The following is a 57671-nucleotide window of genomic DNA, read 5'->3' as shown; positions in this document are numbered from 1 at the left end:
TACCGTCCATCGTTTTCGGAATGCTGGGCTTAGCTATTTTTGCAGAGTACTTCGATATTGGTCTGACAATTCTCGGGGCTTCTGTCAGCTTGGCATTCTTGAATCTTCCTACCTTGGCCCGGGTAACGGAGGAAGCGGTAAGAGCCGTTCCTTCCGATCTTCGCAACGCTTCTTATGCGCTTGGAACAACCAAGTTCCAGACGATCCGCACGGTGGTACTGCCTGTGTCCCTGCATGCGATCATCACCGGTATTTGCTTGGTAGCAGGCCGCGCATTCGGGGAGTCTGCCGTTATTATTTTGACAGCGGGGCTGAGCACCTCCGGGGAAATGTGGGATTTCAACCTGTTCTCGCCGGGTGAGACGCTTGCCGTTCATCTGTGGTACGTGCAATCTGAAGCGATCGTGGAGGATGCTAGACAAATCGCGGATAAATCCGCCGCTGTGCTGGTCTTCGTGGTGTTATTTATTAACTTGTTGTTCCGTGTGCCGCTCTGGTTTAATAACCGGAAGATGAAGCGGTAGGCAGTACTTGGAAATTTAATGGAAAAGCTAAAAACCAACCTTATGAGCCAAGAGGCTTAAGAGGTTGGTTTTTTGCGCTTGTTACCAGATAACCAGCCAGTCCGATTCTAACTATATAAAACGAACCTTAGAAATTAACCTTTCTGAGCTTCGATCCCGAGTGATTCTGAAGAAGCGTAGCGTCCGCCTTTGTCTCCGAAATGCCCCTACTTGGATATCTAGTTCAAGCATTTCGGGGACAACAGCGGTCGTAAGAACACTCGGCATCGCAGCGCCCCATAAGGAAACGTTCATAAATTCATTTTATATAGCCAGGACTTTCTTGATATCAGCTTCAATGGCCTCCGGTTCGGTGCGTGCGCTGAACTGTTTAACCACTTCTCCATCACGGTTCACCAGGAATTTAACGAAGTTCCACTCAATATCTCCGGTATGGTAAGGGGCCGGGGTGTTCTCAACCAAATGTACGAACAGTGGATGGGCATGCTCACCCTTCACATCTATTTTGGCGAAAAGAGGGAAGGTGACCTGATAATTCAGCTCACAGAATTGCTTGATCTCTTCATTGGTCCCAGGCTCCTGGCCTGCGAACTGGTTGGATGGGAAGCCTAACACCACAAGGCCTTGATCCTTGTATGTTTCGTATAAATACTGCAGCCCCTTATAATGCGGGGTCAGCCCGCAGCCGCTGGCTGTGTTAACGATCAGCAACGTTTTGCCCTTATATTCGCTTAGGGTAGTTTCTGTGCCGTCTATGGTAGTAACTTTGAAATCATAAATTGACATGGTTCTCCTCCTCCAATTGTTGGATACCTGCTAAATAACATTGTACAGCCGTCAAACGCTTAACTCAACTCGAATACGAACAGGTATGTTTTCAGCTTCAGAGGAATGTTTTCTTGGGGAGTTACAGAAGATAAAGTAGTCCCCTGACGCAGTCCATTTTACCACATAAATCCAGAGGCGCTTAAAGAAATTTAATAGGAATCGTGGGTGAAATGCATGGATTAATCGTATCCATTCAATGGACCATCAAGAACACAACCAAGGACGCTTTTGTGGAAGTACAACAATTAGGATAGGGGTTATCTTATGACAAAGAGAAAATTAAGCCTGCTGATCATGGTGCTTTTCGTGTCCATGGTGGCCGCTGCCTGCGGCAATAACAACAAAAACAATTCGGCAGCTCCAGGGCAAGGGAATACATCAACAGGGACAAAAACGCAGACCACCTTAGAAGCTGTAAAAGCCAGCGGAAAGCTTAGAATCGGAACAGAAGGCACCTATGCGCCATTCACATTCCACGATCCAAGCGGCAAATTGACCGGATTTGACGTAGAGATTGCTGAGGAAGTAAGTAAACGGCTCGGGGTTCAGCCGCAATTTGTGGAGACCCAGTGGGACAGTCTGATCGCTGGTTTGGATGCCAAGCGTTTTGACACAGTGTTTAATGAAGTGTCCATTACGGACGAGCGTAAACAGAAGTACCTTTTTACAGACCCTTACATCGTGTCTAAAGCTGTACTGATTGTCGGAAAAGATAATACGGATATCAAGAAGTTTGCCGATCTAAAAGGCAAGAAATCAGGACAATCCCTTACAAGCAACCTCACCCAGATTGCCAAAGATAATGGAGCTGAGATTGTAGCTGTCGAAGGCTTCAACCAGGCAATCGATTTGCTGACCTCCAAACGGATTGACGCAACCGTGAACGACCAGTTGTCTTATCTTGATTTTAAGAAGCAGAAGCCGGATGTTCCGATCAAGGTTGTGGATACCTCAAGCAATGCTTCGCAAAGCGCGGGCTTGTTCAGCAAAGGTGCAGACGATCTCGTCGCTGCAGTTAACAAAGCGTTGGCGGATATGAAGAGTGACGGCACTTACCTGAAGATATCCCAAAAATATTTTGGAGAAGATGTTTCAAAATAAACAGTTGAACTAACAGATTGGATGTCTGCCTTATGGATGACCGCAAACTGCAAATATTTATAGATTCCCTGCTGCCGCTGCTGAAGTCAGCGGTGGCTTTTACCGTTCCCCTGACCCTGATCTCCTTTGCTATCGGTCTGCTGCTTGCCATATTGACCGCACTCGCGAGGTTGTCTCAGTGGAAGATCCTCAATCTGATCGCAAGATTCTATGTATGGATTATCCGGGGGACCCCGCTTTTGGTGCAGTTATTTATTATCTTTTTTGGGCTGCCGTCGATAGGTGTTACTCTGGACCCCTTTTATGCTGCAGTGATCGGGTTCTCGCTCAGTGTAGGGGCTTATGGGTCGGAAATTGTAAGAGCGGCCATTCTTTCCATTCATAAGGGGCAATGGGAAGCAGCCTATTCACTTGGCATGACGCGGCTTCAGGCTCTGAGAAGAATTGTGCTGCCCCAAGCGGCCAGGGTTTCCGTGCCTCCGCTGGCCAACTCGTTCATCAGCTTGGTCAAGGACACCTCCTTGGCTGCGAGCATTACGTATGTGGAGATGTTCAGAACCGCTCAGCAGATTGTGGCCACCACCTTTGAGCCTTTGCTGCTTTATTGTGAGGCGGGTCTTTTCTATTTGGCTTTAAGCACTATACTGTCCAGTCTGCAAAATTATTTGGAGAAGCGGCTTGACCGTTTCTCAGCAAGGTAAGGAGGTGGAACGATGATCGAGGTCCGCAATTTGCACAAATCGTTCGGCTCCTTGGAGGTGCTTAAAGGGATTGACCTGAAGCTGAAGAAGGGGAAGGTGCTGGTTATTATCGGCCCTTCAGGATCAGGCAAAACTACGCTTTTGCGCTGTTTTAATCTGCTGGAGCAGCCGGACGAAGGCTTCCTGCGCATCGGCGGAGTGACCTTGGAGTTCAAGGGAGGAAGCAAGCTGAAGCGGGATCAGATCCTCAAGCTGCGCGGGCAGAGCGGTATGGTGTTTCAGTCTTACAACCTGTTCCCTCATATGACTGCTCTCGAAAATGTAATGGAAGCTCAGGTCACGGTTAAGGGGAAAAGCAAATCTGAAGCCCGGGCATATGCGCTGGAGATGCTGGCTAAAGTGGGGCTTGGGGATAAGGCGGATTCCTATCCTCATCAGCTGTCAGGAGGGCAGCAGCAGCGGGTGGGCATAGCCAGGGCCATGGCTATGGACCCGGAGGTCCTGCTGTTTGATGAGCCGACCTCGGCGCTTGATCCAGAGCTGGTTGGCGAGGTGCTGCGGGTAATGAAGAGCCTTGCGGCCGGGGGAATGACCATGATCGTGGTAACGCATGAGATGAAGTTCGCTGCAGAGGTAGCTGACTGGGTGATCATGGTGGATAAAGGCCGAATCATTGAGGAGGGCCCGCCCAAGGATGTGCTGGAGAATCCGCGAAGCCCGCGCGCGGCCCAGTTTCTCAATTTGTTAACTGAGACGGTATAAGCTGATAAAGGGCTCTCCTTGTGGAGGGCTTTTGCTGACGTCCCAGGAGGGGTACTCTCGCTGCGCTCGAGACTTCGCGCAGCCCCTAGCCAATCGGCTTAAGGGTCTTAGCTTCGACGAACCCCCTTTCGGGGGTTCCAATCCCTCGCTAAGGGACGCAAAAAAGCTCTCCAATAGGAGAGCTTTTGCTAACGTCCCAGGAGGGATACTCTCGCTGCGCTCGAGACTCCGCGCAGCCCCTAGCCAATCGGCTTAAGGGTCTTAGCTCCGACGCCCCCCTTCCGGGGGTTCCAATCCCTCTACCAAGGGACGCAAAAAAGCTCTCCAATAGGAGAGCTTTTGCTAACGTCCCAGGAGGGATTCGAACCCCCGACCGACGGCTTAGAAGGCCGTTGCTCTATCCAGCTGAGCTACTGGGACACAATGTAAAAATTTCAAGCAAAAATGATTTTATCACATGCCGGGTTACTAAGCAAGTAAAAAATATTGCTTTTTTAGGCCACCATTTTTTCATCTTGCGCTTCACTGTGCTATAATCAACGGATAATTACGCACGGAGGTTAGGAGGGACATTTATTAACACGCATGGACCCGACGGAAGGGATAACGTGGTACTGTTTCCCAAGACACTCGACTTTTATCAAATGGAATTAACACGAATGCTCGAAACCGAGAGATATGGTGAGGCAGGTGAACTGCTGGAGTTCCTGCTTCAATGTCAAGGCCAAGAGCAGCGGCAGTATGACGAGTGGGGCGCACTGCTCGGTTGGCTGAGAGACGCCTTTCCCGCTTCAGTGGCAGGGAAGGCTCCCGAGCTTGAGCCAGAGGATGAGGAAACCTTAGCCCGGCAGCATATCGAAGCCAAGCTTGCCATGGATAAGGACTACGGGCATAAGCTGCTGAAGGCCGCTATGGAGAGCCCTGTATCCGAGCACTCGCTCCTCGCTCTTGAACAGCTTGCTTATATCGATATGCCGGAAATTGACGGCGCGCTGCACAGCTGGCTTGACCGCCGCGGCACCCACCCGCTGATTCAGTTTCATATTTTGCAGACGCTTCGCCGCAGAGGGGGCCAGGGCAGTGCTGTTTTCTTCCGTGGCCAGGAGCAGGTGGATATCGAGATTGACACGGTCCCACTCAAATCAGCCGATTTCCCGCAGCAGGTACACCGGATCTTAGAACGGCTTGGCGACCAGGCACAGGTTCATAATCCAACCTTGTTTTACTTTGCCGAGGAGTTCTGGTTCCAATTTGTAATGGGGGTATATGGAACCCGCGATTACAATTCGATTCTGGAGGAAGAGGACAGCACGGCTGATATTTGGGCTGCGGCCCTTCACCAAACGATTTCTGAAAGCCTGCCTGATGGAAACAGCGATCAGGATATTAGAGCCGCATACGGAATTACGGACTCGCTCCGCCTCCGTTTTGAGCAGGCATACCGATCCATGAAACAGTTTGTCGGCACCGCTCAGGGCAGATGAAGGGGGACGAGGCGGTTTTTCCTGTTACGACCAGCCTTGGAACACTTGTAAAAAGCTGTATTGTTGTTTATAATGTAATGGTTGTTCGAGTTAGGAAGTAAAGCAATGTATAAATCATATTGAAGCCGGATACATATCAGGATTCAATTTATGTGAACTTATTTTGGAGGGGAAAGCATAAAATGAAAGCAACTTGGGAAAAAATAGAGAAGAACCTCGGCGTTCTCGAGGTCGAAGTGGATGCGGATCGTGTATCTGCTGCACTGGATAAAGCTTTTAACAAAGTAGTAAAGAAAGCAAACGTACCTGGATTCCGCAAAGGTAAAGTGCCACGGCCGATTTTCGAAGCGCGTTACGGGGTTGAAAGCCTCTACCAAGACGCGATCGATATTTTGCTCCCTGAAGTATATACTGAAGCTGTTGAGCAAACGGATATTTTTCCGGTAGACCGTCCTGAAGTGGATGTTGAGCAATTCGGAAAGGGACAACCTTTCAAATTCAAAGCTAAAGTAACCGTGAAGCCTGAAGTTAAGCTTGGCGATTACAAAGGCATCGAAGTAGCCGCTGAAAGCGTGGAAGTGACTGAAGAAGAACTGAGCCAAGAGCTTGAGCGTCTGCAGCAGCGTCATGCTGAGCTTGTTGTTATCGACGAAGAAGCTGCACAGAACGGCGATACTGTCGTAATCGACTTTGACGGATCTGTGGATGGCGTTCCGTTTGAAGGCGGTAAGTCCGAGCGTTATTCTCTTGAGCTGGGCAGCAACACTTTCATTCCTGGCTTTGAAGACCAAGTGGTTGGTCTGGCAACAGGCGACTTCAAAGATGTTGTGGTAACTTTCCCTGAGACTTACCATGCAGAAGAGCTTGCGGGTAAAGAAGCTGTGTTTAAAGTGAAAGTTCACGAAATCAAGCGCAAGCAGCTTCCTGAGCTTGATGATGAGTTCGCGAAAGATGTCAGCGAATTCGATACACTTGACGAGTTCAAGGAAGATCTGAAGAAACAGCTTGCTGACCGCAAAGCTAAGGAGAACGAAGCTGCTCGTGAATCTTACCTGGTGGACAAGGTTGGAGAGAATGCGGAAGTTGAAATTCCAAGATCCATGGTTCAAGGCGAAGTACAGAACATGGTTCGCGATTTCGACAACCGTCTCCGCACTCAAGGTATGAACCTTGAAATGTTCCTGAGCTTCTCTGGACAATCTCTGACTGAGCTGCAAGAACAAATGGAAGGTGACGCGGAGAAACGTGTTCGCAACAATCTGGTTCTTGAGCAAATCGCCAAAGAAGAGAAGATTGAGGTTACTGAGGACGAGTTGAATGAAGAATTGAACACAATGGCTGAAACTTATAAACGTACCCCTGAAGAAATTCGCGACATTCTTGCGGCTAACGGTTCTTTGGGCAGCATGCGTGAAGAGGTTCTGCTTCGCAAAACGATTCAATTCCTTCTTGAGAACAGCAAGGAAGTTCCGGCTGATCAGCTGAAGCCAGCTGCTGACACCAAGAAAGAAACAAAAAAAGAATCGAAAAAAGCTAAAGAAGAAGTGAAAGAAGAAGCTTCCGAAGAGTAATTACTCTCCGACATATAAGCGGTTCTAGTATTTGAATAAACGGTACTAGCTAGAAGAATAAACTAAGGCACGTATTGTAAAATGCGTGCCTTATTTTTCACATGAGGGGGATACATATTCTTCCATATTGCAAAGCTCCTGCATGAAAAATGACAGGGACCCTTGAACATGGTAAAATAGAAAATGTAACTTACAGAATGGTAAAGTGTGTTTCTTTCCATCTGTATGGATAATGCGTAGGAGAAAAGAGGTTGGTCGTATGAGTATCGTACCTATGGTTATTGAGCAAACGAGTCGCGGAGAACGATCTTACGATATTTATTCGAGACTTCTTAAAGATCGTATTATCTTTCTCAGTAATGCAATTGATGATGAGGTTGCGAATCTTGTGATTGCCCAGCTTTTGTTTTTGGCTGCTGAAGATCCTGAGAAGGACATCCATTTATACATCAATTCTCCTGGTGGTTCTATTACAGCGGGTATGGGTATATATGATACAATGCAGTACATTAAGCCGGATGTGTCTACGATCTGTGTGGGCATGGCGGCGAGTATGGGCTCATTGCTCCTTACGGCAGGGGCTCCAGGCAAGCGCTTTGCGCTGCCGAACAGTGAAGTAATGATTCATCAACCACTTGGTGGAGTGCAGGGCCAAGCGTCAGATATTAAGATTCACGCGGAATGGATTATTAAGACCAAACAGAAGGTTAATCAAATATATCTGGAACGCACCGGTCAAACCCTTGATAAGATTGAACGGGATACAGACCGCGATTTCTTCATGAGCGCAGAGGAAGCCAAGGCATACGGGATTATTGACCAGGTCATTACCAAACCCATTAAATCTTAAAGGGGTGTATACCATATATGTTCAAATTTAACGAAGAAAAAGGACAACTCAAATGTTCTTTTTGTGGTAAGTCACAAGAACAAGTACGCAAACTTGTAGCCGGACCAGGCGTTTATATATGCGATGAATGTATCGAGCTTTGCACGGAGATTGTAGAGGAAGAACTCGGTCATGAAGAGGAGCTGGATCTTAAGGAAATTCCGAAACCTCGTGAAATTCGTGACATCCTCGACCAGTATGTTATCGGTCAGGATCAAGCTAAGAAATCCCTCTCCGTTGCCGTATATAACCACTACAAACGTGTAAATACCCAAAGTAAAATTGAAGATGTTGAGCTCCAGAAGAGTAACATTCTGCTTCTGGGTCCTACAGGTTCAGGTAAAACTTTGTTGGCTCAAACTATGGCCAAGATTCTGAACGTTCCTTTTGCAATCGCGGATGCGACTTCCTTGACTGAAGCAGGATATGTAGGGGAAGATGTCGAGAACATCCTACTGAAGCTGATTCAAGCTGCAGATTATGATGTGGAGAAGGCGGAGCGCGGAATTATTTATATCGACGAAATTGATAAAGTAGCCCGCAAATCCGAGAACCCATCCATTACACGTGATGTATCTGGTGAAGGGGTTCAGCAAGCCCTTCTTAAAATTCTTGAAGGCACGGTAGCTTCTGTTCCTCCACAAGGTGGACGTAAGCACCCGCATCAGGAATTCATCCAAATCGATACAACAAATATCCTGTTCATTTGTGGTGGTGCCTTTGATGGTCTGGAGCAAATGATCAAACGCCGCGTAGGTAAGAAAGTGATTGGTTTTAATGCTGCGGCAGACGGGCAAAAGGACCTGAAGCCAGGCGAATACCTCGGTATGGTTCTTCCAGAGGATCTGCTGAAGTTCGGCTTGATTCCAGAATTTGTAGGCCGTCTTCCTGTAATCTCTACCTTGGAGCCGCTGGACGAGAAGACGCTTGTGCGGATTCTTGCTGAGCCAAAGAATGCTTTGGTGAAGCAGTACCAGAAGCTGCTTGAGCTTGACAATGTGAAGCTTGAGTTCGAACCGAAGGCGCTTGAAGCGATTGCCCGCGAGGCGATTAAGCGTAATACAGGTGCCCGTGGTCTTCGTGCCATTATCGAAGGAATTATGCTGGATGTCATGTATGAAGTGCCTTCACGCGATGATATTACGACCTGCGTAATTACAGAGAAAGTGGTTGAAGAGAAGGTTATTCCTGAACTTCAAGTTCAAAAGAACAATAAACAAGAAGAGAGCGCCTAAAGCAAAGCTGTAAGTGCTCGACTAAATATATGCTGAGTCTCCACCCGTTTTGGCTTTATAGATGCCAACTGCGGGTGGAGTTTGGCGTTATGGGAGAGACCTGAAAATGACATTCTTGAGACAAGATACACGGCCGGTTAAGGTAGGCAATCTGACGATTGGCGGCAGCAACGAAGTGCTCATTCAAAGTATGTGCACAACGAAGACTGCAGATGTGAAGGCCACAGTAGCTGAAATTTTACGTCTTGAAGAAGCAGGCTGTCAGCTCGTCCGTGTAACAGTGAATAATGAAGAGGCTGCTGCTGCAATCAAAGAGATTAAGAAGCAAATTCATATTCCTCTCGTAGCGGATATTCATTTCAACTATAAGCTGGCGCTGCAGGCGATTGAGAACGGGATTGACAAAGTTCGTATCAATCCGGGGAATATTGGCCGCCGTGAGAAGGTAGAAGCTGTTGTGAAAGCTTGTAAGGAACGGGGCATTCCCATTCGTATCGGTGTAAATGCGGGCTCGCTGGAGAACCACCTGCTGGAGAAATACGGATATCCTACACCTGAAGCAATGGTTGAAAGCGCACTGTATCATATCGGGATTCTCGAGGAACTGGATTTCCACGATATCATCGTATCGCTTAAGGCTTCGGACGTTCCTATGGCTATTGCCGCATACTCTAAAGCAGCAGAGGTAATCCCGTATCCGCTGCATCTTGGAATCACCGAAGCGGGAACTTTGTTCTCGGGTACTGTCAAAAGTGCCGCAGGTATCGGTGCCCTGCTGTCGATGGGCATTGGCTCCACCCTTCGTATCTCGCTCAGCGCGGACCCGGTTGAGGAAGTTAAGGTTGCGCGTGAGCTGCTTAAGACGTTCGGCCTGATCTCCAATGCGGCGACTTTGGTCTCCTGTCCGACCTGCGGACGGCTTGATATTGATCTATTCTCCATCGCTAACGAGGTGGAGGAATATATATCAAAGATCAAAGTGCCAATCAAGGTATCCGTACTCGGCTGTGCCGTGAATGGTCCTGGTGAAGCCCGGGAAGCCGATATTGGAATCGCCGGTGCCCGAGGTGAGGGCATGCTGTTCCGGTATGGAGAGATGATCCGTAAAGTCCCGGAAGCAGAACTGCTGACTGAGCTTAAGAAGGAAATCGATCATATTGTCGAGGTGTTTGAAGCTACCGGTGAAATACCGGGCCGCAAAGAGCACAGCTTGAGATAGGAATATGCCGCAGCGGATATGTGCATCCGGCTGCGGCTTTTTCATGCATAGGGCAAAATACACACTTCCCGAAAAAACCTGGTCTGCGGCGTTTACCCTCGGGCAAAAAGGCTATACTACCATGTAATAGGTTCACAAAATGGGAGGTATGGTCAACATGGATTTGAGTGTCATTATTATGGCGGTACAGTTGTTTTTTGCTGTAGTTATCGGGATATATTTTTGGAACCTGCTCCGCAGCCAGAAGGGGAACCGCAGCGCAGTGGACCGCGAATCCCGTAAGGAAATGGATAAGCTGCGCAAGCTGCGGGCGGTATCCTTGACAAAGCCTCTTGCGGAACGTGCCCGGCCTGCGACCATGAGCGACATTGTCGGTCAGAAAGATGGCCTCAAAGCACTCAAAGCAGCTCTTTGCAGCGCCAATCCCCAGCATGTCATTATTTATGGGCCGCCTGGCGTTGGGAAGACTGCCGCAGCCCGGGTTGTTATGGAAGAAGCGAAGAAGAATCCACTATCCCCCTTCAGGTCCGATGCCAAATTCACGGAAATCGATGCAACCACAGCGCGATTTGATGAACGGGGCATAGCAGATCCATTGATCGGATCGGTGCATGACCCGATTTATCAAGGGGCTGGCGCGATGGGGGTTGCCGGTATTCCTCAACCCAAGCCCGGCGCGGTGACCAAGGCTCATGGCGGAATTCTTTTTATAGATGAAATAGGAGAGCTTCACCCGGTCCAAATTAACAAGCTGCTTAAGGTGCTCGAGGACAGGAAAGTATTCCTGGAAAGCGCATATTATAACTCCGAGGACAACGGAACGCCGGCTTACATCCATGATATATTTCAAAATGGTCTTCCGGCTGACTTCCGGCTTGTCGGGGCAACCACACGTTCACCGCAGGAGCTGCCACCTGCGCTCAGATCGCGCTGTATGGAAGTGTTCTTCCGTCCGCTGCTGCCGGAGGAAATTTCTCAGATTGCCGGGGATGCTGTGAAGAGAATTGGGCTCGAGCCTTGTCCGGAGGCTATTGAAGTGATTAAAAAGTTCGCTACGAATGGCCGTGAGGCTGTGAATATGGTTCAGCTGGCTGCAGGACTGGCTTTGACGGAGAAACGCAATCAGCTTTCGGCTTCGGATTTGGAATGGGTAGCGACGAGCAGCCAGCTTGTTCCGAGACCTGAACGCAAAATATATGCCCACCCGCAGGTGGGTGTCGTAAATGGGCTCGCGGTCTACGGACCTAACATGGGGACTCTGCTTGAGATCGAGGCTACTGCTGTTCCGGTTGAGAATGGCTTGGGAAGCTGCAACATTACAGGCGTTGTGGATGAAGAGGAGATTGGGGGAGGGAACCGGACTCTGCGCCGGAAGAGCATGGCTAAGGGCTCCGTCGAGAATGTGCTCACCGTACTCAAAAGCATTGGGCTTGACCCTTCCCATTATGATCTGCACATTAACTTTCCGGGCGGCACGCCAATCGACGGGCCATCGGCTGGGCTAGCTATTGCAACGGCTATCGCATCAGCGATCCGGCATGTTGCTGTGGACAACCGCATCGCGATGACTGGAGAGCTCGGCATTCACGGAAGAGTGAAGCCAATCGGTGGAGTGGTTGCTAAGGTAGAGGCCGCTTTTCAAGCTGGGGCATCCACGGTGCTTATCCCCAAAGAGAATTGGCAGTCCTTGTTTGAGGGTCTTGAAGGTGTCAAAGTTATCCCTGTAGAAACGCTGAAGGAAGCATTCCAGCATGTGTTTGGGCTTGAAGCGGAAAGGACCTTTGGCCTTACTGTCACGGGGGAAGTATTCTCCCCTCCGGCGGCTTCCTTCTTCCAGGCGGATTCCCCGCATAACTAGTCCCAGGCAATGAATAGAGCGGCTGCAGAGCAGCCGCTCTTCGTTGGTGTTTTAAAGTAACATTTGCTAAAATAGGAATAATATCTCCTGATAACTCTGAGTCTTTTGAGGGATAACATCAGGCAGAGGTTAGATTTTAAGCTGAGAACCATTGGAGGTGCGACAACGATGGGAACCCATAAATCGGGCAAAGGCCGTCGGTTTCCTTTGCTGCCGCTGCGAGGGCTGCTGGTCTATCCCAGCATGGTCCTGCATTTGGACGTCGGACGAGAGAAGTCCGTAAAGGCACTGGAAAAAGCGATGGTTGAAGATAATTTAATTCTCCTCTGTTCTCAATCTGAAGTGAACATTGAAGAGCCAACCCAGGAAGACATATTTAGAGTCGGTACCGTAGCGAAAGTCCGCCAAATGCTGAAGCTTCCAAACGGCACGATCCGTGTGTTGGTCGAGGGGATGGAGCGGGCTGAAATCATTCAGTACCTGGATACCGAAGAGTACTATGAGGTCATGGCGAAAGAGCTGCCGGAAGAGGAGACTTCCGATCCGGAAGTTGACGCATTAATGCGCACAGTTCTGACCCAATTCGAACATTATATTAACCTGTCCAAGAAGGTTACTCCGGAGACGCTTGCAGCTGTCTCGGATATCGATGAGCCCGGGCGGCTCGCGGATGTCATCACCAGCCACTTGTCCCTTAAGATCAAGGATAAACAGGATATTCTGGAGACGGTGGATGTTCAGAAGCGTCTGGAGAAACTGCTGGATATTTTGAATAATGAACGGGAAGTTCTTGAGCTGGAACGGAAGATCAGCCAGCGTGTGAAGAAACAGATGGAGAAGACGCAGAAAGAGTATTATTTGCGTGAGCAGATGAAGGCGATCCAGAAGGAGCTTGGCGAGAAGGAAGGCCGGGCCGGCGAAGTAGAGGAGCTTCGGGCCCAGTTGGAGGAGAAGCTGCTGCCTGAGAAGGTCCGGGAGAAGGTCGAGAAGGAAATTGACCGCCTTGAGAAAATGCCGGCAAGCTCCGCTGAAGGCGGCGTGATCCGCAACTATGTGGATTGGCTGCTGAGCCTGCCTTGGACCAAAGAAACCGAGGATGACCTTGATCTGCAAAAGGCCGAGCAGGTGCTCGATGAGGATCACTATGGTCTGGAGAAGCCGAAGGAGCGGGTTCTTGAATACCTGGCTGTGCAGAAGCTTGTTAAGAAGCTGAAAGGGCCTATTCTGTGCCTGGTAGGACCTCCGGGTGTGGGGAAAACATCCCTGGCACGCTCGATCTCCCGGTCGCTCGGCCGTGAATTCGTGCGCATCTCCCTCGGAGGGGTGCGGGATGAGGCTGAGATTCGCGGCCATCGCAGAACGTATGTAGGGGCAATGCCGGGCCGTATCATCCAAGGGATGAAGACAGCAGGGACACTCAATCCGGTCTTCCTGCTTGACGAAATTGACAAGATGGCTTCTGATTTCCGTGGAGACCCGTCTGCAGCATTGCTGGAGGTTCTTGATCCTGAACAGAACAACACGTTCAGCGACCATTTCATTGAGGTTCCCTTTGATCTGTCCAACGTTATGTTTGTGACAACAGCTAACGCTGTCCATAACATTCCGCGTCCACTGCTGGATCGTATGGAAATGCTCTACATCCCGGGTTACACCGAGCTTGAGAAGCTTCAGATTGCAACCCGGTACCTTCTTCCGAAGCAGCGCAAAGAGCATGGCCTCAAGCCTGAGCAGCTGACGGTTGGTGAAGATGCCCTCCTGCGGACAATCCGGGAGTATACAAGGGAGTCGGGTGTCCGGAATCTGGAGCAGCAGGTAGCCGCTTTGGCCCGTAAGGCAGCCAAACGGATCGTCTCTGAGGAGATTGAGTCCATCGTGATTGAGCCTGATGACATCAAGGACTACCTCGGAGCTCCGAAATTCCGGTATGGCATGGCTGAGCTTGAAGATCAGATTGGTACGGTCACCGGCTTGGCATGGACCGAAGTTGGCGGCGAGACCCTGGTCATCGAAGTGACTGTTGTCCCAGGAACCGGCAAGCTGACCTTAACGGGTAAACTTGGGGATGTCATGAAGGAATCCGCGCAGGCAGCCTTTAGTTATACCAGATCAAAGGCCAAGGAACTTAGAATACCGTCCGACTTTCATGAGAAGAACGATATTCACATCCATATTCCGGAAGGAGCCATTCCAAAGGACGGTCCTTCCGCCGGAATTACGATTGCCACGGCTCTGATCTCGGCCCTTACGAACCGCCATGTATCCAAGGATGTTGCGATGACCGGCGAGATCACCCTTCGCGGCAGAGTGCTGCCTATTGGCGGACTCAAAGAGAAATCGCTCGCGGCACACCGTGCCGGTTACAAGAAAATTTTGCTGCCCAAAGACAATGAGCGCGATCTGACCGATATTCCGGAGAGTGTGCGGAGCGATGTAGAGTTCGTACCGGTCTCCCATATGGATCAAGTCTTGGAGCATGCACTCATTGAACAAAGTGATGTGCATTAGAGAGGAATAACACGAATGAAAGTAACAAGTTCCGAATTTATCATCAGTGCCGTGAGGCCTGATCAATATCCTGAAGACGGCTTGCCAGAGATTGCTCTGGCAGGTCGTTCCAATGTGGGGAAGTCCTCGCTGATCAACCGGATGATCAACCGGAAGAATCTGGCACGGACAAGCTCCACCCCTGGCAAAACCCAACACCTGAATTACTACCGGATTAATGATGCCTTATATTTTGTGGATTTTCCAGGTTATGGGTATGCCAAGGTATCGAAGGTCCAGCGTCAGGTCTGGGGCAGAATGATTGAGGAATTCCTGACCAACCGTGAGCCGCTGAAGCTCGTCCTGCTTGTCATTGATCTCAGGCATCCGCCATCCAAAGATGACGAGCTAATGTACGATTGGCTGAAGCATTACGATATTCCTGTAGGGGTTGTGGCCACCAAGGCGGACAAAATTCCGAAGAGCCGTTGGCAGAAGCACATTAAAATTATTAAGGATGCGCTTGTGATGCGGGCGGGTGATGAGCTGATTATGTTTTCGTCTGAAGCGGGGATTGGCAAAGATGAGCTGTGGGGTCTGATTAGCCGCCACATCAGGACGGAAGAGGAGCACGATGAGACAGCCATCCTTGAGTAGGATGAACGTGGATTCGGTGAAAACGAGAGGGAACGGGAGAACTTTCAGCAGGAAAGTGAGTATGTTAAGGGATTGTCGCTTCTTAACTAGCCAAATTCCGTTTTTTTCTAAAATACGCTGAAAAATCATGATTGGAATACCGCGCAATTGTTTTAATGTGTAGTGTATAATTAACTACAAAGGATTAAAAGAATTGAGGAGATTTTTATGGCTCAGCGGTTAGCCACAGAGTATATTAAAGCCAGTTTGCGATTGTCGGAAGTTCAAATGGCCGAATTTGTTCACAGGATAGGCGATCCTCATGTCAGACAGCGGATTAAGGTGCTTGACGGGGGAGGACAAGAAGTGGTCCTGGAAGATGACCAGGGCGAGGAACTGCATCTGCCTTTTGATCGTAAGGATGGTTATTATATCTGTGAAGCGTCTTTCCGCTTGGTAAATCCCCCGATCACCAATGTTATGCGCCGGTTGTTCGCAGCCTATAAAGGGACAGGAATCGTCAACCGCATCTATAATGGATTTGTGGTTATGTATCACTATGAAGAAGGCCGGGTACGCAAGATCACCGAGTATAATGGAGATACACCGAAGATTGTATTTGAATACAAGAATACGGTGGAGGAGCTGCAGCGATTGTACCGCTCTAATGAAGTGGAGATGGAGATCCATCGTATCCAACGGGGCATCAATGAGCTGCTCGATCTGCGGATCTCGGTTAAGGACGAACCTTCTATTAACGAGATTGATACCCAGCTTCGTCTGTATACACAACGATTGTTTGCATTAGAGGCTTAAGGAAGGCTGCCCTGAAAAATGGGCGGTCTTTTTTTTGAATAAAGTTCTAAAAAGTATTGCAATTGTCCTGAATAGATGTTATTTTTAATCTCGTTGAAAAGAATATAGGAACCAGGATTCACTCAGGACATTATGTTACGAGAGATTTTTCCCTCGGGAAGTGAATGACGTAGGTCCTAGCGGATGAAATTTTTCAAACATTTTATTCCTAGGAAGGGGGAACCGGAAGGTGGAATATTCAACTTTCGGAAGACACGTTGCTGTTGATACTTGGGGAGTCGATTTTGAGGTACTGAACAACGCGGAGCTATTGCAGGCTCACTTGGTGGAAGCTGCCGAGGCGTGCGGTGCAACCGTATTGTCGGTGCAAGCCAAACAGTTCGAACCACAAGGAGCTACGGTCCTTGTAATGCTGTCAGAGAGCCATCTCTCGATTCATACTTATCCTGAGAGAGGTTTTGCAGCTGTTGATTGTTACACATGTGGAGAAACAGTTGATCCACAGCTCGCTATTGATTACCTGGTGTCCATTTTGAAACCGGAGAAGACTTATGCCAAGAAGCTGATTCGCGGACTCGGAGAGCTTAAAGTCGAGACTCCTGAGCTCCAGCAGCATGCTGAGCTGGTCTAACCGGAGCTGAACCTTTTACGCTAATATTTACATTGCATGTACTTCGCATTCTTTAGGTGATGCGGGACAATGAAGTAACCATGGATTCTTCCATGGTTATTTGTTTTAGTAATTGTCTATTCTGTTTACTATATGGGATCGCCGTACATGAGAACTTCATAAACAATTCATAAAAATCTCAAAGCAGCCGAAATGGACTGTGATATAATTAACAATGTAAGAAATACTAAACTTACTCATTCATATAAAGGCAGGAGGACTTGCAATGCACATCGTCGTAGTCGGGTTGAACTATCGAACGGCGCCTGTGGAGGTTAGGGAACGCTTTACATTCGCAGACAAAGATATGCCGGCAGCGCTGTCGGAGTTGAAACGTACCAAGAGTGTATTGGAAGGTGTTGTTATCGCCACCTGCAACCGCACGGAGATTTATGTGGTCGTGGATCGGCTGCATATGTGCGGGTACTTCATCCGCAGCTTTATTGAACAATGGTTTGGGGTCTCCCGTCAGGAGTTCACCCAGCATTTATATATGTACGAAGATGATCAGGCGATTCGGCACTTGTTCCGGGTAGCCTGCGGACTGGATTCCATGGTCCTGGGAGAGACACAGATCCTGGGCCAGGTTAAACAGGCTTTCCTGCAGGCTCAAAGTGAAAAAGCGACAGGCACCTGGTTTAACATGCTGTTCAAGCAGGTAATTACCCTGAGCAAGCGCGCTCATTCTGAGACTTCGATCGGGGAGAGCGCCGTCTCAGTAAGCTACGCGGCTGTAGAGTTGGGCAAGCGGATTTTCGGTGATTTTTATGGGAAGAAAGTGTTGATTCTCGGGGCCGGAAAGATGAGCGAGCTTACAGTTAAGCACCTGTATTCCAGTGGTGCCGAGCAGGTTCTTGTGGCTAACCGGACGTTTGCCCGCGCACAGGAACTGGCCGGCAAGTTCAACGGAACACCTTGCACGATGCAGGAAGCTATGGACCAGCTTAAGGACGTGGATATTATTATCAGCTCCACTGGGGCCGAAGGCTACGTGCTGACCTCGTCACAAGTGTCCCAGAGCATGAAGAAGCGCCCATCCCGTCCGCTCTTTATGATTGATATTGCGGTGCCGAGGGATATTGACCCTTCGATCTCCGAACTCCCTAACGTATTCCTGTATGATATTGACGATCTGGAAGGAATCGTGGAGAGCAATATGGAGATGAGACGTGCTGAGGCGCTTAAGATTGAAGCTATGATTGACCATGAGATGGATGTGTTTGCGAATTGGCTGCAGACACTTGGAGTGAAACCGATTATCCGGGCTCTTCAGGAGAAATCGTCTTCCATCTATGAAGATACGATGCAGAGCATGTTCAACAAGCTCCCTGAGCTGGATGAACATCAGCGCACAGTAATACGCCGCCTCACGAAGAGCATTGTGAATCAAATGATGCATGATCCCATTAACCGGATCAAGGAAATGGCTGGAGAGAAGCGCGGTGAACAGGCTTTAGAGATGTTCACTCAGATTTTTGCATTGGAAAAGCAGCTGGAAGAAGCTAAGGCCAAAGAAGCCAACCTGCGGGATGCTGACATTGTGGAACAGTCTAGTGCCTCCAAGGGAGCTATTCGGGACAAAGCGCTCACAATAGCGCAGGTGTCCATTTAAGGCGGTGATCAGCCTTGGCGCTGCTAAGCGGGATCTATGACGCGATAATTTATATATATGCCCTGAGCCTTCTGTTTTATTTCTCGGATTGCATTCGCCGCAACGGGAGTGCAAAGCGAATGGGCGCAGGGCTTCTTGCTTGTGTGTTTGTTCTTCAGCTGGCAAGCATCAGCATACGTCTGTGGCAGGATGGCGCCAATATCCTGCTTTCTAATTATAACTATGTGCTTTTGATCTGTTTAAGCCTTGTAACGGCCGCATTTGTGCTGACTTTTAAGCAAAGAACTGAGTTCACAGTGCTGCTTATTAGTCTGATTGGGTTCGTGCTGACTGTTCTAAACCGGTTAAGTTACAGGGCGGTGGACTATTCAATTCACCATTCACAGACTTTTAACGGACTCATAAGCCTTCATATTGCCCTGGCTGTTGTGAGCTATGCGGCACTTACATTGTCTGCTGTATTTGCGATCATGTATTTGTTCCTTCACCGCAAGTTGAAGCGCAAGAAGTGGAACGATACCGTAAGAAGGCTTCCGAGCCTGGAGGCGCTTGAGAAATATATCAACATTTCTATGCGTTGGGGAACCTCACTATTGGCCGTATCCCTGATTGTGGGTGTCTCTGCTATCGTTGCGGAGAAACGGTGGGAGCTGCTGGCAGATATGAAGGTTGCCTTCACTTTCGTGGCATTGGTCATCTATACGGTATATTTTGCCGGAAGAAGGATGCAGCGGTACAGTGGAAAGGTGATGGCGAATTGGGCGATCATCGGTTACGTCGTAACGATTGCCAATTTCCTGCTGAATTCCTGGTCGGCCTTTCATCAGTGGACAGGGAGGTAGAGTGACAGATGGATCATTATATTCCGATCATGCTCAAGGCCAAAGGGCTTCTCTGTGTTGTTGTGGGCGGTGGACCTGTGGCTCAGCGGAAAACCGAATATATGCTCAGCGTAGGAGCATCGATCAAACTCATAAGTCCGGCTGTTACCGAGCCGCTTCATCAAGCTGCCCAAAATGGCAGCTTGATTTGGCATAAGAGGGAGTATCTCACAGGAGACCTGTCCGGAGCTGATCTGGCGTATGCCGCTACAGACCTCCCTGCTATCAACGAAGTGGTGGTCGAGGAGGCGCGGCAGCTTCATATACCAGTAAATGTGTCTGGACCGGGACAGGGAGGTACCTTTATCTCACCTGCTGTAGTTCGGCGCGGCGGGCTCCTGATCGCTGTAAGCACATCAGGCGCTGGCCCGGCAGCAGCCCTTAGTATTTCAAAGGAGCTTGGAGACCGATACGGCGGAGAGTATGAGGTGTATATCGATTTCTTGAGCAGAATCAGAGACACTGTGAAGCGGGAGGTCGGCAGTGCCCGTAGACGGCATGAGCTGCTTAGGGCCGCAGCTGAATTGGACATACTGGATGATATCCGCGGCGGAAGCTTCCAGATGTGGAATGAGCAGCAAATCAAGGATTGGATCCGAAGTTATGGTACATAAATTTGTTACATAAGGAGCTTATGCCATGCGCACGATTGTAGTAGGAACAAGACAAAGCCAGCTCGCCCTGACTCAGACAGGCCAGGTTATTGAGGCTCTTAAGGAGCTGTGTGCCCAGCACACCCTCCCTTTTCAATTCGAAATCCGCAAGATTGTGACCAAGGGGGACCGGATCCTGGATGTGACCCTCTCCAAGGTCGGAGGTAAGGGACTGTTCGTAAAAGAAATTGAACAGGCGATGCTGGACAAGGAGATTGATCTGGCCGTTCACAGTATGAAGGACATGCCTTCTGAACTGCCGGAAGGGCTGATGAACGGCGCGGTGCCAAGGCGTGTAGATCCGAGGGACGCCTTGATCTCAAAGCACGGTCAGACCTTAGACGACCTGCCGCAAGGAGCCAAGGTAGGAACAAGCAGCCTGCGCCGGGCCAGTCAGCTTAAGGCATACCGCCCGGATCTTCAGATTGAGGCGATCAGAGGAAACATCGACTCCCGGCTGAAGAAGCTGGAAACCGAAGGTTTTGATGCGATTATATTAGCAGCGGCAGGACTGTACCGGATGGGATGGGAGGACAGAATCACTTCGTATCTGCCGGTGGATGTATGTCTGCCTGCAGTGGGACAAGGGGCATTGGGGATTGAATGCCGGGAAGACGATGAAGAAGTCAGACATCTCCTCTCCTTATACAATGATCCAGAGACTGCCCTAACCGTGGCTGCTGAACGAAGCTTCCTTGGAGCTTTGAACGGAGGATGCCAGATTCCCATAGGAGCATTTGCCTCATTGGAAGATGCGAAGCCTGAAGCTGGAGGAAACAGAATCCGGCTCACCGGACTGGTTGGTTCACCAGATGGTAGTGTAATTCTTAAAGAAAGCCTAGATGGCACAGATGCGGACCGGCTGGGAGAAGAAGTGGCCGACCTGCTAAAATCCAGAGGAGCGGAAGAGATATTGTCAGACGTTAGGGGATGAGAGAAGCATGGCGGGGAGAGTATATTTGGTTGGAGCCGGGCCTGGGGATGCCAGGCTGATCACGGTAAAAGGGCTTGCGTGCATTCAAAAAGCCGATGTTGTCGTCTACGACAGATTGGCTAATCCGAGTCTGCTGAAGTCTATGAAGCCGGGAGCCGAGAAGGTATACGTTGGCAAACGTACGGACCGGCATACGATGAAACAGGAAGACATCAATCAGCTTCTGGTGGATCTGGCTTTGGAAGGGAAGACCGTAACCCGGCTAAAGGGCGGAGACCCCACCATTTTTGGCCGGGTTGGGGAAGAGGCTGAACTGCTTAGAAAGAACGGAATCTTTTATGAGATTGTGCCTGGGATTACCGCGGCTATTTCAGTGCCCGCTTATGCGGGTATTCCGGTTACACACCGGGACTATGCTTCGTCACTTTCAATTATAACCGGACATGAAAGTCCCGATAAGCTGGATCATTCAATCCAATGGGATAAAGTAACGAACGCCACGGGAACGCTTATTTTTATGATGGGTGTGGCGAAGATCGGATATATCAGCCGCCAGCTGGTCAAGTACGGACGTTCGCCTGATACGCCTGTTGCTTTGATCCGATGGGGAACAAGGGCCGAGCAGGCTACTTTAATCGGAACGTTGGCGGATATTGAAGAGAAGGTGCTGGAGTCCGGCTTCAAGCCCCCTGCGGTCATTGTGGTTGGTGAGGTCGTTCTCCAGCGTGACCAATTGAAGTGGGCGGAAGCCTTGCCACTGTTCGGCACCAGAGTTCTTGTCACCAGATCCAGGGCTCAAGCGAGCCGTCTGGTTGAGCAGATCCAGGATCTTGGCGGTGAACCCTATGAGTTCCCCGTCATAGAGACCCGGATTCCGAAGGAGCCGGCCGCTCTTCAGGCGGTTTCAGAGGCTCTGAGCGAGCTTCACAAGTATGACTGGGTGTTCTTTACCAGTGTTAATGGGGTCGAATACTTCTTTGAGCATTTGGACCGGCTGGGTCTGGATATCCGGGCGCTTCATAAAGCAAGGATAGTTGCTGTGGGCCCGGCGACTAAAGAGGAGCTAGGGCGCAGAGGACTGCGTGCCGAGACTCTCCCTGAGCGTTTTCAGGCGGAAGGGCTGGCCGAGGCGTACAATGAGCTTCTAAAGTCCGGGCAGACCGTGCTTCTTCCGAGAGGCAATCTGGCCCGGGCATGGCTTCCTGAGTTTTTGAAGTCAAAGGGGCTTGAGGTGACGGAAGCTGTTCTGTATGAGACCGTCCCTACTGGTGAGGACGACGATGAGCTTCTTAAGCTGATTGAAAAAGGTAAAATCCACGCGGTTACCTTCACCAGCTCTTCCACAGTAAGAAATCTGCTCGATATTCTTAAACGGATGGGGATTGAGGACCCGGCGGAGGCTTTGAAAGACTCCGCAATTGCCTGCATCGGACCGGTCACGGCCAAGACGGCTGAGGAGGCTGGCCTGAAAGTGTCCGTTCTGGCTGAAGAGTCCACATTGGATAGTCTTGTTGAGGCCTTGTGCCAATGGAAATTAGAACAATTGAAGTCATGTTGTGAATGACTTATTAGCTACAGAGAACAAGGAGGCAGCTTTATTATGGCATTTCCAATTGTTAGGCATCGCCGTCTGCGGCAGAATGCGGCTATTCGTGGATTGGTCCGCGAAACAGTACTTACGGTGGATGACTTCATCCAACCGATCTTTGTGACTTATGGTACCGGAGTAAAAAATGAGATCAGCTCCATGCCTGGGGTATACCATTTTTCCCTTGATACCTTAAAGGATGAACTGAAGGAGATTGTGGACCTGGGGATTTCCGCCGTGCTGCTGTTTGGTATCCCTTCGGAAAAGGACCCTGTGGGCACCTCGGCTTTCGAAGAGAGCGGGATTGTACAGGAAGCTACAAGGGTGATCAAGTCTTTATATCCAGATATGTTGGTTGTTGCAGATACCTGTCTGTGTGAGTTCACAGACCATGGTCATTGCGGAATGGTTCATACGTTTGAGCGGGATGGTCATGTGCACGGGGATGTGCTCAATGACGAGTCGCTTGAGCTGCTGACACGTACGGCAGTATCCCAAGCCCGAGCGGGAGCTGACATTATTGCTCCTTCCAATATGATGGATGGCTTCGTACATGCCATTCGCCAAGGGCTGGATGAAGCCGGATTCCAGAACGTGCCGATTATGTCTTATTCGGTGAAGTATGCTTCCGCATTTTACGGACCGTTCCGTGAAGCGGCTGATTCTGCTCCGCAATTCGGGGACCGCAAGACTTACCAGATGGACCCGGCAAATGTCCGTGAAGCTATTCGCGAGGCCGAATCCGATGTTCAAGAGGGGGCGGACATGCTGATGGTCAAGCCGGCCTTGGCCTTTATGGATGTGATCCGCCTGCTGCGTGAGCAGTTTGACCTTCCGCTTGTAGCGTACAATGTGAGCGGTGAGTACTCCATGGTGAAAGCGGCAGCCCTTCAGGGCTGGATCAATGAGAAAGCGATTGTCACCGAGATGCTGCTGGGCATGAAGCGTGCGGGAGCCGATATCATTATCACGTATTTTGCCAAAGATATGGCGCGCTGGCTGCGCGAGGGTAACTGAACAAGCTGATCTCACAAATTATCAGGTAGGGAGTGTCTTATAATGAGTACAAATTCCTCTGTTCGTAATGATGAACGGTCAAGGCAGGCTTTTGATCAGGCTAAAAAATATATTCCGGGCGGTGTGAACAGTCCGGTTCGTGCCTTTAAATCTGTCGGATTGACCCCCATCTATATTGATCGCGGTGAAGGCCCACGCGTCTATGATATTGACGGCAACACCTTTATTGACTATGTCGGTTCATGGGGTCCATTGATTATGGGACATGCCCATCCTGAAGTCGTTAAGGCCGTTCAGGCGGCCGCTGCCAAAGGGACAAGTTTTGGGGCTCCAACGCTGCTGGAAACGGAAATGGCCAAGCTCGTGGCGGAGCGGGTTCCGTCCATCGATATCGTGCGTATGGTGAGTTCGGGAACCGAAGCGACCATGAGTGCAATCCGGCTTGCCCGCGGGTACACAGGCCGCAACAAAATCATGAAGTTCGAAGGCTCCTATCACGGCCATGCGGACAGTCTGCTGATTAAAGCTGGATCTGGAGTGGCGACCCTGGGGCTGCCGGACAGCCCGGGAGTTCCCGAAGGGGTTGCAGCTAATACCATCACTGTGCCTTATAACGACCTGGATTCCGTGAAGCTGGCGTTTGAGAAATTCGGGGAGGAAATTGCCGGTATAATCGTGGAGCCTGTAGCTGGGAACATGGGCGTGGTTCCGCCGCTTCCCGGATTCCTGGAAGGCCTGCGGGAAATCACCAGCCAGTACGGCAGCCTGCTGATCTTTGATGAGGTTATGACCGGGTTCCGTGTGCATATGAACTGTGCCCAAGGACGTTTCGGTATTACACCGGACTTAACCTGTCTAGGCAAGGTAATCGGCGGCGGCCTTCCTGTTGGCGCGTATGGCGGCAAAAGGGAGATCATGGAGCAGATTGCTCCGACCGGACCGATCTACCAGGCAGGCACGCTAAGCGGGAATCCGCTGGCCATGACCGCGGGATATACGACATTGTCCCTGCTGACACCTGAAGTGTATGAGCGCCTTGAAGCTCTGTCAGCAAGGCTTGAAGCAGGACTTCTGAAGAATGCCAAGGAGCGGGGAGTTGCGATCTCGGTTAACCGTGTGGGATCGATGGTGTGTCCTTTCTTTACCGAAGAGAAAGTAACTAATTACGACACAGCCAAGACAAGTGACCTGAATACATTCAACAAGTATTTCGCCGCTATGATCGATGAAGGTGTCAGCGTTCCTCCTTCCCAATTTGAAGGAATGTTTGTATCCGGCGTTCATACGGAGGAAGATATCGACGCGACCATTGAAGCCAACCGCCGTGCCCTGCAGAAGTTATGAGCTACAAAGGCAGTGCGGTAAGACGCGGCGAGTGGCTGGAGCTTATGCCCGGCAAAGTAGGGCAGACGAACCAAGATCCATATATCGCAGCAATTGGTTGGTTGGAGGGCACGCTTCAGGTGCCCTCCAAACTTCTGTTTCGGCTTAAGCAGAATGACGAAATTAAAGTCGCAGGCGACCGGATTCGGGTACGCTTGTTTCCGAAAAGGGACTACGGATTTGAGCCTCACTGGGATGAATTAAATGTGCTGTATGAAGATGATTACTGTCTTGTTGTGCATAAGCCGGCTGGCCTGAAGGTTCATCCAGCTGGGGACGGGCAGGGTCTCACGCTGGCCAACCTAGTGGCTGCCCATTACGCGGGGCAAGGGGAACAAGCTGCTGTACGTCATATCCACCGTCTGGATGAGTTTACTTCCGGACCGGTACTGTATGCGAAGAACGAGTATGCCCAGCTGATCCTGGACGAGTCCATGCGTGCGAAAGGAATTGACAGGACTTACGCTGCAATTGTGGAAGGAGTCTTGGACCCTTCTGTTCACCGGGTTGACGCGCCAATTGGCAGGGACCGGCACCATGCTAAGCGTCAGAGGGTGTCCCCCGGCGGGAAGCCTGCGGTTACCCGGGTGATACGGGCGGAGTCTTTGGGTTCTTTCAGTTTGGTCCGTCTTGAGCTGGAGACCGGCAGAACGCATCAAATCCGGGTTCATATGAGCTATATTGGCCATCCCTTGGTTGGCGATACCCTCTACGGAGGGAGCAATACATTTACGAGTTATCAGGCTCTGCATGGGGAGAGCCTTACTTTTCCCCACCCTTTGACCGGTGAGCAGCTGGTGATTCAGGACCCGTGGCCAAAACAATTTGTAGATTTATATCACAAGCTCTCTGGGAATTCCCGGCTGTAAAAACTGTACGGACCACAAAAAGAATGGCATGCTCTCCTTTTTGAAGCATATAGATTAAACGAGTAATGAAACCTTGTTTGGATATGCGTAAAAAGGAGGTTATACCGTTGACGGACCAATCCTATGGATTGAGGTTTGATATTTACGAACGAGTGCACTTGGCGGAAGAGACGGCCGGTATTCAAGAGTTGGTTGAACTGGAAATCCTTCCGAAAATTCAAGTCATTCCAGGTAATGAATATGCGGCGCTCCGTGGACATCTGCATGTAACCGGATTATATCGTGGGGAAGGTGAAACGCAGGAGCTCTCTCATTTGATTCCGGTAGAAATTACGATTCCTCTGAGCCGGGTGAACCGTCTGGAAGATATCACAGTAGAAATTGAGAATTTCGATGTGGATGTGCTCGGAACCCATAGCCTTAATATCACTGGTGTGTTATCTCTGAGAGGCATTGAGACGGTTGCTTTTGTCTCTGGTGCTGGGGCATGGAGCGACGAGGAGTATACCGCACATCACGAAGCAGGCCGGGAGGAGCAGGAGACGTTCGCCGAACAGGAACCTGGTCAGTCCGAACCTTCAGTTCCTGTGTTCTCTGAACCAGCAGCCGAGACTTATTGGTCGCTTCCGGAGATTCAGGAACAGACTCCGGTTGAGCCGGTATCTGTTCAAGAGAAGGAGGCTTTTACAGCCTCAGTGGACTCCGAATGGGCGGACAAGGAATCCGAGGGAAATGTAACGCAAGCGAAGGATATTGTTTGGAATGTGGAACAACCACAAGCGAAGGATATTGCTTGGAATGTGGAACAACCCCGTACCCAGGAAAGTCTGGCCGGGGAGCGAATTTCCTCCAAAGTGGAGTCAGCGGATGAACCGGTGGCAGCCAAACAAGACGCTGAAGAGCCAGCAGCTCAACCGGTAGCGGCCAAATCGGTATCAGCCAAACCAAACGACGAAGAGTCAGCTGCCGAACCTGCAGCCGTATGGCAGTTTGAGCAGCCTGCTTCTGCCCCGGCAGCGCCGGAGGAAGGGGACCGCATCTATACTGCCGAAGAATACCTCGATCAGGTACAGGAGCCTACATCAGGGGAAGCTGTTCCAGCTGATGCGGAGATCCAAGCACCAGTTGAAGAAAAGCCCGAGCTCAAAATTGCCCTTGGGAGCAAAAAAACTCCCCAAGTGGATGTGCAGGAGTCTGTGCCTTTAAGCTCTCTTTTGCAATCCAGCCGGCCTCCAAAAGAAGCCGAAGTTGTGGAAGAACCACAGCAGGATACGGGGACAGAATACAAAGAGGACAGGGAAGACGTCCGCTGGAAAAGTCTGTTTATCTCCAATGTTCAGGATCAGACTCCTTTCCGCCAGGTGAAGCTTGTGATCGTGCAAAGGGAGGAGACGATTGATGTGATTGCCGACCGTTATCAGATCAATCCCCGTGAGCTTTTGCTGTATAACCGGCTCTCTGAACAGAGCCTGGAGGAAGGGCAAATTCTATATATCCCTTAATTGTTTGGAGTTTCACTAACCCCCTGTGCCTCGCGCAGGGGGTTAGGCTGCGGTCTGAGGAAAAAGTATGTAAAACGCCTATTATTGACTAACTCTGTTATCCACGTTATTATTATAGGGATCAAAGCTAAAAGACATGGAACGGGAATAGTAGGCAGAGTGCCCTTCAGAGAGCGGAATTACTGTTGCTGTGAGGTTTCGCAGGTTGCAGCTGACCGAAGTCGCCCGGGAGTCGTCCATTTGAGCAGCTCTTGTGTTAGAATGGACCGGTCACAGCCGTTATCTGTATGAGTGTCGCAAATTCTATCGGAATCCCCCTGCTATTGGAAACCTGTTTTTGCGAAACAAAGGTGGTACCGCGAAAGTCAAAGCCTTTCGTCCTTTGAGACGAAGGGCTTTTTTTGTTTTTTTCACCTATTCCAGGCGTTAATTGGGAATAATTGTAGAAAAATCTTAATGATGACCAATTACCCCTAAATTATTGGAGGTATGTGTAATGTCAGAAATTAACCAAGAGTCGTCCCCGGTAAACATGCCAACGACGTATGATCCAAAATCCGCTGAGGAGAAGTGGTACCGTTATTGGAAGGAAGGGAACTATTTTAAGGCTGGAGAGCGCAAGGATGCGGAACCGTTCACTATTGTAATTCCGCCGCCTAACGTAACCGGTATGCTGCATATTGGACATGCGCTTGATTTTACACTCCAAGACATTATGATCCGGACCAAACGCATGCAGGGTTATGATGCACTCTGGCTTCCGGGTACTGACCATGCAGGGATTGCCACACAGACTAAGGTCGAACAAAAGCTTAGGGAGAATGGGGTTACCCGATATGATCTGGGCCGGGAGAAGTTCCTGGAGAAGGTATGGGAATGGAAGGACCAGTATGCGGAAACGATTCATGAGCAGTGGGCCAAAATGGGCTTCTCGTTGGACTATTCACGCGAGCGGTTTACCCTTGATGAAGGGTTGTCCAAGGCGGTTCGCGAGGTATTCGTTAAGCTGTATAATAAGGGCTTAATCTACCGCGGCAAACGCATTATTAACTGGGACCCGGCGGCCCGTACGGCGCTTTCGGATATTGAAGTGGATTATAAAGAGGTTAACGGTCATTTGTACCACCTTCAGTATCCGTTGAAAGACGGAAGCGGCCATATTACGGTTGCGACTACCCGTCCGGAAACGATGCTGGGAGATACGGCTGTGGCGGTTCATCCAGAGGATGAACGGTATGCCCATCTTATCGGCCAATACCTGGTACTGCCAATCGTGGGCCGGGAAATCCCGATCATTGGGGATGAGTATGTCGAGAGGGAATTCGGAAGCGGGGCTGTGAAGATCACACCGGCTCACGATCCGAATGACTTTGAGGTGGGCCTCCGTCATGATCTGCCCCAGATTACGGTTATGGATGAGAGCGGTAAGATGAATGAGGCGGCAGCCAAGTATCAAGGACTTGATCGCAGCGAGTGCCGCAAGCAGATTGTGAATGATCTGAAGGAGCTTGGGGTGCTTATCCGGATCGAGGATCATGTGCATCAAGTGGGACACAGCGAGCGGACAGGTGTAGTGGTTGAGCCGTATCTTTCCACTCAGTGGTTCGTGAAAATGGAGCCTTTGGCTGTGGAAGCGATCAAAGCTCAAAAATCAGGGGACGGTGTGCAGTTCGTGCCAGACCGTTTCGAGAAAATATATCTGCACTGGATTGAGAACATCCGTGACTGGTGTATTTCCAGACAGCTGTGGTGGGGACACCGGATTCCGGCTTGGTATCATGAGACTACCGGGGAATTGTACGTAGGTACTGAAGCTCCTGAGGGCGAAGAATGGCGCCAGGATGAGGACGTGCTGGATACCTGGTTCAGCTCGGGGCTGTGGCCGTTCTCCACGCTCGGCTGGCCGGATACGGAAAGTGAGGATTTCAAACGCTTCTTCCCAACGAGCGTACTCGTAACCGGGTATGACATTATTTATTTCTGGGTAGCCCGGATGATCTTCACCGCTCTTGAATTTACCGGACAGAAGCCGTTCAAGGACGTGCTGATTCATGGTCTGGTCCGCGACAGCGAGGGACGCAAGATGTCCAAGTCGCTGGGCAACGGCGTTGATCCGCTGGAGGTTATCGAGAAATACGGCGCTGATGCTATGCGCTACATGATCTCAACCGGCAGCACACCGGGGCAGGATTTGCGCTTCCGCTGGGAAAAGGTGGAGCAGGCGCGCAACTTCGCCAACAAGATCTGGAATGCTTCCCGCTTTGCGCTTATGAATCTTGAAGGCGTACAATATGAGGATATCGATATCAGCGGCGACCTGAGCACCGCGGACCGCTGGATACTGCACCGCTTCAATGAAACGGCCCGGGATATTACCCGGCTTATCGATTCCTATGAATTCGGGGAAACCGGCCGCCTGCTGTATAACTTTATCTGGGATGATCTGTGTGATTGGTACATTGAATTCGCGAAGCTGTCCCTGTATGGGGAAGATGCGGCAGCGAAAAGCAAGACCCAATCCGTTCTTGCTTATGTGCTTGACCGCACGCAGCGCCTGATTCACCCGTTCATGCCGTTTATTTCTGAAGAGATCTGGCAGCATCTACCGCATCAGGGCGAAACCATCACTCTGGCGGAGTGGCCTAAATACGACGCCGCGCTGGAAGCTCCGGATGCCGTAGAAGAGATGAACCTGCTGATTGACTTGATCCGTGCGGTACGTAACGTACGGGCCGAGGTGAATGTTCCTATGAGCAAGAAGGTTGAACTGATCGTGAAGCCAAGCTCTGAGAAAGCGAAAGGAATCATTCAGCGCAATGAGAATTACATCCGCAGATTCTGCAACACTTCGGAGTTTTCTATCTCCATGGATGCGACAGCACCGGATAAAGCGATGAGTGCTATTGTAACCGGGGCGGAGCTGTACTTCCCGCTGGCCGGATTAATTGATATCGGACAAGAAATTGCCCGCTTGCAAAAAGAATATGAGCACTTGACCAAAGAGGTCGAGCGTGTAGAGAAGAAGCTGGGTAACGAAGGCTTCGTCGCCAAGGCTCCGACCAAGGTGATCGAAGAGGAAAAAGCGAAGATGCAGGACTACTCCGAGAAGCGCGCCAAAGTGCAGGCCCGCATCGAAGAGTTGAAGGGATAACTCCCAGAGCTGATGCCCCAAGCGCCCTGCACCGAAGGAGCAGCGATTCCCGCAGGGAGAGCGCCCCAGCAGGCCGCAGCAGGAAGAAGCACAACGGGGACGCCCCAAGCGCCCTGCACCGAAGGAGCAGCGATTCCCGCGGGGAGACGCTCTAAGCAGGCCGCAGCAGGAAGAAGCCCAGCCGGGATGCCCTAAGCGCCCTGCACCAAAGGAGCAGCGATTCCCGCAGGGAGAGCGCCCCAGCAGGCCGCAGCAGGAAGAAGTACAAACAAGACGCGCCCAAGCGCCCTGCACCGAAGGAGCAGCGACTCCCGCAGGGAGAGCGCGCTCAGCAGGTCGTAGCAGGAAGAAGCACAACATAAGGCGTCCCATACAGCAGGAGCACCCAAAGTAAAGCGTACCCCCAACGGGGGTGACAAGCGGCTCACACGCCGTAGTAGATCAGGTGATCACCACCCCCGCCTCCCACCGAAAATTTCGGGTGTCCAGAGGGCGAAGCCCTTGGGGCCCTCCCTTCTAGGGAGGGTTTGGGAGGGTACCCCCCAATAAAAGGAGCAGGTTCTCTTATGCAAGACGACATAACTAACCCTCTGCGTTCTTACGCGGAAGCCGTAGACTGGATTAACGGCCTGATTCCGTTTGGAATCCGGCCAGGCTTGGAGCGGATTGAGGCTCTCATGGAGCGCCTTGACAATCCGCACCGGAAACTGAAATTCATACATGTGGCAGGAACGAATGGAAAGGGCTCCTCATGTGCCTTTTTGACGAAGACACTGCTTACATGCGGATATTCGGTAGGGACATATACCTCACCGTACATCACAAAGTTTACAGACCGTTTTCAATATAATGGCGGGAATATTCCGGACGAGACCTTGCTGGAGCTGGCTAACCGCCTTCATCCGCACGTTCAGGAACTGGCTGCAACCGAGCTGGGGTCCCCGACCATGTTTGAGATAAGTACGGCGCTGGCCATTTTGTATTTTGGTGAAGTCTGTTATCCTGATGTGGTGGTTTGGGAGACCGGGCTTGGAGGCAGAATGGATGTTACCAATATTGTGACCCCCATTGTCTCTTTGATTACGAATATTGGATTTGATCACACAGATATTCTGGGAGATACCCTTGAGCAGATTGCCCGCGAGAAAGCGGGTATTATTAAGCCGGGGGTGCCCGTGGTCAGCTGCGTGGAGCAACCGGAAGCTATTTCTGTGCTGAAAGAAACTGCAGCTGCCCGCAAAAGCACGCTGTACCTGCTGAATGAGCAGTTCAGTTATGAACGCAGGGAGGTTACTTCTAAGCAGCAGAACATCGTCTTTAGAGGGCCTTTCCGCAGCATGGAGCTAACTGTGTCTCTACAGGGAGAGCACCAAAGCAAAAACGCCGCCGGCGTTATGATGGTGCTTGAGGTATTACGGCAGTACATGGCTTTTGTCCTGGAGGACGATGAGGTTGCCGCAGGGTTTAAAGATACATTCTGGGCAGGAAGAATGGAGCAGATCTCGGAAGATCCGCTGCTGATACTGGATGGGGCTCATAATCCTGAGGGCGCCGAGTCTCTCGCGAAGAGCATCCAGGAGAATTACCGCTACAAAAAACTGAATTTGATGATGGGGATGCTTAGCAATAAGCATCATCGCGCCTACTTAGAGCATATATTACCAATAGTGGATACGCTTATCCTTACCGAGCCTGATTTCCGCAGGTCTATGGACGCGCAGAGTTTATATGATCTGGTGCAGCAGCTGCGGAATGAGGTGGCGAAGCCGAATTTGGAAGTTATAGTAGAACGTGACTGGAAAGCAGCGCTTGAGCTGCTCAAGTCGCGGACGGAACGGGAAGATCTTGGGGTGGTGTCAGGCACGCTTTATTTGATTTCCGACGTGCGCGCGGCCCTTTTGCATCAAACCGATTCTGAAAAAGGTTGGTGAACATTTTGTCCAATACAACATTAGAACACGTACACTTTATCGGCATCGGCGGCTATGGAATGAGCGCAATCGCCCGCGTTATGCTGGAGATGGGATACCGAGTCACCGGGTCGGATGTAGCTTCGCAGGAGCTGACAGAGAAGCTTGCCGCCAAGGGAGCCAAAATATATATCGGACATACCGCATCACAGGTTCAGGGAGCCGACCTGGTCGTATACTCCACAGCTCTCCCTAAGGACAATGTGGAGAGAGTCGAAGCCGAGCAGCGGGGAATTCCGGTCATTCACCGGGCCCAAATGCTCGCCAGACTGCTGAATGAACGCAAGGGGGTAGCCGTAGCAGGAGCTCATGGCAAGACGACAACATCTTCGATGATCGCTCTTGTAATGGAGCGATGCGGGACAGACCCAACCTATATCATCGGCGGAGAAATTATGAACATCGGCACCAATGCCAAGGCGGGTCAAGGTCCGTATGTCGTAGCTGAAGCGGATGAGAGCGATGGTTCCTTCCTTCAGTATTATCCGTCAGTAGGGGTAGTGACGAATATTGAGGCTGATCATCTGGAGAACTATGAAGGGAACTTTGACAGGCTCAAAGAAGCCTATGTACAGTTCCTGAATCAGATTAGACCAGACGGTAAGGCCGTCGTCTGCGGAGATGACAAGAACATCCGCGAGCTGCTTCCTAATCTGTCAGGCCAGGTCATTACCTACGGTATTGACCAGCCGTGTGATTATATGGCTTCGGACATTGAACTTGGAGATCGTAAAGTGAGCTTCACGCTTCACGCCTATGGGGAGAAGCTCGGTCAGGTCGAGCTGTCCGTCCCAGGACAGCATAATGTTTACAATGCAATGGCGACGATCATTGTTTGTCTGGAGGCAGGGATTCCTTTTGCGGATATCGTAAAAGCGATCACCTTGTTCACCGGGGCCAAGCGGCGTTTCCAGGTACTTGGGGAAGTCCGCGACATTCTTGTCATTGATGATTATGCCCATCATCCAACGGAGATCGAAGCGACGATCAATGCGGCCAAAGCTACAGGCAAAAGAATTATTGCCGTGTTCCAGCCGCAGCGCTACACACGGACCTTCTTCCTCCTGGATGCGTTCAGCCGTGCCTTTTCGGAGGCGGACGAAGTGATTATTACGGATATTTATTCACCTGCGGGGGAGAAGCAGATTGAAGGGGTTCATTCTTCCAAGCTCGTGGAGCTCATTAAGACAAACAGTAATGCCAGTGCCAGATATATCCCGACCAAGCAGGAAGTGATCTCTGATCTGCAGGATAGGCTCCAGCCGGGAGATTTGGTCCTCACGATGGGGGCCGGAGATATTTATAAGGTAGGTTATGCGTTAGCCAGCCAGCTAAAAGCTGAATAGGTCATATCACCGCCAGGTAAATCCTGGCGGTTTTTTTATTTTCCCCTAACAATTGAATGCTTAAATAGATGGAATGAATGAGTATGTAAACCGAATGTGAAGAGGCTGCATTCGTAAAGGGGGATATGAATGAAGCATAAGTGGATGGTGATTCTAACAGCCGCCGTGCTGCTGCTGAGTGCGTGCACCTCAGGGAGCCGGCAGGCTGTGGAGAATCCGGATAATTCGGGCGTGATGGCACCGCCGGGAGAAGGGGTCTTCCGCATTTTGTCGAGCTCCGAGAATAAGTCGTTGGAACCGCTGCTTAAGGATTATGCGGATCAGAAGGGATATAAGCTGGAGATGGTCTATGAGGGCTCGGTAGACAGCATGTATCAGCTGCAGCGTTCTCCACAGAACTATGACGGGGTATGGCTGGCCAGCTCGCTTTGGATCTCCATGGGGGATACGCAAAAGAAAGTCAGGAACCTGAAATCGGTAATGACCTCGCCAGTGGTATGGGGAATCCGCAAAAGCAAAGCCAAGGAGCTTGGACTCACAGGCAGGGAGGTGGGCATGAATGAAATTCTGTCCGCGGTGCAGCAGGGACGACTAAGATTCAGCATGACTTCAGCTTCCCAGTCCAATTCAGGCGCATCGGCGTATATCGGAATGATCAGCGCCTTCTCCGGCAGTCCGGAGACGATTACGGGGGATATGTTGAAGAATCCAAATCTTCGTACCAAGCTGGTTAAACTGCTGGCTGGTGTCGAACGCTCCTCTGGCAGCTCAGGCTTCCTGAAGGATATGTTTCTGGAGAAGGACTACCCGGCCATGGTGAATTATGAGTCTGTTATTATCGAGACGAACCAGGAGCTGATCAAGCGGGGACGGGAGCCTTTGTATGTAGTTTATCCCAAAGACGGGTTAACTTTAGCGGACTATTCATTCGGGTTTATCCAGAATGATACGAATAAAGAGAAGGAGAAGTTCTTTCAGGATTTGCAGGGGTATCTGCTTAGCGAACCTGTTCAGGCACGCATTCAGGAAACAGGCCGGAGAGTGGGATTAGGCGGTATGGTTGCAGAAGCGAATCCGGCTGTATTCAATCCGGATTGGGGGATTGACACCACGAGAATTCTGACTCCGATTAAATTTCCGGATGCGAACGTTATTTTAGAAGCGCTCAATCTGTATCAAAGTGAGTTCAGGAAGCCTTCCTATACCGTATATTGCCTGGACTTCTCCGGCAGCATGCAGGGGGACAGGGAGCATGAGCTCAAATCCGCTATGGAAATGCTGCTCGATCAGAACAGGGCGCGTGACAGTCTGCTGCAGGGTTCAGCCCAGGATGTGATTACGATACTTCCTTTCTCAAGTGAAGTCACTGAGCGGTATCATGCGGAAGGCGCCGATAATTTCAAAACGCTGCTGGATCAGGTGAACCAGCTGGCTCCAGATGGGGGAACGGATATCTACAGCTGCTCGCTTGAGGCCGTGAAGGAGCTAAGCCAGGTGGATAAAGACAAGTACATTGCTTCAGCTGTACTGATGACCGATGGGGAGTCTTCGGGCTCCGGCGACGGATTGGCCGCTTACTATCGTCAGTCCGGCAGGGATATCCCGGTCTTCTCCATTGCATTTGGTGAAGCCGCATCGAACGGGACAGACGGGAATACACAGCTGACGTTTATCAAAAAGCTGACGAACGCGGAACTCTTCGACAGCAGGAAGGGCCTGGCCGAAGCGTTCAAGAAGGTGAGGGGTTACAATTGAGGAGATGGCAAAGTATACCTGGGCTGCGGTACTACGGGGGGATTACCGCTTTTACCGCAGCGTTCACCCTGCTGTTTTTGCCGCTGGATTTCGGTCTGCTGTCCTCTATGGTCATATCTCTGTTCATTGGAATATGTGTGTTCCTCGGACTTCCTAGAGATGCTGCGGAGAGAGAGCAGCTGAGCCTAAGCAGGTTTCTCAAGCGGACCGCGCTGGATATCCGCAGTTTGAATGCGGCCGGTGCCTCACTAACAGCTTCCCTTCAGCGTCAAGCCGTGTTCGATATCGCCGGGATGGCTTCGGGCATTGTAAAGATGACTCAGGAGCAGAAGAAAGTGGACCCGGAGCTGGATCACTTTCTAGCATATTATTTATCCCGCTTTCTCCATCTTGTGGACAATTACTCCAAGCTGGAGAAGGATCGTTACGCCGATGAAGCGACGAAGGGAATGACGGCTCATATCGGAGAGGTGATCCAGGAGGTAAGGGATATTTTCTCCGCTCAGTATAACAAGATTCTGCGCCATGAATTTGGGGATCTGGCCTCGGTCTCCCTGGAGCTGGAATCCATGATGGAACTTCAGCGTTCCCAGCTAGGGCTGTCCGATCTCGATGATGAGTTCGCCAAGCTGGGCAATCACAGAACAGGAGGGAATGCGGGGTGAAGTCTCGGGTGTGGTTTCTGATTGCAGCATTAGTTATTGTGGCGGCGGCTGTGGTGTATAAGCTGCTTCCCTCCCCGGGTTCCTCAACCCAAGGAGGGGTGCCCACGGCACAAGGGAATGTCCAGACATTAACCGGATTAATCGGTTCTGAGAAAGAGGCCTTGTTTAATGATCCTGATTTTCAAGCGATCGCGCTTAAGGATTATAAGCTGCAGATCGAAGCTATGAAGGCAGGCTCACTTGAAATGACGAATCCGGCTTTAATTCAGGGCAAGGATTTCGTATTTCCGGCAAGTGAAGGGGTCGTAGACCGGATTAAGCTCAAACTTTCCCCTCTTCAGGTTGAGCCCATTTTTAGAACACCCGTTGTATTGTACAGCTGGGATATGATCACACAGCCGCTGATTTCTGAGGGCATTGTCAAGAAAGTGAACCAGTCTTACTACGTAGTAGATTTCAACAGACTTGTAAGCATGATTATTCATGACAAGAAGTGGGCGGAACTGGCTCCTGAGCTGAAGAGTTTATATGGAACCGTGGCAGTGATTACAAGTGATCCAGTGAAGTCCAATTCGGGAAATTCGTTTGCTGCCATGATTGCGGTGAGTCTGAATCAGGGAAGCATGCCGACCAAGGATAACATCACGTCTTTAGTGCCCCAAATCCGCAAAGTGTTCACCAAGCTTGGGTTCAAGAAAAGCTCCACTTCAGACGTGTTTAACGATTATTTGAGCAAAGGTATCGGAGCCAGCCCTATGATCGCGGGTTATGAAAGTGACATGATTGCTTTTGCGAGCACCAACACCGGGATTTACAAGAAGCTGATGAAGACGGCCAAGCCGGTTATTCTATATCCGGAGCCTACGGTATGGAGCACCCATGATTATGTGGCGTTGACCCCGGAAGCGAAGAAGATGACTGCTCTGCTCAAGGATCCGCGCATTCAGAAGCTTGCCTGGGAGAAATACGGGTTCCGTTCCGGAGTCCTGGGTGAAAATAATGATTTTACTCATCTGGCTGCTGAAGGAGTCCCTAAAGATATTACAAATGTAATGAGCATGCCTGATGTCGAGACGATGGATGAAATTGTGAACGGACTAAAATAACAGGCTGCATAACCTGGCCAACCTTGTCATATAGCTTAGGTATAAGAGGGGACAAGGAGAGTGTATCAGGTGAACAAGGCCAGAATGACATTTCGGTTTGATGAGCAGGAGACAAATCCGCTCTCGCCGGGCCGGCAGAGCGAACATAAAGTCCGTACAGCAGGCGTAAATGATGAACTGGATCGTAAGCCAGAGCGCAGCATTAACCGGGGCATAGAGCAGGATGCCGGTCGGGATACAGTTCAAGCTGTAGATCAAGTTACAGATCAAGCGCAGCGGACTCCCTCCCTTGTCATGGACCCGCTGGAGAGTTGGGGGGAGCCGTTCCAATCCCACAGTCAAATGGCTTTGCCGGTGATTTCTGGAGACAGGGATCGAGGCTTTCTCTATGAAAATGAAGATATCGACAGCATCATGAAAGATGCTCTGGTCCCGGGTGATAACGTGTATTATATATCCCCAAAGCGCCCTTCAAAATGGAAGCTGTTTGGATCAATTGCCGCGGCTACTGTAACGGGGGTGCTGTTCGGGTTTGTGGTTTTGTCGCTTTTTAACAAGGACGTCTCCCTCTCCATACCCGGGCTGACGAGCGCAAGCCATTCGGGAAACCCATCCGCAATCTCTGTTCTGGGTTCTCCGGATAATCTGGGAGACCCGGGCGGCGCTGCCCCGGTTGTAAAAGCGGTGCTGCCTGAGCAATCCTATTACTTCCTCCAATACGGGGTATTCAACTCTCCACAAGGGGTGAAGCAGGCTCAAGAGGAACTCCTGCAATCAGGCGTTGCCGCGGCGATGGACACTCAGGATAATAAGCGGGTATATGCCGGTGTATCTCCGGAAAGGGAGCAGGCCAAGCTGTTAAGCAGCCAGTTGAAATCCAGCGGGGTTAACCTGATTGTGCACGAGGTGATCTACCCGGCATCGGCAGAGATTAAGTACAGCGGAGATGCGGGGGTGTTGGATCAATACCTGGAGGACAGTGCCGATCTTGTGAAGCTGCTGAGCGTTACTTCGGCGGGTCTGCTGGAATCCAAGGAGGGCAAGAAGCAGAGTGCAGGGGAAATTGCCAATCTTAAACAGAAGCACCGGGGATGGACGGAGCATGCGGCTGCTGTTAAGAGCAGTCTGCCTGAGGATACCAGGCAGACTGCTGCAATGATGGAGAAGTCGATGAGCAGCGCGGTTAAGGCTTTGGATGAGTACAACAATAACGGCTCGAAGACGCATTTATGGGAAGTCCAGACGGCTATGATGGAGTATATTATGCTCCAGAAGAAGCTCCTTGGAATTAACTAACTTGAATAAGCTCATACTACCGGCAGGCGGAGATGGAAATACTTCCCCTGCCGGATTTTTGTTTGTATTGCTATGCATTTAACCTTATAATAAGGAAGTGTCAAAAAATGGCGAGGAATCCGAATCTACAGAGGGAGGATTCATTTTTTTTGGACAAGAATCGATCACGAACTATTATATTGGCCTCAACGTCCCCGAGAAGAAGGGACTTGATAGCAGGCTTACATATTCCGTATGAAGTTGTACCCAGCCACGCAGATGAGTCCACACCGGAAGGATGGACGCCAGAGCAAATCGTCAAGGAACTGTCGCTTCGCAAAGCCTCGGCTGTTTATGGGGAACTGGTACCTGCAAGAGAGGACGCAGTAATTGTCGGAAGCGACACGATTGTGGTTTTGGACGGGCAGGTGCTTGGAAAGCCACCGTCCCGGGAAGAGGCCGCTTCTATGCTGAGGTCGCTGCAGGGACGCACTCATCTTGTCTATACTGGAGTTGCTTGTATAGATGGCGGCACAGGCAGCACCCTTGTAGATTATAGGTCTACAAGGGTGACCATGCGGGCGTTGACTGAAGACGAAGTTAGGGCCTATGCAGACAGCGGGGAAGGACTCGATAAGGCAGGCGCTTATGCCATTCAGGGGCTTGGAGCCACATTGGTTACCGGAATAGAAGGGTGTTACTTCAATGTTGTTGGACTTCCGCTATCTCTTCTAAGTGAAATGCTGAAGTCTTTTAATTTGTTAGTGCTGAAGTTCCGTTCCAGTTAAGGAATTTGCCGTGATGAACAAAGGAGAGATAGATTACGATGGAGCCAGCTAACTATATGCTGCGCGACATTCCCCATGATGAACGCCCACGAGAACGCATGATGCAATATGGGGCAGGTGCGCTCAGCCATGCCGAATTGCTAGCCATACTACTTAGGACAGGAACGAAGCAGGAGTCTGCGCTCCACGTCGCCCAGCGGATACTAAATCGTGCGGGAGGCCTTCGGAATTTGATGGACCTCAGCGTGGAAGAGCTTATCCAGACGAAAGGGATCGGCACAGCCAAAGCGGTACAGCTGAAGGCTGGGCTAGAGCTGGGTGTGCGCATGGCTGCAACACGGATGCCGGATCGGATCGTGATCCGCTCTCCACGGGACGCGGCGAATTTTCTCATGGAACAGCTGCGTTATTTGCAAAAGGAACATTTTGTCTGTTTATTTCTTAATACAAAAAATCATATCATAGCTCAAGAGACACTCTCCATGGGCAGCCTTAATGCCTCGATTGTTCATCCGCGCGAAGTATTCCGGGCAGCCATCAAATGCAGCAGCGCTTCGGTCGTCTGCGCGCATAATCACCCCAGCGGCGATCCAACGCCGAGCCCGGAGGATATTCAAATTACACAGAGACTTTGTGAAGCGGGACAGATAGTGGGAATAGATGTTCTGGATCATATTGTAATTGGAGACGGGGACTTCGTTAGTTTGAAGGAGCAAGGTCTCATGTAATATAATAGCTTAGACACAAAAGGAAAGGGAGTTACATCATGCTAGGTGGTTTTACTAAAGACTTGGGAATTGACTTGGGAACAGCGAATACACTTGTTTATATCCGTGGAAAAGGAATTATTGTTCGTGAGCCTTCCGTGGTAGCTCTTAATACTGATACGAAAGCCATTGTGGCTGTTGGTGAATCCGCCAAGAAAATGATCGGCAGAACGCCGGGCAACATCCGGGCAATCCGTCCAATGAAAGACGGGGTTATTGCCGACTTTGATACAACAGCAACGATGATCAAATATTTCATCCGTCAGGCACAGAAGCAGCGCTCTTTGTTCCAGCGCCATCCGAATGTGATGGTCTGCGTTCCTTCCGGTATTACAGCGGTGGAGCAGCGTGCGGTTGAAGATGCGACCAAGCAGGCAGGTGCACGTGAAGCCTATACGATCGAAGAGCCATTTGCGGCAGCGATTGGCGCCGACCTTCCGGTATGGGAGCCTACGGGAAGCATGGTCGTGGATATCGGCGGTGGAACGACCGAGGTGGCCGTTATTTCTCTTGGAGGTATTGTAACCAGCCGTTCTGTCCGTGTGGCGGGCGATGAAGCTGACGAATCTATCATTCAATATATCAAGCGCCAATATAATCTCATGATCGGGGAGAGAACGGCTGAACAGTTGAAGATGGATATCGGTTCGGCTATGCCGCTGGAGCAGGTAGAGACGATGGAAATCAGGGGCCGCGATTTGGTGACAGGCCTGCCTAAGACGATTACCATTACTTCAGACGAAGTTTCGGAGGCTTTGGGCGATACGGTGAATGCCATTGTAGATGCGGTTAAAGTTACTTTGGAGAAATGCCCGCCGGAGCTTGCAGCAGACATCATGGACCGGGGAATTGTGCTGACAGGTGGCGGGGCTCTGCTTCGCAATCTGGATAAATTGCTGGCAAATGAGACAGGCATGCCTGTTATTGTGGCTGAGAATCCGCTGGATTGTGTAGCTGTTGGTACGGGCCGCGCACTTGATAACATTCATCTCTTTAAATCTAGAAGCAGTTCAGCGATCAAATCTAGAAGATAGTCTGTGAAGACAGCCCTTGCCATGGGAGAGAAAAAGTAAGATAAGAGGGTGTTGGAACTGTTTAAGCTGCTCGGTAACAAAAGATTGTTTATACTGCTGATAGGACTTATCCTGTTCGTAGCTGTAATGGGATTCACTCTTGGACCACGGGCAGGCTTGACCTGGCCCGAGAAATTCATCAAGGATACGGTTGGCTTCGTTCAATCAGTATTCTACAAGCCCGCTCGCGCTGTAGCGGGCTTCTTTGAAGATATTGGGAATCTCCGGTCTCTTCAGGAAGAGAACAAGGAACTTAAGATTATGATGGCGCATTATACGCGGGAGAAGCCGCTGCTTAACTCACTGCAGAAACAAAACGATGAGCTCAAAAAAAATCTTAACTTCACACAGTATCAGTTAGAAACGAATAAAACGGAGCTGGCCATTGTCGATGTCGTCAGTGTGAATAACGACCCGGCGAACCGGACCCTGGTCATTAACCGGGGCAGCAATGACAAGGTCAGAAAAGGGCTTACGGTCATCTCGGACAAAGGAATGGTTGGCGTCGTTAGTGAGGTCAGCAACTTCACATCAACAGTCAAACTGCTGACTTCACTGGATTCCAGGGACATCAACTCGGCCGGTATCGCAGTTACCGCGCAGGGGAAAGAAGACACTTCTTTTGGGATCATCGAAGATTACGATCAGCAGTCGGGAACTTTCATTATGACCAAGATTGATCATCAAAAGGATAAGCTGGCCAAGGGTGATACTGTTGTAACCTCCGGGGCCGGTGGCGCTTTTCCTAAGAATATGATTATCGGTACGGTCGTCAGCCGTGATCCAGGGACCGGACTGACGGATACGGCCCGAATCAAACCGGCAGCTGACTTTGAGAATTGGAAGAGCCTGTTTGTGGTTATGACCAAGGAGGTACCAGGGCAATGAAGCGTCGTTATATTCTGACGCTGCTGTTGTTCCTTCTGTTTATTGTAGAGGGGACCATCGTGCCATTGTTGATTCCTGGGGCGTGGCAGACCCGGATTATTCCACACTTGGTATACGTGGTGATCCTGTTCGCTGCAGTCTATGACCACCGTTATATTGGATTGATGCTTGGTCTAGCCTTTGGTATGCTTCATGATGTGGTATTCTACGGAGTTATGGTTGGCGTATATTCATTCTCGATGGGATTATCCGGATATTTGATGGGCCTGATATTCAGGTCCCGTCATGCTTCCATTGTAGTGATGATGATCGTGGTAGTGATCGGCAGCATTCTAATGGACTCTATGGTTTTTGGCATCTATTCGATATTTAAAATTTATACGCTGCCTTACACATACGCGCTGGTGGATCATATTGTTCCGACCATGATCGTACAGCTTGTCTTTGCGCTCGCGATTTATGTTCCTCTTCGCCGTCAGATCGAGAAGCTGGTGAAACGGCGCCCCAAAGAGGAGACCGCCTAACTTTCCAGGCCGCCAATTTGCCTGGTGAAGGAGGAAACAGGAGGCTCATTCACGAATTGTTGTAGGGGGAGGGACAGGCTTATGACTGTAAAATCAAATCATGTAACCATCAAAGGCACCAAAGACGGCCTGATTTTCCTGCTTGACGATCAGTGTGAGTTCTCGGAGCTTCTTGAAGATCTTAGATATAAACTGGAACACAGCCATCAAAACATCCTCACAGGACCAATCATTCACGTTGATGTGAAGCTGGGCATGAGAGAAGTAACAGAGGATCAAAAGACGGAGCTATTGGACACCCTCAAGCAGAAAGGGAATCTGCTGATCAGGTCTATAGATACACCTGCCCAAAGCATGCTGGAGGTGGATCAGAACCAACTAACGATTCATACTGGCATGATCCGTTCCGGGCAAGTACTTCATCATGAAGGCAATATTTTATTTCTCGGCGATGTCAATCCAGGGGGGACTTTGGAATGCACGGGAGATATTTTTATAATGGGAGCTTTAAGAGGGATGGCTCACGCGGGGGTCAACGGGAACATGGAAGCTGTCATTGCAGCCTCATACCTGGCCCCTACCCAGCTCCGAATTGCGGAAGTGATCAGCCGACCGCCGGATGAGTGGGAGAACAGGGAGACAAGCATGGAGTTTGCTTTCCTGAAAGATGGAGTTATGCAAATTGATAAGATTACGAATATTGTCCGAGTCCGGCCGGATTTAAGCTCATTTAAAGGGGTGTAGATTATGGGAGAGGCTATTGTCGTCACTTCAGGAAAGGGCGGCGTCGGAAAGACAACCACGTCTGCCAATATAGGAACAGCGCTTGCGCTGCTTGGCAAAAAGGTATGCCTGGTTGATACGGACATTGGGCTTCGGAACCTGGATGTGGTGATGGGGCTGGAGAATCGCATTATCTACGATCTGTGTGATGTGGCGGAAGGGAGATGCCGGCTTAATCAAGCGCTTGTGAAGGATAAGCGTTTTGAAGAACTATATATGCTTCCCGCCGCACAGACCAAGGATAAGAATGCCGTTTCGCCAGAGCAGGTTAGGGATATTATTCTCGAACTGAAGAAGGAATATGAGTATGTGATTATTGACTGTCCGGCTGGTATTGAGCAGGGCTTCAAGAATGCCATTGCAGGTGCCGACCAGGCGATTGTGGTGACTACGCCGGAGCATGCCGCTGTAAGAGATGCGGACCGCATAATCGGCCTGCTTGAGAACTCCCATATCAAGTCTCCCAAGCTTGTGGTTAACCGGATCCGTGTGAATATGGTGAAGTCCGGGGACATGCTGGATATCGACGGAATCCTGCAGGTGCTTAATATTGACCTGATCGGAATTGTTCCTGATGACGAGCTGGTTATTAAAGCGGCGAACACCGGAGAGCCGACGGTGATGAACCCGGATTCCAGGGCAGCTATAGCTTACCGCAATATAGCACGCCGTATTCTCGGGGATACCGTGCCTTTAATGCAGTTGGATCAGAAGAAGGGTGCCTTTACCCGCTTCAAGAAGTTTTTTGGGATGGGCTAACGCAGCCTAATAAACGAACTAAACGGAGTATGCAGACATGACACTAATAGGAGTGTTCTCTCTGCATGCTCCGTTTTTTTATGCTTCCGGGCTCGTTCATATTTGTCCTTGCTGCCTCATATAGTGAAACAAGCTATAAACCAAATGAAGCAGTAAAGGGGAAATTAGCGCTATGGACATGAAGTCTAACGTGAAAAAGCGCAGAGAAGAGCGAATCCGACAGCTGTTGGCCGCGCCAGCGGATCATGTTACCTCAAATAAACCTTTGTGGGACACGGCCGTGCCTGAGTTTCAGGACGATAAAATGAATCATCGTAGTGAGCATATATACCGGGAGGAACCAGGGCCGGCGGAGGCTGACCCGGAGCAGGCCTGGAAGATGAGGAGTTCACGGTGGCTGGCTGATTCCGGTGAGTATCCGGGAGGACCGTATGTGCCTGTGAGTCGGTCCAGAGCTTCTTTTTGGAAAATGTTCATGATGAGGGCGTTTGTAAGCACCTTATTGTTTGGAGCTCTTTGGGGAATTCATCGCTACCAGCCGGAGTGGTCGCTGCCTATACGAGTCTTTGTGACCAAAGCGATGACAGAGGAGCTTGACTTTAAAGCGGCTCAGGTTTGGTATGAACAGCACTTTGGGGGTGCCCCTTCGTTTATTCCTATATTCGGCCAAAGCGAGGACAAGGGGCAGAAAGTACAGGGGCAGCGCATTTTCTCAGCGCCGGTTCAAGGAACGGTTTCTTCTCCGTTTGCTCTTAGTTTTAAAGGAATTGAGATCATATCCACTGCGCCTTCGGGGGGAAGTCAGCTGCCAGTGAGAAGCGTGGAGACGGGGCGTGTAACTGAAGTTAATCAGGATGTGATTACCGGGCTGACGGTCCAGATTCAGCATGCGGACGGATATTACTCCATTTATGGACATCTAGGCGGGGCCAAAGTGCAGAAGGGCGATTGGATTGAAGGCGGGGAGCCGATCGGAACGTTAAAGAGCTCATCTGAAGCGGAGCAGGTCTCCTTGTATTTTGCCCTTAAAAAAGATGGCCAGTATATAGACCCGTCGGCCGTGGTGCCTTTTGATTAGGGTTCTCGGCATTCCGTTCTCCGTTCATCCCCTCTTTGTCCTGGTGATGCTGGCCTCCGTGTTTACCGGACGATTTCTGGAGCTGATCGCCCTGTTCGGGATCGTCTTTGTTCATGAGCTTGGACATGTTGCTGCCGCCAGGTGGCTTGGGGTACCTGTGCTATCGGTTATGATGCTTCCCTTCGGAGGGCATGCGGTACTAGAGGACCGAGGAGACTTCACTGCCGGAAAGGAGCTCGTTATCGCTCTGGCGGGCCCATTTCAGAATCTTGTTCTGATCTTTGTAACCGTCCTGCTCCAGCATTTCGGAGTTTGGGAAGGGGCATTTCCGGTTTATTTTATAGAGTGCAATCTGTTGATTGCGCTATTTAACCTGCTGCCTATTCTGCCGCTGGATGGGGGAAGGATCTGTCAGGCGCTGTGCAGCCTGTCCATGTCATTTCATTCAACTCTGGTGTGGTGTACGCGGCTGAGCATGGTTTTCAGCGCTCTCGTTATTGTATATGCGGTTGTTCCCTGGCTGGCAGGGGGAGCGCTTCAGCTAAATCTGCTGTTGATTGGAAGCTTCCTGCTGTATACCAATATGACCGATTACCGGAACGTTCATTTCCGGTTTCTTCGATTCCTGATGAACCGGGACAAATCCTTTTCCCACCATCTGATTCAAGGCAGTCTGGTCCAGCCGATTATTGCCGAGACCGCGAAACCTTTGGACCGGATTCTGCGTCTATTAAGGCGGGAAAAGTATCATTTCATCTATGTGATGAATCATGAAGGTCAGATTGTGGCAGTAGTGCCCGAACAAAAGGTGATTGCGTCTTATTTGACAGGGGGGTCAGGTCAATAAGCCATTGGTTCGTGTTATAATTAGGTTCGCTTTATAAATGTTTTGTCAGAGCGTTAGCAGAGGTGAGAATAGATGAAGCAGATGGTTGTTCACTGCGAGCCAGGGTCTACACAACTTGCACTGCTTGAACAGGGCAAGCTGGTGGAATATGCGGTAGAATGTTCCGAGGAGAGCGGTGCTGTCGGAAGTATTTTTAAAGGCCGCGTGGTTAATGTGATTCCGGGAATGCAGGCTGCTTTTGTGGATATCGGGCAAAAGAAGAACGCTTTCCTGTACATAGACGACGTATTGCATCCCCACCTGGAGAAGCAGCCCAAACAAAAGCCATCGATTACGGAGCTTCTCCGGGTCGGGCAGGAGCTGCTTGTTCAAGTCGTTAAGGATGCTTCAGGCACGAAGGGTGCGCGGGTGACGACCCATTATTCCCTTCCAGGCCGATGGATCGTATATATGCCAATATCCGGTTATGTAGCCGTATCCAAGAGGATAGATAGAGAATGGGAACGAACCCGGCTTAAGCAGCTTGGAGAGGAGCTCCGGGCTGAGGAGGAAGGCTTGATTATCCGAACGGTAGCCGAGAATGAGCATCCCGAAGCCATTGAGGAGGATCTCAGGTTACTCCGTGGTTTATGGAAGTCAATTGAAGAAAAAGGCGCCCGCGCACATGCCCCGGTCCTTCTTCACCAGGATCTGAGTATGGTACAGCGGCTTATGCGGGACGTCTACATTCCGCAGACCGGTGAACTGATTCTGGACAGTAAGGAGCAGGCGGAGGAAGCTGCCCTTTTCCTCGAAGGGATGCTTCAAGGTGATTTTCCGAAGGTTTACAATTATCAGGAAGAGAGACCGATATTTGAGGCTTACGGTATCCAGGAGCAGCTGGATAAGGATTTTCAGCGGAAGTTGTGGCTGCCTGGAGGCGGATATTTAATCTGGGACCGGACGGAGGCCCTGACGGTGATTGATGTGAATACCGGCAAGTTCACCGGGACGGACAATTTGGAGAATACCGTATTCCAGACCAACCTGGAAGCGGCCAGTGAGATTGCACGACTGCTTCGTCTCCGGGATACGGGCGGAATTGTCATTATTGATTTCATTGATATGGTGCTTGAGGAGCACCGGGACCGTGTGCTGGACAGGCTGGAGATGGCGATGAGGCCTGACCGTACCCAGCATCATATTCTGGGGTGGACGAAGCTTGGCTTACTGGAGCTTACTCGGAAGAAAATGAGAGAAGGCAGTGGAAGTTATCCAGGCACATGCAAAGCATGCCATGGAACTGGGAGAATTAAGGTTTAATGAAACAGGGAATTGATATTGATTTTTTAGGATGCTCATGCTAATATAATTTAGTATGTGTCTTAAGTGAACTCTTCTGCACATGCTGTAACCGCTCCGATCGGGTCTGCAAGTATGCCATCCGGCATCACCTGAATCAGGCGAGTCTGAGAAATGAGGAGGTGCAGACAAATGTACGCAATTATTGAAACAGGTGGCAAGCAATACCGTGTTCAAGAAGGTGATGTTCTTTACATCGAGAAATTGAATGCTGGTGACGGCGAGAGTGTTACTTTCGATCGTGTTTTGGCAGTTTCTAAAGGTGACGGCTTGGTAGCAGGAGCTCCACTGGTATCCGGCGCTAGTGTAACAGCGAAAGTTGAGAAACACGGCAAAGGTGAGAAAGTGGTTGTTTTCAAGTACAAAGCTAAGAAGAACTACCACAAGAAACAAGGTCATCGTCAACCATACACGAAAGTGACCATCGAGAAAATCCAAGCGTAAGAAGGTGCGGTAATTGATTACTGTCTCCATATTGCGCCGTAACGACAAGGCTATTCAGGGATTCAAGATTATAGGACATGCCAACTATGCCAAGGCTGGCGAAGATATTGTGTGTGCAGGGGTATCCGCTGTCACTGTAGGTACTGTCAATTCAGTTGAAGCACTTACCGGTATCGTTATGGATACGGAAATGAAGAACGGATTCTTGAATGCGTCGCTTCCCGACATGTCTCCATCTCCGGCACTTGAACAGGCACAACTGTTATTATCGTCTCTGGTCGTCATGTTGAAGAGTATCGAACAGTCATACGACAAGTATATTAAGATAAAGTACGTTAATATTTGAAGAAGGAGGTAGACAACAATGTTGAAATTGGATCTCCAGTTATTCGCATCGAAAAAAGGTGTGGGTTCCACAAAAAACGGACGTGACAGTGAAGCGAAACGCCTTGGCGTTAAGCGTGCTGACGGACAAACGGTTACTGGTGGAAGCATCCTCGTTCGCCAACGCGGTACGAAGATTCACCCAGGTACCAATGTGGGAATCGGCAAAGACGACACTCTCTTCGCTAAAGTTGATGGTGTAGTGAAATTCGAACGTTGGGGTCGCGATCGCAAAAAAGTGAGCGTCTACCCTGCTCAAGTCGCTCCGGTAGCGGCTGCAGTAGAAGCGTAAGAATTTGATTAAGCCTCCGGCAGTTATGCCGGGGGCTTTTTTTGTAGCCGTCCGTCAGGCGCGCCGGGAATTCATTTATGATATACTGGTTAATGATGTCACCTCGAAAAGGAATGGAATAATATGAAATATCGTAAAATGGCGCCGTATGCGGCTGTCTTGTTGGCTCTAGCCCCTATGATATCGGTATACTTTGCACATTCTTTGATTTTGCATCTATTGGCATGCATATGGGGGTTTCTCGTGGGTCTGCTCTATTATCAGTATATGAAGCGTCAGAACGAGAAAGAGAGGAAGCGGCTGCTGGATTCGTTTCAGAGGACGGCTACTGCTACACTTGGACATCATCGGCACGACTGGATGAATGATTTGCAAATTTTGTATGGTTATATTCAGCTTGGCAAGCATGATAAACTTGTGCATTGTGTGGAAAGAATAAAGGAACGGATGAATACGGAGAGCAGTATCTCCAAACTCGGCATCCCTGCATTGGTGTTCTATCTGCAGTCGTTCCGTGAGGTTAACGGGTCTGTTCATCTGGATGTTGAAATTGAGGAAGGGCTGCAGCTCGGAGATCTGCTGGACGATGGGCAGGCGGAGGAATTGACCGATGCCATTATGGATACGATTCGTGCGTATCAATTTACTGGGCGTTCTTCCTGGGGAGAGATTCTGGAACTTAAGATGTCCATGTATACAGAAGACCGGGAAGTTGTAGTTATGTTTGAGCAGGATGGGAATTGTGGGAATGCAGAGATGCTGAGACAGCGTATTGAGGAGACAGTTCAAGGCAAGCGGATCAAAGCCGGTCTTACGGGGTCTCCTCAATCCTCATTTGAGCTGCGCATACCATGTTGAATTATATAATGAGGTGAAACCATGTTTGTAGATAAAGCGAAGATCTATGTAAAAGGCGGTGACGGAGGCGATGGAATCGTCTCCTTCCGACGTGAAAAATATGTGCCGGAGGGAGGCCCTGCCGGCGGTGATGGCGGACGCGGCGGTGATGTGATTTTTCGCGTGGATGAAGGTCTGCGTACGTTGATGGACTTCCGTTATCAGCGTCACTTCAAAGCCCAGCGTGGGGAGAAGGGCCGCAACAAAAGCCAGCATGGTGCTGGTGCTGATGATATGATCGTCCGGATTCCGCCAGGAACGGTAATTATCGATGAGGATACCCAGGAGGTTCTGGCCGATCTGACCCGTCATGGACAGCAGGTGGTCGTAGCCCGCGGCGGACGCGGCGGACGCGGCAACATCCGTTTTGCAACTCCTAACAACCCGGCTCCAGAGCTTGCAGAGAATGGGGAAGAGGGTCAGGAGCGTTATATTATTCTTGAGTTGAAAGTGATGGCTGATGTAGGGCTTGTTGGATTTCCAAGTGTCGGAAAATCCACCTTGTTATCCGTAGTCTCCGCCGCGAAGCCGAAGATTGGAGCTTATCATTTCACGACCATCACACCGAATCTTGGGGTAGTTGATGTGGGCGAGGGAAGAAGCTTTGTAATGGCCGATTTGCCAGGTCTGATCGAAGGTGCACATGAGGGCGTGGGACTTGGTCATGAATTTCTCAGACACGTTGAGCGGACAAGAGTAATTATTCATGTCGTGGATATGGCTGGTTCCGAAGGCCGGGATCCCTTTGAGGATTGGCAGAAGATTAATGGGGAACTGAAGCTGTACAATGCGGACCTGGAGAATCGGCCTCAGATTGTGGCGGCGAACAAGATGGACATGCCGGAGTCCTCAGAGAACCTGGAGGCCTTCCGCGCGAAGGTTGCTGAGGTTCGTCCGGATTTAGAAATTTATCCAATCTCCTCGCTGACCCGAGAAGGTGTGCAGGAACTGCTGTACCGTGCGGCTGACCTGCTGGACGAAATACCAGAAGCACCTGCCATTGAAGAAGTGACAGAGCTGAATGAACGCAAGATCTACAAGCTGGATAAGAAGGAAGATAACAGCTTTGTCATTAAGCGTGAGAATGAAGCTTTTGTTGTGGAAAGTCCGGCGATTGAACGGATGATGAAGCGGATGCAGCTTAACAGTCATGAGGCAATTCTGAAGCTTGCACGCACGATGCGCCATATGGGGATCGATGATGAGCTTCGTAAAAGAGGCGCGGAAGACGGGACGATTGTCCGTATCGGTGACTTTGAATTTGAATTTGTGGAAGGCAGCAGTTACTATTACTAACACTCATGCCGTCTGTTGTCTTGGAATAGGGACAGCAGACGGCTTTTTTATTAAAAGGTCCTCTATCTATTGCCCGGACGAGCTCTATCCTTTATAATGTCCACTATGGGAAAACAATAGTCTTTATTAGGAGGACGTTTGTGAAAGAACGTTATTATCTGGTGCGGGAGGATATTCTGCCGGAAGCTGTGGTCAAAGCCCTTCAAGCCAAGCAGCTGCTAGCCAGTGGCGAGGTGAAGACGGTTCATGAGGCTGTAGAGCAGGTGGGCATCAGCCGCAGCGCTTTTTATAAGTATAAAGATGGGATTCATGTGCTTAATCAGCTGGAGCGGGACCGGATTGTGACGGTATCGTTCGATCTCGAACACCGTTCAGGAATACTATCTGAGGTGCTTGCTCTTGTTGCGGGCTTCGGAGGCAATGTTCTGACGATTAATCAAAGCATCCCGCTTCAAGGAAGGGCGAATGTGGTTATTTCCGTTGAAACCTCGAATCTGACAGAAGAGCTGGATGATCTGACAGCATCCCTTCAGGAGACTCCTGGAGTGCGGAGAGTTCATATCATTGGCCAAGGTTAGGCGGATGTATATAGATTAATAGTTTTATTAAATAGGAGGAGTAACGGATGAAACCTGTTAGAGTTGGATTATTGGGACTAGGGACCGTGGGGACGGGTGTGGTCCGTATTGTGGAAGGTCATCAGGAGGATCTGAGCAGTCAGGTTGGTTCTCCGATTGTGATTGAGAAGATTGCGGTCAAGAGTATGGATAAAGCAAGAAATATTGCTATTGATGCCAGCAAGTTGACGGATAATCCGCTGGATGTAATTAGAGACCCGGAGATTGATGTAATCGTCGAGGTCATGGGCGGAGTTGAAGGGACCAAGGAATACATTTTGGAAGCATTGGAACGCGGAAAGCATATTGTAACTGCAAACAAGGATCTGATGGCTCTGTACGGCTCCGAGATTCTGGCCAAGGCCATGGAGAAACAGTGTGATGTGTTTTATGAGGCCAGCGTGGCTGGAGGGATTCCGATAATCCGGACGCTGATCGAAGGCTTCTCTTCCGACCGGATTATGAAGATCATGGGGATCGTGAATGGCACGACCAACTATATACTGACCAAAATGAGCCAAGAGGGCGCTTCTTATGAGGATGTTCTTAAAGAAGCCCAGGAGCTCGGGTATGCAGAATCAGATCCAACCTCCGATGTGGAAGGTCTGGATGCCGCTCGCAAGATGGCGATTTTGGGCACTTTGGGATTCCGGACGAATGTTGAGTTAAGTGATGTGAGTGTGCGAGGTATTTCCAGTGTCTCCAAGGAAGATATTTTGTATGCCAAACAGCTTGGTTATGAAATGAAGCTGCTCGGGATTGCGGACAGACAGGACGATCAGTTCAGTATTACGGTACAGCCAACGATGGTTAAGAAATCTCACCCGATTGCTTCGGTGAATGGTGTCTTTAATGCTGTCTATGTGTACGGTGAAGCTGTCGGGGAGACCATGTTCTACGGTCCTGGGGCCGGCGAAATGCCGACGGCTACTTCGGTTGTTGCTGATTTGGTGGCTGTGGTGAAGAATTTGAAGCTGGGCGTCAACGGCTTGAAAGCAATTGTCCCTTATAAACCCAAGAAGCTCAAGAGCGATGAAGAGATTGCTTATAAGAACTTCCTGCTTCTCCACGTTGAGGACAAAGCCGGGGTTCTGGCCCAAATCACACAAGTGTTCGCAGAATATGAAGTCAGCCTGGAATCGGTGGTTCAGTCACCTAATGAACAGCACTCTGATGTTGAAATTATGATTGTCACTCATGACGCGAGCCAAGCGAGCATGAATAAGGTGCTTCGTCATTTTGAGTCCTTAAGTGTGATCCGCCGGATTAAGAGTGTGTATCGTGTTGAAGGCTAATCACTTAGGCAAAGGAGTTTAATTCATGAGTTCTCCAGTATTAAACGGTGTCCGGGTGAAGGTTCCCGCGAGTACCGCGAATTTAGGTCCGGGCTTCGATACCTTAGGAATGGCTCTATCGTTGTATGCATGGATTGAGCTGAAGCCGGCGCATCAAACCAAGTTCCATCTTTATGGTGATGAGATGAACGGAATCCCGACCGATAAGACCAACCTCATCTACCAAGTGGCCCAATCCGTATTTCAAGAAGCCGGAGTGGACCTGCCTGAGCTTGAAATTTCAATGTATTCTGATATTCCTCTAACCAGGGGGCTAGGGAGCAGCGCATCCGCTATTATTGGAGCGCTTGCAGCGGCCAATGAATTAATAGGGGCGCCTTTAACAAAAGATAAGCTGTTTGATATGGCTACAGCACTCGAGAAGCACCCAGACAACGTGGGGGCCTCCTTGTTCGGAGGCATCATTGCCGCCAGCTGGGATGGACAACATGCGGACTATCTCCGTATTGAACCGCCAACTGGGCTGGGGGTACTTGTTGCTATTCCTGATTTTCAGCTGTCTACTTCGAAAGCCCGGGGAGTGCTGCCTGAACAGGTGACTTTATCCGATGCGGTGTACAACATCAGCCGCTCTTCATTATTGACTGCCGCCCTGTCGGCTGGACGACTTGATCTGATTGCATCTGCCATGCGTGACCGGCTGCATCAACCTTATAGAGCTTCGATGATTCCTGGAATGTCCAGAATTCTGGAGGAGGCTCCGTCCCATGGTGCACTTGGCGCGGCGCTAAGTGGTGCGGGCCCTACGTTGCTTGCTCTAGTGGACAAAGAAGCGGGAACTGGTGCTCAGCTGGAGCAATTTCTTGCAGATGTTCTTGGGGAACAGGGCATTAGCGCTAGAACGTTGTGGCTGGAGCCTGATAAGGACGGAGTTGTTGTTGTAGACGGCGCTTCAGAGGAAGTTTCGTTCATGGATACTATTAAAGGGGAATACACAGCATGAAAAGAATTGCTCTACTGCCAGATGGGACGGTTTCCCACGAAGCGGCGCTCTATTTATTTGATGAAGAACCCGTTGAGCTGGTTCATTATAAGCAAATCTCGGATGTGTTTCTGTCTACCGCGAATGGAGAGACCGACTATAGTGTAATTCCGATTGAGAACACAATCGAAGGTTCCGTGTCACTGCATATGGATTGGTTGGTGCATGAGGTTGACATACCAATGCAAGCGGAATGGGTGTATCCGTCTATCCAAAACCTTGTGGGGAGAAGAGAAGAGGCTGAGTCTTCAGAGGGAAAACCGGATTGGTCCAAAGTGACCAAGGTTATTTCTCATCCTGTCGCTATGGCTCAGTGCCTGCAATTTATTCGCTCTCATATGCCGCAGGCAGAGCTTGAGCATGTAGGCAGCACCTCCGAGGCCATTGAGACGGTTAAAAACAATCCCGGCAAGGGATGGCTTGCGATTGGCACTCTGCTTGGAGCCAGACGCCATGGACTGGATGTATTGGCTGAGAAGGTGACCGATCACGATAACAATTTCACCCGCTTTATTTTGATTGGGCCATCCAAACCCAAGGTGCTCAAAACATCCGGTGAGGACAAGACCAGTATTCTGGTTACGCTGCCTTCTGATTTTCCGGGGGCGCTGCATCAGGTGCTTTCTGCATTCTCATGGCGCAAGCTGAACTTGTCCCGTATTGAATCAAGACCAACGAAGAAAAAGCTGGGCAGTTACTATTTCTATATCGATGTACTCCATAGTTTAGACTCCGTACTGCTCCCTGCAGCAATTGCCGAGATTGAAGCGCTTGGGTGCCAGGTCCGCATTCTGGGTTCGTATTTAAGTTATTCTTATGAGAATACAATGACGGAGGTACAGAACTGATGGCTGAACAGTGGATTTACTTGGATGGAGAGTTTGTAACGAAGGAAAAAGCTACCGTATCCGTATTCGATCATGGTTTCCTTTATGGGGATGGCATATTTGAAGGTATCCGCATATACAACGGGAATATTTTTAAATGCAAGGAGCATTTAGAACGTCTATATGATTCAGCTAAATCCATTCAGTTGAATATTCCTCTCTCTTATCAGGAGATGGAAGATGCTCTTGTTGAGACCCTTCGCCGTAATGAGCTTCGCAATGGATATATTCGTCTTGTCGTTTCCCGTGGCGTGGGGAACCTAGGGCTTGATCCCAACCGCTGTCCTAAGGCTTCTGTTATTATTATTGCGGAGCAGCTTGCAATCTACTCTGAGGAAGCGTACAGGACGGGGCTGAAGACGGTTTCGGTATCGACCCGCCGGAATATTCCTGATGCTTTGAATCCTAAGATTAAGTCATTGAATTACTTAAATAACATCCTGGTCAAAATCCAGTCCAATCTGGCTGGAGCCGGCGAGGCAATTATGCTGAATGCGCAAGGGTATGTTACAGAGGGGTCGGGAGATAACATTTTTATCGTAAAAAAAGGAGTTATCACCACTCCCCCTTGTTATCTGGGAGCGTTAGAAGGCATTACACGTCAAGCGATCATCGAAATTTGCGAGCGGGTAGGCTTGAAGCTGAAAGAAGAGCCTTTCACGCTTCATGATGTTTATATTGCGGATGAGGTGTTCCTAACGGGTACGGCCGCCGAGGTTATTGCGGTTCGTGAAGTAGATGGCCGGATCATCGGTGAGGGCCAGGCTGGTCCGATTACACTTCGTCTGCTTGAGGAATTTAGAAGTATAGTGGATCAAGATGGTGTTAAAGTTTGGGAGTAACAACGGAATTGCGATTCTACAGGTTCAAATCCTTTCTGCCTTTCAGTAGGTAGAAAGGATTTTTTTATTTTCGAGGATGTCAAAACCCGGGCTCTTGCATAGGATGTATTAAATGGGCAAGGGGCGAATATCACGGCCCTAAGAAGAATTTAGGAGGTCTGTGTCAGGTGAAAATACACATTGTGCAGCAGGGAGATACCCTGTTTGAGTTGTCCAAGAAATATGATGTTCCGCTTCAGAAGCTGATCGATGCTAATCCGCAGCTCGCGAATCCGGATCAATTGAATATTGGGGACAAGGTCAAAGTGCCAACGGTTGGGGTACCTATAGGGAATCAAGGCGGGAGCAATGTCATCTATAAGCACGAGGTGAAGGAAGGGGATACGCTTTGGAAATTGTCCAAAGCCTGGGGAATCCCGCTGGATTCCATCATCAGTGCGAATCCGCAGCTTGCCAACCCCGATGACCTCAAGGTTGGTGATATCGTGAATATCCCGTCTGCGGGGAAAGCTAATACGACAGCGCCTCAGGCAGGCAGCGGTTCTATGGGAACTGGGGATAAAGTCCATACAGCTCCGATAATTTCGGAGGGGAAGAAGAATACCGCTCCGATTGAAGGCGGTAAAAAGAACACAGCTCCGATTGAGCAGGTACCTGTGCCTGAAGTTCCAACACCGCTCCCAGCACCAGCACCAGCACCAGCGCCTGTTGTACCGCCGGTCATCGAGATTCAGCCGGCTCCCCCAGCCCCCCAACCTATAATTCCTCAGTATAATATTGAGGTGGAGTACTCTGAGATTAGCGCACCTAACTATGTCTTTGAGTTCCAGCAGCCACCGGTATATCAGTATGTGCCTGAGTACCAGCCACAACCTGAGCCTTATGTCCCTGAGTATAAACCTGAGCCGATTAAAGAATCGCCCTGTGGCTGTGGCTCAAGCTCCCACCATTTATCTAAACAATATCCAGTCGAAGCAGAGAAAGTCTCAGGACTTTATGATTATGCTCCGATGACAGAACAGCCATTCCAATCATACCAACCTCAAGGTCAGTATCAAGCGGAAAATCCGTCTTTTCTAGGTGAGTATCCAGGAATCTCGGCTGCTCCGATTTATGAATGGCCTCAGGTCTATCCGCCTGTTGAGCCCTGCCAACCAGCTTGGCCTTATCATCATGGCATGCATCATGCTCCATATGGTTACGGCCCGGAACAGAACATAGGAGGAGCCCAATATTCTCCTCAAGGCTCTCCATGGGGAATGGAGTATTCACAGACTCCTTACCAGCATCCATATCCGTGTGCTCCTTACGGCGCTTTCCACTCTGTTCAACCACAACCATACGGATATTCCACTCCGGTTGAGCCTTATGGATCTTATGGAGGCTATGAGCTGCCGCCGCAGCCTTCAGTACCTCATTATCCACTTGGTGGGTTCGGTGTATCGGATGTGATAAGAGAAGAACGTGAAGATACAGCTTCAGAAGATACTCCTGTCATCCAAGGGTTTGAGGGACAGGATAGTGAAGCTGATATACAAGAAGGAGCGAAACGGGAAACAAGAAAAGAGGGGAAGAAGGCCCGGACTTCAAACAGTAGTCCTGCAAAAAAGGAAAGGGAGAAAGCCAGTTCGAAGCCAGCAACTAAAAATAAAGACACCAGACAAAATCCTTGGATTAATGAATAAATAAAGAATGCGGGAGGCTCGCGAGGAGTCTTCCGCTTTGTGTCTGTTTCCATAATTTATACTATATAAATTGCTTGTACAATTAGTCGAAAGATGTTATATTATAAATCCGGCCGCGAGGTTGGGGGTAAGGACTGAAAGATTTCATATGAATTGAATTCTTCGAAAAAAGTTCTTGCATCTATAATGTGAATGTGATATATTATAAGAGTTGCTGCTGAGACACTGAATGCTAACTGAATCGATGGCGAAGTGGTTAACTAAATGAGAAATTGATCTTTGAAAACTGAACAACGAGTGAGATACAAGATTGAAGAACTTCGGTTCTTTAATCGAATGAGAATTAAAATGGATGAATTTCAATTGAGCTTCGGCGAAAATTAAAATTCTATCCTTTCTTGTCAGTTTCAAAATGAGCAAGTCAAACACTTTAATGGAGAGTTTGATCCTGGCTCAGGACGAACGCTGGCGGCGTGCCTAATACATGCAAGTCGAGCGGACTTGATGGAGAGCTTGCTCTCCAGAGAGTTAGCGGCGGACGGGTGAGTAACACGTAGGTAACCTGCCTGTAAGACTGGGATAACTACCGGAAACGGTAGCTAATACCGGATACGCAAGTTTCTCGCATGAGGGACTTGGGAAAGACGGAGCAAT

General features: G+C 50.0%; 53 protein-coding genes, 1 tRNA gene, 1 rRNA gene and 2 other annotated features (1 of these 57 running past the window's edge). Of the genes, 52 read left to right on the top strand and 3 right to left on the bottom strand.

Annotated features, from left to right (window positions below; all coding sequences use genetic code 11):
* Positions 1 to 524: the 3' portion of a phosphate ABC transporter permease PstA gene (pstA, locus tag KJS63_RS13640; protein WP_068615695.1), read on the top strand. Its footprint begins 358 nt before the window's first position; the window shows 524 of its 882 coding nt (coding positions 359-882); its start codon lies beyond the left edge, outside the window; its stop codon occupies positions 522 to 524.
* A gap of 303 nt (positions 525 to 827) precedes the next feature.
* Here pstA and KJS63_RS13635 read toward each other — a convergent pair whose 3' ends face one another.
* Positions 828 to 1310 carry a glutathione peroxidase gene (locus tag KJS63_RS13635; protein WP_213619645.1) on the bottom strand — a complete coding sequence of 161 codons (483 nt, stop codon included), beginning with the start codon at positions 1308 to 1310 and terminating at the stop codon, positions 828 to 830.
* A gap of 306 nt (positions 1311 to 1616) precedes the next feature.
* Here KJS63_RS13635 and KJS63_RS13630 point away from each other — a divergent pair, with 306 nt between their 5' ends.
* The 3 genes from KJS63_RS13630 to KJS63_RS13620 are packed head-to-tail and all read left to right on the top strand — an operon-like array spanning position 1617 to position 3916.
* Positions 1617 to 2453, top strand: coding sequence for an amino acid ABC transporter substrate-binding protein (locus KJS63_RS13630; RefSeq protein WP_213619644.1), 837 nt, complete (start codon positions 1617 to 1619; stop codon positions 2451 to 2453).
* 32 nt (positions 2454 to 2485) lie between these two features.
* The gene (locus KJS63_RS13625) at positions 2486 to 3154 is read left to right on the top strand and encodes an amino acid ABC transporter permease (protein WP_068615698.1); all 669 of its coding nucleotides are present in this window, start codon (positions 2486 to 2488) and stop codon (positions 3152 to 3154) included.
* 12 nt (positions 3155 to 3166) lie between these two features.
* On the top strand, positions 3167 to 3916 hold the full coding sequence (locus KJS63_RS13620; RefSeq protein ID WP_213619643.1) for an amino acid ABC transporter ATP-binding protein: 750 nt from the start codon (positions 3167 to 3169) through the stop codon (positions 3914 to 3916).
* 346 nt (positions 3917 to 4262) lie between these two features.
* Here the strand turns inward: KJS63_RS13620 and KJS63_RS13615 are convergent.
* Positions 4263 to 4336 (bottom strand) — tRNA-Arg (locus KJS63_RS13615).
* Between the two features lie 239 nt (positions 4337 to 4575).
* Between KJS63_RS13615 and KJS63_RS13610 the strand changes: the two genes are divergently transcribed.
* The 20 genes from KJS63_RS13610 to KJS63_RS13515 all read left to right on the top strand — a co-directional run bounded on the left by KJS63_RS13610 (position 4576) and on the right by KJS63_RS13515 (position 30371).
* Positions 4576 to 5400, top strand: a complete 825-nt coding sequence (locus tag KJS63_RS13610; RefSeq protein ID WP_235847590.1) for a hypothetical protein — start codon at positions 4576 to 4578, stop codon at positions 5398 to 5400.
* Positions 5401 to 5582: 182 nt separating this feature from the next.
* Positions 5583 to 6971 (top strand): trigger factor, encoded by a 1389-nt coding sequence (gene tig / locus KJS63_RS13605; RefSeq protein WP_213619642.1) that lies wholly within the window; start codon positions 5583 to 5585, stop codon positions 6969 to 6971.
* Positions 6972 to 7230: 259 nt separating this feature from the next.
* Positions 7231 to 7821, top strand: a complete 591-nt coding sequence (clpP, locus tag KJS63_RS13600; protein WP_068615707.1) for an ATP-dependent Clp endopeptidase proteolytic subunit ClpP — start codon at positions 7231 to 7233, stop codon at positions 7819 to 7821.
* 17 nt (positions 7822 to 7838) lie between these two features.
* Positions 7839 to 9095 (top strand): ATP-dependent protease ATP-binding subunit ClpX, encoded by a 1257-nt coding sequence (clpX, locus tag KJS63_RS13595; protein ID WP_068615711.1) that lies wholly within the window; start codon positions 7839 to 7841, stop codon positions 9093 to 9095.
* Positions 9096 to 9201: 106 nt separating this feature from the next.
* On the top strand, positions 9202 to 10314 hold the full coding sequence (gene ispG / locus KJS63_RS13590) for a flavodoxin-dependent (E)-4-hydroxy-3-methylbut-2-enyl-diphosphate synthase (protein ID WP_213619641.1): 1113 nt from the start codon (positions 9202 to 9204) through the stop codon (positions 10312 to 10314).
* Between the two features lie 157 nt (positions 10315 to 10471).
* On the top strand, positions 10472 to 12172 hold the full coding sequence (gene lonB, locus KJS63_RS13585; protein WP_213619640.1) for an ATP-dependent protease LonB: 1701 nt from the start codon (positions 10472 to 10474) through the stop codon (positions 12170 to 12172).
* A gap of 168 nt (positions 12173 to 12340) precedes the next feature.
* Positions 12341 to 14680: an endopeptidase La gene (lon, locus tag KJS63_RS13580; RefSeq protein WP_213619639.1), complete on the top strand. Its 2340-nt coding sequence runs from the start codon at positions 12341 to 12343 to the stop codon at positions 14678 to 14680.
* A gap of 15 nt (positions 14681 to 14695) precedes the next feature.
* The gene (gene yihA / locus KJS63_RS13575) at positions 14696 to 15316 is read left to right on the top strand and encodes a ribosome biogenesis GTP-binding protein YihA/YsxC (protein WP_213619638.1); all 621 of its coding nucleotides are present in this window, start codon (positions 14696 to 14698) and stop codon (positions 15314 to 15316) included.
* A gap of 207 nt (positions 15317 to 15523) precedes the next feature.
* Positions 15524 to 16111, top strand: a complete 588-nt coding sequence (locus tag KJS63_RS13570) for a non-ribosomal peptide synthetase module (RefSeq protein ID WP_068615721.1) — start codon at positions 15524 to 15526, stop codon at positions 16109 to 16111.
* A gap of 229 nt (positions 16112 to 16340) precedes the next feature.
* Entirely contained in the window at positions 16341 to 16742 is a 402-nt protein-coding gene (gene speD, locus KJS63_RS13565; protein WP_213619637.1) for an adenosylmethionine decarboxylase, read from the top strand.
* A gap of 265 nt (positions 16743 to 17007) precedes the next feature.
* On the top strand, positions 17008 to 18393 hold the full coding sequence (gene hemA / locus KJS63_RS13560; protein WP_213619636.1) for a glutamyl-tRNA reductase: 1386 nt from the start codon (positions 17008 to 17010) through the stop codon (positions 18391 to 18393).
* A 119-nt stretch (positions 18394 to 18512) separates the two neighbouring features.
* Complete coding sequence (gene ccsA / locus KJS63_RS13555; protein ID WP_244862603.1) at positions 18513 to 19235, top strand: cytochrome c biogenesis protein CcsA; 723 nt, start codon at positions 18513 to 18515, stop codon at positions 19233 to 19235.
* 8 nt (positions 19236 to 19243) lie between these two features.
* On the top strand, positions 19244 to 19888 hold the full coding sequence (locus KJS63_RS13550) for a precorrin-2 dehydrogenase/sirohydrochlorin ferrochelatase family protein (protein ID WP_213619635.1): 645 nt from the start codon (positions 19244 to 19246) through the stop codon (positions 19886 to 19888).
* 25 nt (positions 19889 to 19913) lie between these two features.
* Positions 19914 to 20861, top strand: coding sequence for a hydroxymethylbilane synthase (gene hemC / locus KJS63_RS13545; protein ID WP_213619634.1), 948 nt, complete (start codon positions 19914 to 19916; stop codon positions 20859 to 20861).
* Between the two features lie 7 nt (positions 20862 to 20868).
* A complete protein-coding gene (gene cobA, locus KJS63_RS13540) occupies positions 20869 to 22425 on the top strand; it encodes a uroporphyrinogen-III C-methyltransferase (protein WP_213619633.1) in 1557 nt (518 codons plus the stop codon).
* A 36-nt stretch (positions 22426 to 22461) separates the two neighbouring features.
* Positions 22462 to 23466, top strand: a complete 1005-nt coding sequence (gene hemB / locus KJS63_RS13535) for a porphobilinogen synthase (protein ID WP_213619632.1) — start codon at positions 22462 to 22464, stop codon at positions 23464 to 23466.
* Between the two features lie 42 nt (positions 23467 to 23508).
* Positions 23509 to 24810 carry a glutamate-1-semialdehyde 2,1-aminomutase gene (gene hemL / locus KJS63_RS13530; protein ID WP_213619631.1) on the top strand — a complete coding sequence of 434 codons (1302 nt, stop codon included), beginning with the start codon at positions 23509 to 23511 and terminating at the stop codon, positions 24808 to 24810.
* Positions 24807 to 25718 carry an RluA family pseudouridine synthase gene (locus KJS63_RS13525; protein WP_213619630.1) on the top strand — a complete coding sequence of 304 codons (912 nt, stop codon included), beginning with the start codon at positions 24807 to 24809 and terminating at the stop codon, positions 25716 to 25718. The genes hemL and KJS63_RS13525 overlap by 4 nt, the downstream gene beginning before the upstream one ends.
* Positions 25719 to 25825: 107 nt before the next feature.
* A complete protein-coding gene (locus tag KJS63_RS13520) occupies positions 25826 to 27220 on the top strand; it encodes a LysM peptidoglycan-binding domain-containing protein (protein WP_213619629.1) in 1395 nt (464 codons plus the stop codon).
* A 128-nt stretch (positions 27221 to 27348) separates the two neighbouring features.
* Positions 27349 to 27606, top strand: a binding site (T-box leader).
* Positions 27607 to 27716: 110 nt separating this feature from the next.
* Positions 27717 to 30371: a valine--tRNA ligase gene (locus KJS63_RS13515; RefSeq protein ID WP_213619628.1), complete on the top strand. Its 2655-nt coding sequence runs from the start codon at positions 27717 to 27719 to the stop codon at positions 30369 to 30371.
* Positions 30372 to 30562: 191 nt separating this feature from the next.
* Here the strand turns inward: KJS63_RS13515 and KJS63_RS13510 are convergent, their stop codons facing one another.
* Positions 30563 to 30760: a hypothetical protein gene (locus KJS63_RS13510; RefSeq protein ID WP_213619627.1), complete on the bottom strand. Its 198-nt coding sequence runs from the start codon at positions 30758 to 30760 to the stop codon at positions 30563 to 30565.
* A 177-nt stretch (positions 30761 to 30937) separates the two neighbouring features.
* On the opposite strand from KJS63_RS13510, the gene KJS63_RS13505 reads away from it, so the two are divergent.
* The 28 genes from KJS63_RS13505 to KJS63_RS13370 all read left to right on the top strand — a co-directional run.
* Positions 30938 to 32302 carry a bifunctional folylpolyglutamate synthase/dihydrofolate synthase gene (locus KJS63_RS13505; RefSeq protein ID WP_213619626.1) on the top strand — a complete coding sequence of 455 codons (1365 nt, stop codon included), beginning with the start codon at positions 30938 to 30940 and terminating at the stop codon, positions 32300 to 32302.
* A gap of 59 nt (positions 32303 to 32361) precedes the next feature.
* Positions 32362 to 33687 (top strand): UDP-N-acetylmuramate--L-alanine ligase, encoded by a 1326-nt coding sequence (murC, locus tag KJS63_RS13500; protein ID WP_244862633.1) that lies wholly within the window; start codon positions 32362 to 32364, stop codon positions 33685 to 33687.
* A 129-nt stretch (positions 33688 to 33816) separates the two neighbouring features.
* The gene (locus tag KJS63_RS13495; RefSeq protein WP_213619624.1) at positions 33817 to 35442 is read left to right on the top strand and encodes a VWA domain-containing protein; all 1626 of its coding nucleotides are present in this window, start codon (positions 33817 to 33819) and stop codon (positions 35440 to 35442) included.
* Positions 35439 to 36107 carry a 5-bromo-4-chloroindolyl phosphate hydrolysis family protein gene (locus tag KJS63_RS13490; protein ID WP_213619623.1) on the top strand — a complete coding sequence of 223 codons (669 nt, stop codon included), beginning with the start codon at positions 35439 to 35441 and terminating at the stop codon, positions 36105 to 36107. Before KJS63_RS13495 ends, KJS63_RS13490 begins: the two co-directional genes overlap by 4 nt.
* Positions 36104 to 37213: a hypothetical protein gene (locus KJS63_RS13485; protein ID WP_213619622.1), complete on the top strand. Its 1110-nt coding sequence runs from the start codon at positions 36104 to 36106 to the stop codon at positions 37211 to 37213. The genes KJS63_RS13490 and KJS63_RS13485 overlap by 4 nt, the downstream gene beginning before the upstream one ends.
* A gap of 69 nt (positions 37214 to 37282) precedes the next feature.
* Positions 37283 to 38509: an SPOR domain-containing protein gene (locus tag KJS63_RS13480; protein WP_213619621.1), complete on the top strand. Its 1227-nt coding sequence runs from the start codon at positions 37283 to 37285 to the stop codon at positions 38507 to 38509.
* A gap of 149 nt (positions 38510 to 38658) precedes the next feature.
* Entirely contained in the window at positions 38659 to 39276 is a 618-nt protein-coding gene (locus KJS63_RS13475) for a Maf family protein (RefSeq protein ID WP_244862602.1), read from the top strand.
* Between the two features lie 38 nt (positions 39277 to 39314).
* Positions 39315 to 40004 carry a RadC family protein gene (gene radC, locus KJS63_RS13470; protein ID WP_068615752.1) on the top strand — a complete coding sequence of 230 codons (690 nt, stop codon included), beginning with the start codon at positions 39315 to 39317 and terminating at the stop codon, positions 40002 to 40004.
* 38 nt (positions 40005 to 40042) lie between these two features.
* Positions 40043 to 41077 (top strand): rod shape-determining protein, encoded by a 1035-nt coding sequence (locus KJS63_RS13465; RefSeq protein ID WP_068615754.1) that lies wholly within the window; start codon positions 40043 to 40045, stop codon positions 41075 to 41077.
* 48 nt (positions 41078 to 41125) lie between these two features.
* Complete coding sequence (gene mreC / locus KJS63_RS13460) at positions 41126 to 42004, top strand: rod shape-determining protein MreC (RefSeq protein WP_068615756.1); 879 nt, start codon at positions 41126 to 41128, stop codon at positions 42002 to 42004.
* Positions 42001 to 42528 carry a rod shape-determining protein MreD gene (mreD, locus tag KJS63_RS13455; RefSeq protein ID WP_213619619.1) on the top strand — a complete coding sequence of 176 codons (528 nt, stop codon included), beginning with the start codon at positions 42001 to 42003 and terminating at the stop codon, positions 42526 to 42528. The genes mreC and mreD overlap by 4 nt, the downstream gene beginning before the upstream one ends.
* 81 nt (positions 42529 to 42609) lie before the next feature.
* The gene (gene minC / locus KJS63_RS13450; protein ID WP_213619618.1) at positions 42610 to 43272 is read left to right on the top strand and encodes a septum site-determining protein MinC; all 663 of its coding nucleotides are present in this window, start codon (positions 42610 to 42612) and stop codon (positions 43270 to 43272) included.
* 3 nt (positions 43273 to 43275) lie between these two features.
* Complete coding sequence (gene minD / locus KJS63_RS13445) at positions 43276 to 44070, top strand: septum site-determining protein MinD (protein ID WP_068615762.1); 795 nt, start codon at positions 43276 to 43278, stop codon at positions 44068 to 44070.
* A 172-nt stretch (positions 44071 to 44242) separates the two neighbouring features.
* Positions 44243 to 45148 (top strand): M23 family metallopeptidase, encoded by a 906-nt coding sequence (locus KJS63_RS13440; protein ID WP_213619617.1) that lies wholly within the window; start codon positions 44243 to 44245, stop codon positions 45146 to 45148.
* The gene (locus KJS63_RS13435; RefSeq protein ID WP_213619616.1) at positions 45141 to 45995 is read left to right on the top strand and encodes a M50 family metallopeptidase; all 855 of its coding nucleotides are present in this window, start codon (positions 45141 to 45143) and stop codon (positions 45993 to 45995) included. Before KJS63_RS13440 ends, KJS63_RS13435 begins: the two co-directional genes overlap by 8 nt.
* Positions 45996 to 46067: 72 nt before the next feature.
* Complete coding sequence (locus KJS63_RS13430; protein ID WP_213619615.1) at positions 46068 to 47297, top strand: Rne/Rng family ribonuclease; 1230 nt, start codon at positions 46068 to 46070, stop codon at positions 47295 to 47297.
* A 79-nt stretch (positions 47298 to 47376) separates the two neighbouring features.
* Positions 47377 to 47455, top strand: a sequence feature (ribosomal protein L21 leader region).
* Positions 47456 to 47468: 13 nt separating this feature from the next.
* Positions 47469 to 47780, top strand: coding sequence for a 50S ribosomal protein L21 (rplU, locus tag KJS63_RS13425; protein ID WP_068615774.1), 312 nt, complete (start codon positions 47469 to 47471; stop codon positions 47778 to 47780).
* A 13-nt stretch (positions 47781 to 47793) separates the two neighbouring features.
* A complete protein-coding gene (locus KJS63_RS13420) occupies positions 47794 to 48126 on the top strand; it encodes a ribosomal-processing cysteine protease Prp (protein WP_068615776.1) in 333 nt (110 codons plus the stop codon).
* Positions 48127 to 48144: 18 nt separating this feature from the next.
* Positions 48145 to 48456, top strand: a complete 312-nt coding sequence (rpmA, locus tag KJS63_RS13415) for a 50S ribosomal protein L27 (RefSeq protein ID WP_068615778.1) — start codon at positions 48145 to 48147, stop codon at positions 48454 to 48456.
* Positions 48457 to 48579: 123 nt separating this feature from the next.
* The gene (locus tag KJS63_RS13410) at positions 48580 to 49314 is read left to right on the top strand and encodes a Spo0B domain-containing protein (protein WP_213619614.1); all 735 of its coding nucleotides are present in this window, start codon (positions 48580 to 48582) and stop codon (positions 49312 to 49314) included.
* Between the two features lie 21 nt (positions 49315 to 49335).
* Positions 49336 to 50649: a GTPase ObgE gene (gene obgE / locus KJS63_RS13405; RefSeq protein WP_068615782.1), complete on the top strand. Its 1314-nt coding sequence runs from the start codon at positions 49336 to 49338 to the stop codon at positions 50647 to 50649.
* A 140-nt stretch (positions 50650 to 50789) separates the two neighbouring features.
* Entirely contained in the window at positions 50790 to 51227 is a 438-nt protein-coding gene (locus KJS63_RS13400) for an ACT domain-containing protein (protein ID WP_213619613.1), read from the top strand.
* Positions 51228 to 51274: 47 nt separating this feature from the next.
* The gene (locus tag KJS63_RS13395; RefSeq protein WP_068615787.1) at positions 51275 to 52561 is read left to right on the top strand and encodes a homoserine dehydrogenase; all 1287 of its coding nucleotides are present in this window, start codon (positions 51275 to 51277) and stop codon (positions 52559 to 52561) included.
* A 25-nt stretch (positions 52562 to 52586) separates the two neighbouring features.
* Positions 52587 to 53564 (top strand): homoserine kinase, encoded by a 978-nt coding sequence (gene thrB / locus KJS63_RS13390; protein ID WP_213619612.1) that lies wholly within the window; start codon positions 52587 to 52589, stop codon positions 53562 to 53564.
* On the top strand, positions 53561 to 54451 hold the full coding sequence (gene pheA, locus KJS63_RS13385; protein WP_213619611.1) for a prephenate dehydratase: 891 nt from the start codon (positions 53561 to 53563) through the stop codon (positions 54449 to 54451). The genes thrB and pheA overlap by 4 nt, the downstream gene beginning before the upstream one ends.
* Positions 54451 to 55332 carry a branched-chain-amino-acid transaminase gene (ilvE, locus tag KJS63_RS13380; RefSeq protein ID WP_213619610.1) on the top strand — a complete coding sequence of 294 codons (882 nt, stop codon included), beginning with the start codon at positions 54451 to 54453 and terminating at the stop codon, positions 55330 to 55332. Before pheA ends, ilvE begins: the two co-directional genes overlap by 1 nt.
* Before the next feature lie 167 nt (positions 55333 to 55499).
* The gene (locus KJS63_RS13375) at positions 55500 to 57017 is read left to right on the top strand and encodes a LysM peptidoglycan-binding domain-containing protein (RefSeq protein WP_213619609.1); all 1518 of its coding nucleotides are present in this window, start codon (positions 55500 to 55502) and stop codon (positions 57015 to 57017) included.
* Between the two features lie 430 nt (positions 57018 to 57447).
* Positions 57448 to 57671: ribosomal RNA gene (locus tag KJS63_RS13370) — 16S ribosomal RNA — on the top strand; the annotation flags it as partial.

The sequence above is a fragment of the Paenibacillus sp. J22TS3 genome (genome assembly GCF_018403205.1).
Classification (GTDB): domain Bacteria; phylum Bacillota; class Bacilli; order Paenibacillales; family Paenibacillaceae; genus Fontibacillus; species Fontibacillus tuaregi.
This window is presented reverse-complemented; position numbering and strand designations above follow the sequence as displayed.

Excerpts from the sequence above, each read along its gene's own strand:
- cobA (WP_213619633.1), top strand. The coding sequence starts at position 20,869 with ATGGCGGGGAGAGTATATTTGGTTGGAGCCGGGCCTGGGGATGCCAGG.
- yihA (WP_213619638.1), top strand. The coding sequence starts at position 14,696 with ATGAAAGTAACAAGTTCCGAATTTATCATCAGTGCCGTGAGGCCTGAT.
- ccsA (WP_244862603.1), top strand. The coding sequence starts at position 18,513 with ATGGGCGCAGGGCTTCTTGCTTGTGTGTTTGTTCTTCAGCTGGCAAGC.
- KJS63_RS13395 (WP_068615787.1), top strand. The coding sequence starts at position 51,275 with ATGAAACCTGTTAGAGTTGGATTATTGGGACTAGGGACCGTGGGGACG.
- mreD (WP_213619619.1), top strand. The coding sequence starts at position 42,001 with ATGAAGCGTCGTTATATTCTGACGCTGCTGTTGTTCCTTCTGTTTATT.
- lon (WP_213619639.1), top strand. The coding sequence starts at position 12,341 with ATGGGAACCCATAAATCGGGCAAAGGCCGTCGGTTTCCTTTGCTGCCG.
- rpmA (WP_068615778.1), top strand. The coding sequence starts at position 48,145 with ATGTTGAAATTGGATCTCCAGTTATTCGCATCGAAAAAAGGTGTGGGT.
- KJS63_RS13630 (WP_213619644.1), top strand. The coding sequence starts at position 1,617 with ATGACAAAGAGAAAATTAAGCCTGCTGATCATGGTGCTTTTCGTGTCC.
- KJS63_RS13495 (WP_213619624.1), top strand. The coding sequence starts at position 33,817 with ATGAAGCATAAGTGGATGGTGATTCTAACAGCCGCCGTGCTGCTGCTG.
- minD (WP_068615762.1), top strand. The coding sequence starts at position 43,276 with ATGGGAGAGGCTATTGTCGTCACTTCAGGAAAGGGCGGCGTCGGAAAG.
- ispG (WP_213619641.1), top strand. The coding sequence starts at position 9,202 with ATGACATTCTTGAGACAAGATACACGGCCGGTTAAGGTAGGCAATCTG.
- KJS63_RS13625 (WP_068615698.1), top strand. The coding sequence starts at position 2,486 with ATGGATGACCGCAAACTGCAAATATTTATAGATTCCCTGCTGCCGCTG.
- lonB (WP_213619640.1), top strand. The coding sequence starts at position 10,472 with ATGGATTTGAGTGTCATTATTATGGCGGTACAGTTGTTTTTTGCTGTA.
- rplU (WP_068615774.1), top strand. The coding sequence starts at position 47,469 with ATGTACGCAATTATTGAAACAGGTGGCAAGCAATACCGTGTTCAAGAA.
- KJS63_RS13620 (WP_213619643.1), top strand. The coding sequence starts at position 3,167 with ATGATCGAGGTCCGCAATTTGCACAAATCGTTCGGCTCCTTGGAGGTG.
- obgE (WP_068615782.1), top strand. The coding sequence starts at position 49,336 with ATGTTTGTAGATAAAGCGAAGATCTATGTAAAAGGCGGTGACGGAGGC.
- hemL (WP_213619631.1), top strand. The coding sequence starts at position 23,509 with ATGAGTACAAATTCCTCTGTTCGTAATGATGAACGGTCAAGGCAGGCT.
- minC (WP_213619618.1), top strand. The coding sequence starts at position 42,610 with ATGACTGTAAAATCAAATCATGTAACCATCAAAGGCACCAAAGACGGC.
- KJS63_RS13505 (WP_213619626.1), top strand. The coding sequence starts at position 30,938 with ATGCAAGACGACATAACTAACCCTCTGCGTTCTTACGCGGAAGCCGTA.
- hemB (WP_213619632.1), top strand. The coding sequence starts at position 22,462 with ATGGCATTTCCAATTGTTAGGCATCGCCGTCTGCGGCAGAATGCGGCT.
- KJS63_RS13440 (WP_213619617.1), top strand. The coding sequence starts at position 44,243 with ATGGACATGAAGTCTAACGTGAAAAAGCGCAGAGAAGAGCGAATCCGA.
- KJS63_RS13515 (WP_213619628.1), top strand. The coding sequence starts at position 27,717 with ATGTCAGAAATTAACCAAGAGTCGTCCCCGGTAAACATGCCAACGACG.
- clpP (WP_068615707.1), top strand. The coding sequence starts at position 7,231 with ATGAGTATCGTACCTATGGTTATTGAGCAAACGAGTCGCGGAGAACGA.
- radC (WP_068615752.1), top strand. The coding sequence starts at position 39,315 with ATGGAGCCAGCTAACTATATGCTGCGCGACATTCCCCATGATGAACGC.
- murC (WP_244862633.1), top strand. The coding sequence starts at position 32,362 with ATGAGCGCAATCGCCCGCGTTATGCTGGAGATGGGATACCGAGTCACC.
- KJS63_RS13465 (WP_068615754.1), top strand. The coding sequence starts at position 40,043 with ATGCTAGGTGGTTTTACTAAAGACTTGGGAATTGACTTGGGAACAGCG.
- KJS63_RS13550 (WP_213619635.1), top strand. The coding sequence starts at position 19,244 with ATGGATCATTATATTCCGATCATGCTCAAGGCCAAAGGGCTTCTCTGT.
- KJS63_RS13570 (WP_068615721.1), top strand. The coding sequence starts at position 15,524 with ATGGCTCAGCGGTTAGCCACAGAGTATATTAAAGCCAGTTTGCGATTG.
- KJS63_RS13635 (WP_213619645.1), bottom strand. The coding sequence starts at position 1,310 with ATGTCAATTTATGATTTCAAAGTTACTACCATAGACGGCACAGAAACT.
- thrB (WP_213619612.1), top strand. The coding sequence starts at position 52,587 with ATGAGTTCTCCAGTATTAAACGGTGTCCGGGTGAAGGTTCCCGCGAGT.
- KJS63_RS13525 (WP_213619630.1), top strand. The coding sequence starts at position 24,807 with ATGAGCTACAAAGGCAGTGCGGTAAGACGCGGCGAGTGGCTGGAGCTT.
- KJS63_RS13610 (WP_235847590.1), top strand. The coding sequence starts at position 4,576 with ATGCTCGAAACCGAGAGATATGGTGAGGCAGGTGAACTGCTGGAGTTC.
- ilvE (WP_213619610.1), top strand. The coding sequence starts at position 54,451 with ATGGCTGAACAGTGGATTTACTTGGATGGAGAGTTTGTAACGAAGGAA.
- pheA (WP_213619611.1), top strand. The coding sequence starts at position 53,561 with ATGAAAAGAATTGCTCTACTGCCAGATGGGACGGTTTCCCACGAAGCG.
- KJS63_RS13430 (WP_213619615.1), top strand. The coding sequence starts at position 46,068 with ATGAAGCAGATGGTTGTTCACTGCGAGCCAGGGTCTACACAACTTGCA.
- hemC (WP_213619634.1), top strand. The coding sequence starts at position 19,914 with ATGCGCACGATTGTAGTAGGAACAAGACAAAGCCAGCTCGCCCTGACT.
- tig (WP_213619642.1), top strand. The coding sequence starts at position 5,583 with ATGAAAGCAACTTGGGAAAAAATAGAGAAGAACCTCGGCGTTCTCGAG.
- clpX (WP_068615711.1), top strand. The coding sequence starts at position 7,839 with ATGTTCAAATTTAACGAAGAAAAAGGACAACTCAAATGTTCTTTTTGT.
- KJS63_RS13410 (WP_213619614.1), top strand. The coding sequence starts at position 48,580 with ATGAAATATCGTAAAATGGCGCCGTATGCGGCTGTCTTGTTGGCTCTA.
- hemA (WP_213619636.1), top strand. The coding sequence starts at position 17,008 with ATGCACATCGTCGTAGTCGGGTTGAACTATCGAACGGCGCCTGTGGAG.